This is a genomic window from Marivita sp. NO-S04, assembly GCF_059070475.1.
Window position 1 is genome coordinate 4,085,001 of record NZ_CM180980.1, and the last position, 56,192, is coordinate 4,141,192.

Annotated in this window: 56 protein-coding genes, 1 tRNA gene and 2 rRNA genes (2 of these 59 cut by a window edge); 18 read left to right on the forward strand and 41 right to left on the reverse strand. The window is 60.5% G+C overall.

Features of this window, described 5'->3' with window-relative positions:
• The 7 genes from ACK3EW_RS20640 to ACK3EW_RS20670 form a co-directional block, all read left to right on the forward strand.
• A 23S ribosomal RNA gene (locus tag ACK3EW_RS20640) occupies positions 1-1,587 on the forward strand; it begins 1,307 nt to the left of the window's first position.
• 255 nt (positions 1,588-1,842) lie between these two features.
• Positions 1,843-1,957, forward strand: a 5S ribosomal RNA gene (gene rrf, locus ACK3EW_RS20645).
• 41 nt (positions 1,958-1,998) lie between these two features.
• Positions 1,999-2,075, forward strand: a tRNA-Met gene (locus ACK3EW_RS20650).
• Positions 2,076-2,403: 328 nt separating this feature from the next.
• Positions 2,404-2,667, forward strand: a complete 264-nt coding sequence (locus tag ACK3EW_RS20655; RefSeq protein ID WP_493807640.1) for a helix-turn-helix domain-containing protein — start codon at positions 2,404-2,406, stop codon at positions 2,665-2,667.
• Positions 2,668-2,757: 90 nt separating this feature from the next.
• Positions 2,758-3,027 (forward strand): hypothetical protein, encoded by a 270-nt coding sequence (locus ACK3EW_RS20660; protein ID WP_292264608.1) that lies wholly within the window; start codon positions 2,758-2,760, stop codon positions 3,025-3,027.
• The gene (locus ACK3EW_RS20665) at positions 3,024-3,341 is read left to right on the forward strand and encodes a type II toxin-antitoxin system RelE/ParE family toxin (protein WP_292264607.1); all 318 of its coding nucleotides are present in this window, start codon (positions 3,024-3,026) and stop codon (positions 3,339-3,341) included. The genes ACK3EW_RS20660 and ACK3EW_RS20665 overlap by 4 nt, the downstream gene beginning before the upstream one ends.
• Before the next feature lie 3 nt (positions 3,342-3,344).
• Positions 3,345-4,592, forward strand: coding sequence for a hypothetical protein (locus ACK3EW_RS20670; RefSeq protein ID WP_493807641.1), 1,248 nt, complete (start codon positions 3,345-3,347; stop codon positions 4,590-4,592).
• Positions 4,593-4,597: 5 nt separating this feature from the next.
• Here ACK3EW_RS20670 and ACK3EW_RS20675 read toward each other — a convergent pair whose 3' ends face one another.
• A complete protein-coding gene (locus tag ACK3EW_RS20675) occupies positions 4,598-4,759 on the reverse strand; it encodes a hypothetical protein (protein ID WP_493807642.1) in 162 nt (53 codons plus the stop codon).
• 95 nt (positions 4,760-4,854) lie between these two features.
• Between ACK3EW_RS20675 and tnpA the strand changes: the two genes are divergently transcribed.
• The 5 genes from tnpA (at position 4,855) to ACK3EW_RS20700 (ending at position 9,363) form a co-directional block, all read left to right on the forward strand.
• Complete coding sequence (tnpA, locus tag ACK3EW_RS20680; RefSeq protein ID WP_301070753.1) at positions 4,855-5,259, forward strand: IS66-like element accessory protein TnpA; 405 nt, start codon at positions 4,855-4,857, stop codon at positions 5,257-5,259.
• Entirely contained in the window at positions 5,256-5,609 is a 354-nt protein-coding gene (tnpB, locus tag ACK3EW_RS20685) for an IS66 family insertion sequence element accessory protein TnpB (protein ID WP_301070749.1), read from the forward strand. The genes tnpA and tnpB overlap by 4 nt, the downstream gene beginning before the upstream one ends.
• 55 nt (positions 5,610-5,664) lie before the next feature.
• Positions 5,665-7,233 (forward strand): IS66 family transposase, encoded by a 1,569-nt coding sequence (tnpC, locus tag ACK3EW_RS20690; RefSeq protein WP_301070747.1) that lies wholly within the window; start codon positions 5,665-5,667, stop codon positions 7,231-7,233.
• Positions 7,234-7,460: 227 nt separating this feature from the next.
• Positions 7,461-8,708: an IS256 family transposase gene (locus ACK3EW_RS20695; RefSeq protein ID WP_493807118.1), complete on the forward strand. Its 1,248-nt coding sequence runs from the start codon at positions 7,461-7,463 to the stop codon at positions 8,706-8,708.
• A gap of 208 nt (positions 8,709-8,916) precedes the next feature.
• Positions 8,917-9,363: a phasin family protein gene (locus ACK3EW_RS20700; protein WP_292264605.1), complete on the forward strand. Its 447-nt coding sequence runs from the start codon at positions 8,917-8,919 to the stop codon at positions 9,361-9,363.
• A gap of 149 nt (positions 9,364-9,512) precedes the next feature.
• On the opposite strand, the gene recD2 is transcribed toward ACK3EW_RS20700, so the two are convergent.
• Together recD2 and ACK3EW_RS20710 are read right to left on the reverse strand one after the other, a co-directional pair.
• Positions 9,513-11,720: an SF1B family DNA helicase RecD2 gene (recD2, locus tag ACK3EW_RS20705; protein WP_493807643.1), complete on the reverse strand. Its 2,208-nt coding sequence runs from the start codon at positions 11,718-11,720 to the stop codon at positions 9,513-9,515.
• Positions 11,717-12,313 (reverse strand): thermonuclease family protein, encoded by a 597-nt coding sequence (locus tag ACK3EW_RS20710; RefSeq protein WP_493807644.1) that lies wholly within the window; start codon positions 12,311-12,313, stop codon positions 11,717-11,719. The genes recD2 and ACK3EW_RS20710 overlap by 4 nt, the downstream gene beginning before the upstream one ends.
• A 52-nt stretch (positions 12,314-12,365) precedes the next feature.
• Here ACK3EW_RS20710 and ACK3EW_RS20715 point away from each other — a divergent pair, with 52 nt between their 5' ends.
• Positions 12,366-13,802, forward strand: coding sequence for an exonuclease domain-containing protein (locus tag ACK3EW_RS20715; protein ID WP_493807645.1), 1,437 nt, complete (start codon positions 12,366-12,368; stop codon positions 13,800-13,802).
• 145 nt (positions 13,803-13,947) lie between these two features.
• Here the strand turns inward: ACK3EW_RS20715 and ACK3EW_RS20720 are convergent, their stop codons facing one another.
• The 33 genes from ACK3EW_RS20720 to ACK3EW_RS20880 form a co-directional block, all read right to left on the reverse strand.
• The gene (locus tag ACK3EW_RS20720) at positions 13,948-16,947 is read right to left on the reverse strand and encodes a type I restriction endonuclease subunit R (protein WP_493807646.1); all 3,000 of its coding nucleotides are present in this window, start codon (positions 16,945-16,947) and stop codon (positions 13,948-13,950) included.
• A complete protein-coding gene (locus ACK3EW_RS20725; protein ID WP_493807647.1) occupies positions 16,944-17,564 on the reverse strand; it encodes a hypothetical protein in 621 nt (206 codons plus the stop codon). The genes ACK3EW_RS20720 and ACK3EW_RS20725 overlap by 4 nt, the downstream gene beginning before the upstream one ends.
• On the reverse strand, positions 17,554-19,656 hold the full coding sequence (locus ACK3EW_RS20730) for a GmrSD restriction endonuclease domain-containing protein (RefSeq protein WP_493807648.1): 2,103 nt from the start codon (positions 19,654-19,656) through the stop codon (positions 17,554-17,556). The genes ACK3EW_RS20725 and ACK3EW_RS20730 overlap by 11 nt, the downstream gene beginning before the upstream one ends.
• On the reverse strand, positions 19,656-20,924 hold the full coding sequence (locus ACK3EW_RS20735) for a hypothetical protein (RefSeq protein ID WP_493807649.1): 1,269 nt from the start codon (positions 20,922-20,924) through the stop codon (positions 19,656-19,658). The genes ACK3EW_RS20730 and ACK3EW_RS20735 overlap by 1 nt, the downstream gene beginning before the upstream one ends.
• The gene (locus ACK3EW_RS20740) at positions 20,921-22,942 is read right to left on the reverse strand and encodes a type I restriction-modification system subunit M (protein ID WP_493807650.1); all 2,022 of its coding nucleotides are present in this window, start codon (positions 22,940-22,942) and stop codon (positions 20,921-20,923) included. The genes ACK3EW_RS20735 and ACK3EW_RS20740 overlap by 4 nt, the downstream gene beginning before the upstream one ends.
• 57 nt (positions 22,943-22,999) lie before the next feature.
• On the reverse strand, positions 23,000-23,224 hold the full coding sequence (locus tag ACK3EW_RS20745) for a hypothetical protein (RefSeq protein WP_493807651.1): 225 nt from the start codon (positions 23,222-23,224) through the stop codon (positions 23,000-23,002).
• 351 nt (positions 23,225-23,575) lie between these two features.
• Positions 23,576-23,836, reverse strand: coding sequence for a hypothetical protein (locus ACK3EW_RS20750; protein ID WP_493807652.1), 261 nt, complete (start codon positions 23,834-23,836; stop codon positions 23,576-23,578).
• Positions 23,833-24,768 carry a C40 family peptidase gene (locus ACK3EW_RS20755; protein ID WP_493807653.1) on the reverse strand — a complete coding sequence of 312 codons (936 nt, stop codon included), beginning with the start codon at positions 24,766-24,768 and terminating at the stop codon, positions 23,833-23,835. The genes ACK3EW_RS20750 and ACK3EW_RS20755 overlap by 4 nt, the downstream gene beginning before the upstream one ends.
• Before the next feature lie 80 nt (positions 24,769-24,848).
• Positions 24,849-25,172 (reverse strand): hypothetical protein, encoded by a 324-nt coding sequence (locus ACK3EW_RS20760; protein ID WP_493807654.1) that lies wholly within the window; start codon positions 25,170-25,172, stop codon positions 24,849-24,851.
• Positions 25,173-25,188: 16 nt separating this feature from the next.
• Positions 25,189-26,277, reverse strand: a complete 1,089-nt coding sequence (locus tag ACK3EW_RS20765; protein ID WP_493807655.1) for a phage late control D family protein — start codon at positions 26,275-26,277, stop codon at positions 25,189-25,191.
• A 14-nt stretch (positions 26,278-26,291) separates the two neighbouring features.
• Positions 26,292-26,531: a tail protein X gene (locus tag ACK3EW_RS20770; protein ID WP_493807656.1), complete on the reverse strand. Its 240-nt coding sequence runs from the start codon at positions 26,529-26,531 to the stop codon at positions 26,292-26,294.
• Positions 26,528-26,962, reverse strand: coding sequence for a phage tail protein (locus tag ACK3EW_RS20775; RefSeq protein ID WP_493807657.1), 435 nt, complete (start codon positions 26,960-26,962; stop codon positions 26,528-26,530). The genes ACK3EW_RS20770 and ACK3EW_RS20775 overlap by 4 nt, the downstream gene beginning before the upstream one ends.
• The gene (locus tag ACK3EW_RS20780; protein WP_493807658.1) at positions 26,962-30,459 is read right to left on the reverse strand and encodes a phage tail tape measure protein; all 3,498 of its coding nucleotides are present in this window, start codon (positions 30,457-30,459) and stop codon (positions 26,962-26,964) included. The genes ACK3EW_RS20775 and ACK3EW_RS20780 overlap by 1 nt, the downstream gene beginning before the upstream one ends.
• A gap of 98 nt (positions 30,460-30,557) precedes the next feature.
• Entirely contained in the window at positions 30,558-30,875 is a 318-nt protein-coding gene (locus ACK3EW_RS20785; RefSeq protein ID WP_493807659.1) for a phage tail assembly protein, read from the reverse strand.
• 113 nt (positions 30,876-30,988) lie between these two features.
• The gene (locus ACK3EW_RS20790; RefSeq protein ID WP_493807660.1) at positions 30,989-31,525 is read right to left on the reverse strand and encodes a phage major tail tube protein; all 537 of its coding nucleotides are present in this window, start codon (positions 31,523-31,525) and stop codon (positions 30,989-30,991) included.
• A 36-nt stretch (positions 31,526-31,561) separates the two neighbouring features.
• On the reverse strand, positions 31,562-32,818 hold the full coding sequence (locus ACK3EW_RS20795; protein WP_493807661.1) for a phage tail sheath family protein: 1,257 nt from the start codon (positions 32,816-32,818) through the stop codon (positions 31,562-31,564).
• 354 nt (positions 32,819-33,172) lie between these two features.
• On the reverse strand, positions 33,173-33,595 hold the full coding sequence (locus ACK3EW_RS20800) for a hypothetical protein (RefSeq protein ID WP_493807662.1): 423 nt from the start codon (positions 33,593-33,595) through the stop codon (positions 33,173-33,175).
• Positions 33,596-33,606: 11 nt separating this feature from the next.
• Positions 33,607-34,758 carry a hypothetical protein gene (locus tag ACK3EW_RS20805; RefSeq protein ID WP_493807663.1) on the reverse strand — a complete coding sequence of 384 codons (1,152 nt, stop codon included), beginning with the start codon at positions 34,756-34,758 and terminating at the stop codon, positions 33,607-33,609.
• 21 nt (positions 34,759-34,779) lie between these two features.
• Positions 34,780-35,544 (reverse strand): hypothetical protein, encoded by a 765-nt coding sequence (locus ACK3EW_RS20810; protein WP_493807664.1) that lies wholly within the window; start codon positions 35,542-35,544, stop codon positions 34,780-34,782.
• Positions 35,545-35,555: 11 nt separating this feature from the next.
• Positions 35,556-36,044 (reverse strand): hypothetical protein, encoded by a 489-nt coding sequence (locus ACK3EW_RS20815; protein ID WP_493807665.1) that lies wholly within the window; start codon positions 36,042-36,044, stop codon positions 35,556-35,558.
• Between the two features lie 104 nt (positions 36,045-36,148).
• Positions 36,149-36,355, reverse strand: a complete 207-nt coding sequence (locus tag ACK3EW_RS20820; protein WP_493807666.1) for a hypothetical protein — start codon at positions 36,353-36,355, stop codon at positions 36,149-36,151.
• Between the two features lie 8 nt (positions 36,356-36,363).
• Entirely contained in the window at positions 36,364-39,567 is a 3,204-nt protein-coding gene (locus tag ACK3EW_RS20825; protein ID WP_493807667.1) for a DUF4815 domain-containing protein, read from the reverse strand.
• A 15-nt stretch (positions 39,568-39,582) separates the two neighbouring features.
• Complete coding sequence (locus ACK3EW_RS20830; protein WP_493807668.1) at positions 39,583-40,278, reverse strand: BW3TFN family phage tail fiber component; 696 nt, start codon at positions 40,276-40,278, stop codon at positions 39,583-39,585.
• Positions 40,279-40,291: 13 nt separating this feature from the next.
• Complete coding sequence (locus ACK3EW_RS20835) at positions 40,292-41,758, reverse strand: phage tail protein (RefSeq protein WP_493807669.1); 1,467 nt, start codon at positions 41,756-41,758, stop codon at positions 40,292-40,294.
• Positions 41,755-42,609 (reverse strand): baseplate assembly protein, encoded by an 855-nt coding sequence (locus tag ACK3EW_RS20840; RefSeq protein ID WP_493807670.1) that lies wholly within the window; start codon positions 42,607-42,609, stop codon positions 41,755-41,757. Before ACK3EW_RS20840 ends, ACK3EW_RS20835 begins: the two co-directional genes overlap by 4 nt.
• Complete coding sequence (locus tag ACK3EW_RS20845; RefSeq protein WP_493807671.1) at positions 42,606-43,028, reverse strand: GPW/gp25 family protein; 423 nt, start codon at positions 43,026-43,028, stop codon at positions 42,606-42,608. The genes ACK3EW_RS20840 and ACK3EW_RS20845 overlap by 4 nt, the downstream gene beginning before the upstream one ends.
• A 276-nt stretch (positions 43,029-43,304) precedes the next feature.
• On the reverse strand, positions 43,305-43,610 hold the full coding sequence (locus tag ACK3EW_RS20850) for a hypothetical protein (protein WP_493807672.1): 306 nt from the start codon (positions 43,608-43,610) through the stop codon (positions 43,305-43,307).
• A gap of 74 nt (positions 43,611-43,684) precedes the next feature.
• The gene (locus tag ACK3EW_RS20855; protein ID WP_493809767.1) at positions 43,685-43,825 is read right to left on the reverse strand and encodes a PAAR domain-containing protein; all 141 of its coding nucleotides are present in this window, start codon (positions 43,823-43,825) and stop codon (positions 43,685-43,687) included.
• A gap of 173 nt (positions 43,826-43,998) precedes the next feature.
• Entirely contained in the window at positions 43,999-44,763 is a 765-nt protein-coding gene (istB, locus tag ACK3EW_RS20860) for an IS21-like element helper ATPase IstB (protein WP_493806661.1), read from the reverse strand.
• Positions 44,760-46,250 (reverse strand): IS21 family transposase, encoded by a 1,491-nt coding sequence (gene istA, locus ACK3EW_RS20865; RefSeq protein WP_493806662.1) that lies wholly within the window; start codon positions 46,248-46,250, stop codon positions 44,760-44,762. Before istA ends, istB begins: the two co-directional genes overlap by 4 nt.
• Before the next feature lie 198 nt (positions 46,251-46,448).
• Entirely contained in the window at positions 46,449-46,886 is a 438-nt protein-coding gene (locus ACK3EW_RS20870) for a VRR-NUC domain-containing protein (RefSeq protein WP_493807673.1), read from the reverse strand.
• The gene (locus ACK3EW_RS20875) at positions 46,883-47,167 is read right to left on the reverse strand and encodes a hypothetical protein (protein ID WP_188483858.1); all 285 of its coding nucleotides are present in this window, start codon (positions 47,165-47,167) and stop codon (positions 46,883-46,885) included. The genes ACK3EW_RS20870 and ACK3EW_RS20875 overlap by 4 nt, the downstream gene beginning before the upstream one ends.
• Positions 47,164-47,427 (reverse strand): helix-turn-helix domain-containing protein, encoded by a 264-nt coding sequence (locus ACK3EW_RS20880; protein WP_493807674.1) that lies wholly within the window; start codon positions 47,425-47,427, stop codon positions 47,164-47,166. Before ACK3EW_RS20880 ends, ACK3EW_RS20875 begins: the two co-directional genes overlap by 4 nt.
• Positions 47,428-48,040: 613 nt before the next feature.
• On the opposite strand from ACK3EW_RS20880, the gene ACK3EW_RS20885 reads away from it, so the two are divergent.
• The gene (locus ACK3EW_RS20885) at positions 48,041-49,306 is read left to right on the forward strand and encodes a tyrosine-type recombinase/integrase (protein WP_493807675.1); all 1,266 of its coding nucleotides are present in this window, start codon (positions 48,041-48,043) and stop codon (positions 49,304-49,306) included.
• Between the two features lie 14 nt (positions 49,307-49,320).
• Here ACK3EW_RS20885 and ACK3EW_RS20890 read toward each other — a convergent pair whose 3' ends face one another.
• On the reverse strand, positions 49,321-49,926 hold the full coding sequence (locus tag ACK3EW_RS20890) for a hypothetical protein (protein WP_493807676.1): 606 nt from the start codon (positions 49,924-49,926) through the stop codon (positions 49,321-49,323).
• Between the two features lie 153 nt (positions 49,927-50,079).
• On the opposite strand from ACK3EW_RS20890, the gene ACK3EW_RS20895 reads away from it, so the two are divergent.
• Positions 50,080-51,072, forward strand: a complete 993-nt coding sequence (locus tag ACK3EW_RS20895) for a helix-turn-helix transcriptional regulator (protein WP_493807677.1) — start codon at positions 50,080-50,082, stop codon at positions 51,070-51,072.
• A 571-nt stretch (positions 51,073-51,643) separates the two neighbouring features.
• Here the strand turns inward: ACK3EW_RS20895 and ACK3EW_RS20900 are convergent.
• Together ACK3EW_RS20900 and ACK3EW_RS20905 are read right to left on the reverse strand one after the other, a co-directional pair.
• The gene (locus tag ACK3EW_RS20900; RefSeq protein WP_493807678.1) at positions 51,644-52,030 is read right to left on the reverse strand and encodes a hypothetical protein; all 387 of its coding nucleotides are present in this window, start codon (positions 52,028-52,030) and stop codon (positions 51,644-51,646) included.
• Positions 52,011-52,586: a DUF6036 family nucleotidyltransferase gene (locus tag ACK3EW_RS20905; RefSeq protein WP_493807679.1), complete on the reverse strand. Its 576-nt coding sequence runs from the start codon at positions 52,584-52,586 to the stop codon at positions 52,011-52,013. Before ACK3EW_RS20905 ends, ACK3EW_RS20900 begins: the two co-directional genes overlap by 20 nt.
• Before the next feature lie 345 nt (positions 52,587-52,931).
• Here ACK3EW_RS20905 and ACK3EW_RS20910 point away from each other — a divergent pair, with 345 nt between their 5' ends.
• The gene (locus ACK3EW_RS20910) at positions 52,932-53,123 is read left to right on the forward strand and encodes a hypothetical protein (RefSeq protein ID WP_493807680.1); all 192 of its coding nucleotides are present in this window, start codon (positions 52,932-52,934) and stop codon (positions 53,121-53,123) included.
• 137 nt (positions 53,124-53,260) lie between these two features.
• Positions 53,261-53,824, forward strand: a complete 564-nt coding sequence (locus ACK3EW_RS20915) for a transposase (RefSeq protein WP_493807681.1) — start codon at positions 53,261-53,263, stop codon at positions 53,822-53,824.
• An 89-nt stretch (positions 53,825-53,913) separates the two neighbouring features.
• Here the strand turns inward: ACK3EW_RS20915 and ACK3EW_RS20920 are convergent, their stop codons facing one another.
• A complete protein-coding gene (locus ACK3EW_RS20920; RefSeq protein WP_493807682.1) occupies positions 53,914-54,771 on the reverse strand; it encodes an STING domain-containing protein in 858 nt (285 codons plus the stop codon).
• Positions 54,768-55,163, reverse strand: coding sequence for a hypothetical protein (locus ACK3EW_RS20925; protein WP_493807683.1), 396 nt, complete (start codon positions 55,161-55,163; stop codon positions 54,768-54,770). Before ACK3EW_RS20925 ends, ACK3EW_RS20920 begins: the two co-directional genes overlap by 4 nt.
• Before the next feature lie 692 nt (positions 55,164-55,855).
• Between ACK3EW_RS20925 and ACK3EW_RS20930 the strand changes: the two genes are divergently transcribed.
• Positions 55,856-56,192, forward strand: the 5' portion of a protein-coding gene (locus tag ACK3EW_RS20930) for a helix-turn-helix domain-containing protein (RefSeq protein WP_493807684.1). The gene runs 8 nt beyond the window's last position; only the first 337 of its 345 coding nucleotides appear in the window; its start codon is at positions 55,856-55,858; its stop codon lies off the right edge, out of view.

Genomic DNA, 56,192 nt, shown 5'->3' on the forward strand with positions numbered 1-56,192 from the left:
AGTGCACAAAAGAAGTCAGAATAGACAAAGTCTATTCTGTGAAGCCGGCGTGTGAGCGATCCGGTGGAGAGATCACTAGTGAGAATGATGACATGAGTAGCGACAAAGAGTGTGAGAGACACTCTCGCCGAAAGTCCAAGGGTTCCTGCTTAAAGCTAATCTGAGCAGGGTAAGCCGGCTCCTAAGCCGAGGCCGAAAGGCGTAGGCGATGGGAACCACGTTAATATTCGTGGGCCAGATGGAAGTGACGGATCTCGAAGATTGTTCCTCCTTATCGGATTGGAGGGGCCGTTCAGAGGTTCCTGGAAATAGCTCCATCATCAGACCGTACCCTAAACCGACACAGGTGGACTGGTAGAGAATACCAAGGCGCTTGAGAGAACGATGTTGAAGGAACTCGGCAAAATACCTCCGTAAGTTCGCGAGAAGGAGGCCCGGTTCCTAGGCAACTAGGGGCTGGGGGCACAAACCAGGGGGTGGCGACTGTTTATTAAAAACACAGGGCTCTGCGAAGTCGCAAGACGACGTATAGGGTCTGACGCCTGCCCGGTGCCTGAAGGTTAAAAGGAGGGGTGAGAGCTCTGAATTGAAGCCCAGGTAAACGGCGGCCGTAACTATAACGGTCCTAAGGTAGCGAAATTCCTTGTCGGGTAAGTTCCGACCTGCACGAATGGCGTAACGACTTCCCCGCTGTCTCCAACATCGACTCAGCGAAATTGAATTGCCTGTCAAGATGCAGGCTTCCCGCGGTTAGACGGAAAGACCCCGTGCACCTTTACTACAGCTTCGCACTGGCATCAGGATTGTGATGTGCAGGATAGGTGGTAGGCTTTGAAGCAGTGACGCCAGTCATCGTGGAGCCTCCCTTGAGATACCACCCTTCGCACTCTTGATGTCTAACCGCGGTCCGTTATCCGGATCCGGGACCCTGCGTGGCGGGTAGTTTGACTGGGGCGGTCGCCTCCTAAAGCGTAACGGAGGCGCGCGAAGGTTGGCTCAGAGCGGTCGGAAATCGCTCGTTGAGTGCAATGGCAGAAGCCAGCCTGACTGCAAGACTGACAAGTCGAGCAGAGTCGAAAGACGGCCATAGTGATCCGGTGGTCCCAAGTGGGAGGGCCATCGCTCAACGGATAAAAGGTACGCCGGGGATAACAGGCTGATACTGCCCAAGAGTCCATATCGACGGCAGTGTTTGGCACCTCGATGTCGGCTCATCTCATCCTGGGGCTGGAGCAGGTCCCAAGGGTACGGCTGTTCGCCGTTTAAAGAGGTACGTGAGCTGGGTTTAGAACGTCGTGAGACAGTTCGGTCCCTATCTGCCGTGGGTGTAGGATACTTGAGAGGAGTTGCCCCTAGTACGAGAGGACCGGGGTGAACGATCCACTGGTGGACCTGTTGTGGCGCCAGCCGCAGTGCAGGGTAGCTATGATCGGAAAGGATAACCGCTGAAGGCATCTAAGCGGGAAGCCCCCCTCAAAACAAGGTATCCCTGAGGGCCGTGGTAGACCACCACGTCGATAGGCCGGAGGTGTAAGCGCAGCAATGCGTTCAGCTGACCGGTACTAATGGCCCGATAGGCTTGATTTGATCCAGTAACAACAAAACCAACGCTCAATCCGAGCCGCGGAAACTGGACCAATGATCAAAAGCACAAACACCAAAGTGAAAATACTTGCCTCGGACAACAAAACCACATCAAAAATGTGGTTCGTTGATTACTTCGCACCCGGAATGACGCGGTGTGGCAACTCGCTGGCATCAAAGATGCTCAGCTCAGGCATGACTGCGTCATACCCTGCCTGCCACCCCTCGCATCCGAGATGCGAGGGGGATTTTATTCGGTTTGGTGGTCATAGCGTGAGCAATACACCCGGTCCCTTTCCGAACCCGGCCGTTAAGTGCCACCGCGCCAATGGTACTGCGACTCAAGTCGTGGGAGAGTAGGTCACCGCCAAACCTAATAAAATCCCCAATCTCTCAATCGAAAATACATACTGTCGCGGGGTGGAGCAGCCCGGTAGCTCGTCAGGCTCATAACCTGAAGGTCGTAGGTTCAAATCCTACCCCCGCAACCAAAATCCACAAATATATCAAATGCTTGCGCGATGGTAATCTGATACCCCACGCTATTTTGCGGTTTACGTCAACGCCACGTCAACACCGCTCCAGAAAAACAACATTCGTCCACAATCGCGTGCGTTCGCATACGGCCCACGCGCACTCGCCGACATTCAACCCTCCCAAAATCGACGTTGGCCGCTTCCATGACGGTTACCTTATTCAGTAAATGTGGGGTTTTGATCTGATCGAATCTCATCGTTTTTACCGTTTACGATAAATTTCAGTGAAAGCCCCATGGGGTCTCCATCCTTGTATAAAGCGGAAGGGTGAAGCTCTTGGTCAATGGTGAGAGATGATCTGGGCCGCCTTACCCGCGAGGTCCGGAGCGATCGGACTATTAGCCTTGAACAGTTAGCGCTGCTGACAGGTATCTGCGCACCTGCTTTGTCCGAAATCGAAAATGAACAGCGTGACCCACGGATAGCGACTCTCAACCGGATCGCTGAAGCGTTACCTGTGCCTCTTGCATTTTTGAATGCCGGCCGGGTGGGCGTTGCAGCGCGCGCCGGACAGTTGCGATTAGCAGGCTACGATGTCGAAGAATAGGAGTGACCTCATGGTGCGGTTGGGGAATCGCCCATCTTGTCACAGCGCCGTGTGATGTGTAGATTACTAAGTCATACTTGAGGCTTCGCTATGACAGTCAAAACCACGCTCAGTTTCACAGATCGCCATCATCGTTTCCTGACTGACAAAGTAGGTGAGGGCGTCTTCGCCTCGCAGAGCGCAGCTGTAGCGGCAGCGCTTGAACAGATGATCCGGGATGAAGAAGAGCGCGGGATTGCGCTTGATGCCATGGCAGATGAAATCCGCGCGCGCATGCGAACACCAAATGCGGAATATGTAGATCCCGAGGACGCCTTTGCGGCGGCGCGCGCCCGTATCGGCGTCGTGCGGCAGGGATGACATATCGAATCCGGTTTCACCCGGCTGTCGCGGATGACTTGGCATCGATCGTGGAGCTCATCGCCGATTACGCTGGGCCGGAGGCGGCCGAGCGGCGGCTTTCAGAGATTGAGGCCGTAATTTCCAGTCTGGCTGACACTCCTCTGAAAGGCAGCGTTCGCTCAGAAATCGCTCCGGGTCTTCGCGCGATACCGGCAGGACGCAAGGCGGTCATTGCCTTTACTGTCAACGAGGCCGAGCGCGAGGTCTTGGTGCATGTCATCGGTTATGCTGGTTCGGACTGGATCGCGCGCAGCACCGCGCGGGGGCGTTAGGGGATGGCGAAGGCAGCAGCACATAAATGGGCGTTCAAGCCGGGCATGCGGGCGGGCGCTTACAGCTGGCGGTCATCGTCCAAGGCCATTGAACGTCTGAAATCCGCAAGCTCAGAAATTCGGGCTGTTGCACGGGTCGATCCTGTGACAGCGGCAGAGGGTGTCATAGCGCTTGCGGAGCGCATCTGGCGAGCCTTGGAGCATATCGACTCGTCGTCGGGCGCGCTAGGCAATGCCGTGCGCCGGACGCTCGAGGAATTGCTGCCCGTCCTCATCGATGCGCCCGCTGATGAAAAAACTCGCGCGAAATGGCTTGAACAACTGCGCGAGGCGATCGAAGACGACGGAGTGGATTATCTCGCGCCGATCGCAGACCGATTTGGCCAAATCGCAGCTTATCCTGCGCTGATGAGTCTCCACGCCGACCGGGACCTCGAAATGATCGAGGCAGCTTGGTCCGACCACATGCACTTTATTCATGTGCCAACGGGGACGCTGACGCTGTCCTGCTTGTTAGAGGCTGGGCGGTATGACGAGTTGCTGGAGCTTCTTGAGCGGAAAAAGACACGCCTCTGGTTTGATGAGAAATTTGGTGCCGAGGCACTGCTGCGCCAAGGACGCGAGGATGACGCTCTTGCCCGTGCTGAGGCATTGCTCCTGGATCAGCGTCGACAATGGGGCCATGTCGAGATTGCTGCGTTCTGTGAACGCATTCTCGTAAGTCAGGGCCGCGAGGAAGAAGCCTATCGCCGCTTTGGCCTGCCGTCGGTCTCGGGCAACACCTATCTCGCGATGTGGCGCGATCTGGTGAAGCGTTACCCCGACCTCGACGCGCGCCGAATCCTCGAGGATTTGATCGACACGCATGGATCGAAGGGAAAGTGGTTCGCCGCCGCGAAGACAGCGCGGTTCCTCGATATCGCGCTTGACTGTGCCGCACATCACGATGCGGCACCTGCGACCCTGATCCGCGCATCACGGGACCTGAAACTCAAGGAACCGGGCTTCGCAATGGCGGTCGCTTTGCAGGCCATTCGGCATCTGCTCGAGGGCCGTGGGTATGAGCCGAGCCCGATCGACATCGATGACGCCGTTGAGCACCTGATGGTAGCGGCTGCGCGTCTTGACGAGGTGGATCAGGCGCGGCAAGCGCTTCAGCGAATTGCAGGGACCGCGCTTTCGGCGGGGCTGATGGCCGAAAGGCTGGCGTGGAATATTGCGGCCCTTTCGGAAGCAGATCGCGACGGCTGACTCAGCTAGGCCGCTAGTTTGCCGCCGAGCCACTCATCCAGCTTCGACCAGCGCCGCCGCACCGAGATATTTTTCGCCAAGATCGCCACAGCCTTCGTCTGGCAAACGCGAACGATAAGCTTCTTGCCCGGTATTATCCCGGTATAGATCTGGTTGCGCTGCAGCATTGGGTAGTGCGTAAGCGCTGTGTGGCGCCCACCTTCTCTTGATCCTTGTGATTTGAGACTCACGCCCTGTTGGATAACAGGAGGTGAGTTTCGCCATGGAGACTACGAACGAGTTTCTCACGCGTTTGGGCGTTGAGGTCTCACGGACCGGGAGCCGACGGTGGCCAGATCGTGTGAAAGCGCGGATCGTGGCAGAAACGCTGGTGCCTGGAGCAACGGTGAATGACGTTGCGCGCAAGTATAACCTTCGCCCGAACCACCTGTCGGGATGGCGGCGGCTGGCCAAGGATGGTGAACTTGTTTTGCCCGCGCCAGAGGCTGACACGGACTTCGCCCCGTTGGTGATGTTCGATGTCGAAAGTTCGCCATCGGCGGAAGATACGGGTTCGGCGAGTAGGGCAATCGAGATCGTAGCTGGATCGGTTTCTGTCCGGCTGGACGGTGCCACGCCTGCAGCCCGGATTGGGGACATCGTGCGTGCGCTTGGGGGTGGCGCATGATCTTCCCTTCGAACCGTGTGCGCATTTTGGTGGCAACGCAGCCGGTTGACTTCAGAAAAGGACACGACGGGCTGACAGCCATGGTGCAGACCGTGCTCCGCAAAGATCCGTTCACCGGGACAGTGTTCCTGTTTCGGGCCAAGCGCTTGGACCGGCTGAAGCTTCTCTATTGGGACGGCAGCGGTCTGGTCATGGCCTACAAACGGCTCGAGGACACGACCTTCACCTGGCCCACGATCAAGGACGGAATGATGGCGCTGAACCACGCACAGTTCGAGGCGCTTTTTTCCGGGCTGGACTGGCGCAAGGTCAAGGCGCTGGAGACCCGCCCACCAGCTGCGGCGGAGTGACTCGGGGCGACGAATGCAGGGATCATGGCTTTGATCCCAGTGTATAATACTGATCATGAGCGCCGCTGCCAAAGACCTCGATCTGTCCGTCCTGCCACCGGAATACCGCGTAGCTTTTGAGGCCTTGAAGGCAAAAGCTGCGCGGGCCGCGGAGCTGGAGGACATCGTCAAACGTCTTGAGCATCTGGTGGCCGAGCTGAACCAGGTGGTCCACGGCAAGAAGTCCGAGAAGCTCAGCGAAGATGATCGCCAGCTGACCTTCGAGGATCTTGAAGCTGCCGTCGCCGAGGCCCGTGAACAAAAGAAGGTGCAGACGCCCGGAGACGACAAGCCCAAGCGAAAGCGAGTGGCCAGGCGCAACCGCGGCAACCTGCCCGCCGGTTTGCCACGCATCGAGCAGGTAGTCGAACCCGACAGCCTGATGTGCCCCTGTGGTTGCGGGCAGATGCACAGGATCGGCGAGGACCGCAACGAGCGGCTCGACATCGTCCCGGCACAGTGCCGTGTGATCGTGACGGTCCGCCCAAAATATGCCTGCCGCACCTGCACCGATGGGGTCACACAAGCACCGACGCCCGCATGGCTGATCGAGGGCGGGCTCCCAACCGAAGGCGCCATCGCGCATGTTCTGGTCAGCAAATATGCGGACCATGCCCCGCTCTACCGACAATCACAGATCCTCGCCCGCTCTGGCATCGACATTCACCGCTCGACGCTGGCTGATTGGGTCGGTGTGGCAGCCTTCCACCTTGGACCCATCGTGGACCGGCTGGCCGAGCACCTGAAGACATCCACGAAGCTGTTCATGGACGAAACCACGGCGCCGGTCCTCGATCCGGGCCGCGGGCGGACAAAAACAGGCTACCTCTGGGCTCTGGCGCGCGATGATCGGTCATGGGGCGGCGATGATCCCCCCGGGGTCGTCTTTTTCTATGCTCCCGATCGCCGGGGGGAGAATGCCGAGAAATTCCTGACCGGCTTCAACGGCACGCTGCAACTCGATGGCTACCAGGGCTACAACCGGCTGACGCGCCCTGACCGCAAGGGCGGTGATCCGATCGTTGTCGCCCATTGCTGGGCGCATGCGCGTCGCAAGCTCAAGGAAATCTTCGATCGCGATGGTTCCGAGATCGCCGCCGAGGGCCTGCGCCAGATCGCAGGAATCTATGCCGTCGAGAAAGACATCCGCGACACGTCCCCGGGCCAGCGCCTGTCAGCGCGCCAGGCACGATCCGCGCCACTGGTCGAAGCCTTCGGCATCTGGCTACAAGCGCAGCGCCTGCGCATCTCGGCCAAATCGCGCCTCGGAGAGAAGCTTGCCTACATCCACCGACACTGGGATGGTTTGCAGACCTTCCTGACGGACGGACGCGTCGAGATCGACTCCAACAAGGTCGAAAATCTGGTCAGGCCGATTGCTTTGAACAGGAAAAACGCATTGTTCGCCGGTCATGACGAGGGGGGCAAGGCATGGGGCCGCATCGCATCCCTGATCGAGACCGCCAAGATCAACGCCATCGAGCCTTTCGCCTATCTCAAGGCTACGCTCGAAGCCATTGCGGCCGGACATCCGCAACACCGCATCGACGAGTTGCTTCCTTGGAACTTCCAGCCGTCAAGCTGAAACCCAAGTGCCCTTCAGACACCGCTTACGGTAGTGCTGTGTCACGATTGGAATGACCACGGCGGGATATTCCGCCCATCCCTCTTGTAGAGGGTCGTGGCATAGGCTGGGACCAGCGTGTCGTGAGTTATGGCTGAATCTGGTGTCTGGGCGGTTTGAATGACGGCGGTGCATCTGGTTGGTTTGTTGTTGCGACACAAGCCACCATCCAAAGGAGCACCACCATCATGGACGACGCTACCATCATCGATTTTGCGGGTCGAGACGCCATCACGGACCCGCTGACAGACCTTCTGCGAAAAGGAGCCCGGGAATTGCTTCAGGCCGCTGTTGAAGCTGAGAGAGACGCCTTTCTCGCCGCGTTTGCTGAACGCCGGACAGCAGAAGGCCGTGCTGCGGTTGTTCGCAGCGGATATCATCCAGAGCGCGCGGTGCAGACCGGGATCGGACCGGTCACGGTGAAAGTGCCGAAGGTACGGGCGAAGGACGGCAAGCCCGTGACATTCCGCTCGGCGCTTGTGCCGCCCTACGTCCGAAAGGCCAAAACTATCGAAGCCGCGCTGCCCTGGCTCTATCTCAAGGGTATCTCGACAGGCGAAATGGGCGCGGCTCTGAAGATGCTCTTGGGCCCGGAGGCAACCGGTTTCTCTGCCAAGACAATTTCACGTTTGAAAGGCCAGTGGGCGGCGGAATACAATGATTGGCGCAAGGCCGATCTGAGCCGTGACGAGTGGGTCTATATCTGGGCGGACGGCATCTACAGCGGGCTCCGTGACACTGATGATCGGCTCTGCGTGCTCGTTGTGATCGGGGTCAACGCCCGTGGCGAGAAGCACTTTCTGGCCATTGAAGATGGCGTCCGGGAAAGCACGCAAAGCTGGCGCGAGGTGCTTCTCGGCCTCAAAGCCCGTGGGCTCGCTGCTCCGAAGCTGGCCACCGGTGACGGGGCCATGGGGTTCTGGGCGGCATTGGAAGAGGTTCTTCCAACCACGCGCCAACAGCGCTGCTGGATGCATAAAACGGGCAATGTGCTCAATTACCTCCCCAAGCGCACCCAGCCCAAGGCTAAGAAGATGCTTCACGACATCTGGCAGGCCGAGACCCGCGAGGATGCCCATGCTGCGTTCGATCTGTTCATCGAAACCTTCGAGGCGAAATATCCGAAGGCGACCGAATGCCTGATCAAGGATCGGGATGAACTGCTGACATTCTACGACTTCCCAGCCCAGCATTGGCAGAGCATCCGGACGTCAAACCCGATCGAAAGCGCGTTCGCCACGATCCGGCACCGGACCAAGCGCACCAAAGGCTGTCTCAGCCGGGACGGCATGCTTCACATGATGTTCAAACTCGGACAATGCGCTGAGCAAAGCTGGCGCAAGCTGCGCGGCTTCGTTCATCTCGCCGACGTCATCCAGGGCGTCGATTTCGTCAACGGCATCAAGCCAATAAACCAGCAGCTAACCGCCGCATGATGATCGCTTGGGCACCAGATTTGACAATAACTCGCGTGTCGTAGGGTGGTATCCCGAAGCGAAGAGACACTGAATTGCAGGCATGCATGCTCAACCAAAAATGCTGCACCGCAGAAAATCCTTGCAATGCTGCACTGCAGCAAATACGCCTTTAGCATCACCAAAGGACAGCGGGGTGGACCCGCCGAGCAAAGAAGGATTTGCGACAATGAATAAATCGACAGACATGGCGGCGACCCTCAAGGAGATGATGGACGCGTTCCCGGTTGATACAAAATCGATGGAAAATGCGTACAAGAACTCGCTGGCCCTGACCGAAAAACTGTCTCACGTTGCCATCGAAGCAGCGGACAAGTCTGCTGAAATTTCCCAGAAATGGACCAAGGACACGCTGGCGAAACTGGCTGAGATGTCGAAAGCCAAAGCAGAACCGGCCGATTATGCGCAGGCGATGAGTGATTACGTATCGGCCCAGGCAGACGTCGCAACCGAGAGCATGACTGCCTTCGCAGAACTTGCAAAAAAACTCCAGATGGAGACCTTTGAGCTCATGATGGCTGCCAGCAAGGATTTCTCGGGCGAAGCGGCGACTTCTTTCAAGAAAGCATCCGCCGACGCGGGTAGCGCTGTAAAAAAAGCGGCAGCTGCTGTCTGAACTTCACGCTATCGGGTGTGGCACTGCACCCTGGTATTGAACCACTATTGTACGGTCGGATTCCCAGGGGTCCAGCCGTATTTCGTGACCATGGTGAGGAACGATCGGACTTGGAACGGATGTGCAAGCGTTCACCTCATATTCGAACATTATCGCGTATTGATATTGACGCCTACCAAGGGGTCTTCCGCCAACCATTCATTCAGTTTTGACCACCTCTGGCGCCCCGCCACATTTTTGACCGCGATGGCCACAGCCTTTTTTTGTCCGACCAGCACGACAAGCTTCTTGCCCCGCGTGACCCCGGTATAGATCAGGTTGCGCTGAAGCATCGCGTAGTGCTGTGTCATGACTGGGATGACCACGGCGGGGTATTCCGACCCCTGGCTTTTGTGAATCGTGGCTGCATAGGCGGGGACCAGCGTGTCGAGTTCGCCAAAGAGGAAGCTCACCGTGCGGCCATCGAAGTTCACGGCAACCTCGCCGTCGTCTAGGTCGACGTCTTCGATCATGCCGATATCCCCGTTGTAGACGTCCTTGTCGTAATCGTTCTCGATCTGCATCACCTTGTCGCCCGGCGCGAAGGTCCAACCGAAGCGCTCGACTTTCTTCTCCCCCGCAGGGTTCAGCGCGGCCTGAAGCTCGATGTTGAGGGATCGCGCGCCGACCCCGCCGCGGTTCATCGGGCAGAGGACTTGGATGTCCTTGATTGGGTCGAAGCCGAACCTCTGCGGGATACGCTTGGCCACCAATTCGACGATCCGCGGTACGGCCTGCTCCGGATCCGCGGCCGGCACAAAATAGAAATCCGCCTCGCCATCGGGTTTGCCGAGATCGGGCAAGCGGCCTGCATTGATGGCATGCGCCGTCGTGATGATCTTGCTCTGGGCTGCCTGCCGGAACACCTCGGTCAGACGCACCACGGGCACTGCGCCGGAGCCGATGATGTCTGCCAAGACCTGGCCAGGGCCCACGGAGGGCAACTGGTCGATGTCGCCCACGATGAGCAACGCTGCGGTGCTGGGCACGGCTTTCAGAAGCGATTGCATCAGCAGCACATCAACCATCGAGCTTTCGTCCACGACCAACAGATCGCAGTCGAGAGGGTTTTCCTCGTTGCGTTTGAAGCCGAAGGCCTTCGGGTCAAACTCCAGTAGCCTATGGATGGTCTTGGCCTCCATGTTGGTGGCTTCGGTCATCCGCTTGGCTGCGCGGCCGGTGGGCGCACAGAGCAGCAGCTTCACGCCCTTGGCAGCCAGAATGCGCAGGATCGAGTTTACGATGGTGGTCTTGCCCACCCCGGGACCGCCGGTGATCACCGTGAGCTTTGAGCGCAGTGCCAGGCGGATTGCCTCGGCTTGGCTGGCAGCAAGTGTGAGGCCCGTCTTTTGCTCAATCCATGGCAGGGCCTTGTCCGCATCGATCTCGGGCCAGGGCAGGGCGCCCGCATCGATGCGCTTCACATGCCCAGCGATCCCGCGCTCCGCATGATAAAGCCCGGTCAGGAAAATACAGTCTGCATCTCCCACGCGATCGGCAGTGACGGTTTCCTCGGCCAGTTCCTCTTGCAAAGCGCTGTCGATCAGCGGAGCCTCGACTTCGAGCAGCTTGCCCGCAAGACCGACCAGTTCCGCCCGCGGGAGGCCGCAGTGGCCATTTCCCATGGCTTCACTCAGCGCGAACGAAATCCCCGCCCGCACACGGATCATCGCCGTCTTCTCGATGCCCAGCTTTTCGGCAATCAGATCGGCTGTCCGAAACCCAATGCCCCGGATGTCTTTGGCCAGTCTGTAAGGGTTCTCACTCATCACCTGGACGGCATCTGTCCCGTATGTCTTGAAGATACGAACAGCGCGTGCTGTTCCCACTCCGTGTTGGTGCAGGAAGACCATGATCTCGCGGATTACCTTCTGATCCGCCCAGCCGGCCGTGATCTTGGCCGCGCGCATCGGTCCAATGCCAGTGACTTCGCGCAGGCGCTCGGGCGCTACCTCGATGATGTCGAACACATCCTTGCCGAATGCCTTGACCAGCCGCTTTGCATAGACCGGCCCGATGCCGCGGATCATCCCAGAGCCCAGGTACTTCTCGATGCCTTCGACCGTCGACGGCTCATGGGTCTTGAGAAAGTGAGCTTTGAATTGCAGACCGTGATTGCGGTCATTGATCCAGATACCCGAGGCTGTGATCCACTCGCCTGCAGAAATCATCGCCGCGTGCCCGACCGTGGTTACCAGGTCCCGGTGCCCGCGCGCCTTCACCCGAAGCACACAGAAGCCGCTCTCCTGACTGTGGAAGGTCACCCGTTCCACCAAGCCAGCGAGGACCTCCGTCGTGCTCTCGGCCGATGACGTCATGGAAGCCGCTGTCCGCGTCGCCAATCCCACGGCATCACGAATTGCCCGGACCAAATATTGCGCCCAGCGCTGCGGGCTGCGGTCTCTGCTTCTATGTAATCGCGAGAATATCGCCGATAAGCGGCAGCCCATCCTTCGCTGACCAGCCAGCGGTTCAAATCTTGGTTGCCCTGTCTGCAGACAGCGATTGCACGACCATAGCGGTCCACGTCGCGCACCGAGCAGTTGACCGTGCGCCGACCAATCCGGTCGGACAGGGCGAGGGCCGCTTGCTGCCCACAGCGCCACTCATCACCGGAACTGCGTCGGCAAAGCTGTCTGCTCTCGGGGGCATCAATGCCGTGCAAGCGGATGCGGACGCCGCGGATTTCAAGTGTGTCGCCGTCTATGACGCTGGCCACGCCAACCAGATCACTTGCCACAGCCGGCATGGGCGCCAACGAGGTCGCGACTGCCAACACAATCGCGGGTATGATTGCCCATGTCTGTCGACCGGCCGGGTGGTTCAACCCTCTGACGCACCTGTCGACACGCCGAGCCTTTGAACGAAACAGCCCGATCTGCATGTAAGGCCCTTGTTTTGATTTCTGCACGCCATCGCTCCTGTCAAAATCCTGTTTATGGTCATGACCGCCAGAAATCTACATGCGGGTCGGCACGGACATCATGGCTTTCGAGATTTGCCTGCTCTATTATCGCACTATGGATTTTGTTTTCTACGATCTTGAAACCACCGGCATCTCACCGGAATTCGACCAGCCGCTGCAGTTCGCCGCGATCCGGACGGATGAGCATTTTGTGGAGAAGGAGCGGGTCAATATCCGCTGCCGATTAGCGCCGCACATCTTGCCTTCCCCGCAAGCCTTGGTGGTGACAGGTGTCACCCCTGACCAGCTGACGGACCCATCCCTGCCATCCCTCTTCGAGTTTTCGCAGCAGGTGGCTGCGCTCATCGGGCGATGGGCGCCAGCGATCTGGGTCGGCTTCAACACCATACACTTCGACGAGGAAGTCCTGCGGCAGACCTTTTATCAAAACCTGCTGCCCAACGTCTATGCCACGCAGTTCAATGGAAACACGCGTTTTGACATCCTCCCAGCGGTTTATGCGGCCTATGTCCGGGACCGTGATCTGCTCGCCTGGTCTGCGGATCAAACGGGACGGCGCAGCTTCAAGCTGGATCGATTGGCGCCTGCAAATGGCTTCGACGCGCACAACGCGCATGATGCTTTGGGGGATGTCGAGGCGACCATTCATATTGCGCGCCTGATTGCGACACGCAGCCCAGCGCTCTGGGCGGAGCTGCTCGACAACGCGCACAAGACCCGCGTCCAGGAGAAGCTTGAAAGTTTCCGCCCCTATGAACTGGTCACCCGCTTTGGCGGTGGTGAGCCGCAATCTTTTGTTGGGTGTTTTTGCGGATATTCGAAGAACAACAGCGCGCAGGCAGCATTCTTTGATCTGGTCGCCGCGGACCCGGCCGAATTTCTACAAGCGTCCGATGAGGTGATCCTTGCGGCCGTTGATGGCACGCCGAAGATTATCCGGGGCGTTTCGACGAACAAGGCTCCTGCGCTTCTCCAGCCAATCAAGCCCAGCGCGGAACATATGCGCCGCGCCGCGATCATTGCGGATGCGCCGGAGTTTCGGCAGAGGGTTGGCGCGGCGATGGCGGCGCGCTTCGCGGATGTTGCTGACGCGCCGCCCAAGCCTGTGGAAAAGCAGATATATGGCGCGTTTTACTCCAACGCTGACAAGCAGCTCCTTCAGGAGTTTCAAGGCGCCGACTGGCCGCGGCGACAGGAAATCGTGGCAAGCCTTAGGGATCCGCGCCTTCGTCAGCTTGGTCGTCGATTGGTGGCGTTTTACAGTCCAGAACTGCTGAACACGCAGGAAAAGGCTCAATTCGACAAATATTTGCGGGAAAAATGGTCCGCGCCCGATGCGCCGGAAACCGAATGGATGACGCTTGCGAAAGCGCAGGTGGCACTGGAAAGTCTGCGTGATGCTCATGCTGCGGCGCCACAAGAGCTTGAGGCGATTTCGTTATTCCTGACGGCGTGGTCCGCAGGAGGTGCGTGAGAGGCTGAATGTACAAGAGTGGTGTGTTCTGATGGGCTTTGTTTGTTCGGAGTTCCTCGAAATAAGTGGAGGATCGAACGGTGTGACTGTAACCCGCCTCTAGCGGGAAGAGGAATAACAGGTGCTGGAAGGGATTTGTCTTTCACTATGCAGCCCGCCCAGCCCCACGAACGGCCCTTTGGAACATTAGCCCCATCAGCATGTCGCGGGCCTCTTTGTCCTGCATGAACGCGTTTCGCATGGCATTGTCCCGCTGGAATGCCTGAATGGTTCGGCGCATGAACTCGGCATCAAAGCGCGGACGCACATCTCGCGGGTCGTTGTTCCGCAGCATCTCAGCCCAGACATCGTCGTCCAGAATGTCGTTGTTGACCGCCTCGAACCGGATGTAGTCGTCTTTTGAGAATTCCATGCCGTGGCGTGCATTAAACGACTCAATGATCTCGGTGAGAGTCTTGGACTCCTCTTCCGTGTACGAGTTGGCCCCGAACCGATCGATCGGGCTCAAGGCCTGATTGTCTTCTGCCGTCAGGCTCGCATCCTGCGGGTCGCCCTGCTTATCGAGGCGGTAGGCCGCCATCTCTAGCATATCGTCTGTCACGTCCTCACCCTGAGGCGCCTGACGGGAGGGCAGAATGCGCTTCAGCCATGAGGCATAGATGTGCAGCTTCTCGAGGTCCGTGTCCCCGAGGTTCATGACCTGCGACATGAAGGAATAGAAGCGCAGGAACGACGCCAGCGTTTGGCGGAATTCTTCCTGCTCTGTCTCGTTCAGGTTCTCCGTGAAGCGGGTGACGGCCTGACGGACGATCCCCTCCAGAACCGGCCGTTCATCGGCACGCTTGCGCGCCTGAACAAAGCGGCTGACGAAGCGATCAATCTCGCCGGCATCAAGGATACCGAAAGCTTTCAGCCGTGCCTCGAGGTTGTAGATCTGGTTCGGGTCAGAGACGTCCTCGAGTTGGGTCACGTTGTAGTAAGGCTTGAAGGCTTCCTGGATCTCTTCGACCGTGTTCCGGAAGTCGAGGATATAGGTCCGCTCTTTGGAAGGATAGATCCGGTTCAGGCGCGCCAGGGTCTGGACGGCCTGCAGGCCGCTGAGGCGCCGATCGATATACATTGCCACGAGCTTCGGCTGGTCAAAGCCAGTCTGGTATTTCTCGGCCACAACAAGGACGTTGTAGGTGTCCCCATCGAACTGGCGCGGCAGCTCCGTTTCGGCAAAGCCGTTGATGCCCGGTTCGGTATAGGGCTGGCCATCTACGTTGATCTCGCCCGAGAAGGCGACAAGGGACCGGACATCCGTGTATCCGTTGTCCTGGGTGTATTTGGAGATCGCCTGGTGAGTGCGGATGGCGTGTTCCCGACTCGATGTCACCACCATTGCCTTTGCATTGCCGGACAGTTCGGGAAGTGCATGGCGGCGGAAATGTTCCACGATTACTTCGGCCTTCTGGATCATGGCCGTCTCGTGGAAATCGATGAAGCGTGCAATCTTGCGCGAAGACTTCCGTTCCAAGAGCTCAGGATCGTCCTCAATCGCCTTTTCGAGCTTCGCGTAAGACTTGTAGGTCTGATAGTTCCGCAGGACATCCAGGATGAAGCCTTCCTCGACAGCCTGGCGCATCGAATACAGGTGAAAGGGTTCTGGGCCGTTGTCGCCAAGGCGTCCGAAACGCTCCATGGTGACATTCTTCGGTGTCGCGGTGAAGGCGAGATATGTCAGGTTGGCCTGTGGCCCGCGGAGGCGCTGCAATTCGATCAGCGCCTGCTCGGTGGCGTCCAGTTCCTTCTCTTCCTCGGTCAGTTCACCGTCGGCCAAGACGCGGGCCATACTGTCTGCGTGCTTGCCTGACTGGGATGAGTGCGCCTCATCGATGATGATTGCAAAGCGCTTCTTTTCCTCGTTTTTCAGAACAGAAAGCTGATCAGTCGAGAATTTATGGATCGTCGAGATGATGATCTTGGCGCCATCTTCGATCGCTTTCTTGAGCTGCCGCGATGTGCCATCGATCGGTACCACATATCCGGCGGTCTGCGCGAAGGATTTGATGGTCTGCTGAAGCTGGCGGTCCAACACTACGCGGTCAGTCACCACGATGATCGTATCAAAAATCGCCTTGTCGCTGTCATCATGAAGCGTGGCCAGATGGTGCGCGGCCCATGCGATGGTGTTTGACTTACCGGAGCCAGCGGAGTGCTGGAACAGGTAATTCTGCCCTGCGCCATTGGCCTTGGCGTCCTGGATCAGCATGCGCACGGCATCGAGTTGTTGGAAACGCGGCCAGATGGTGGTGCGCTTGACCTTGCCACCGGGCTGTTCGACCTCATCGACCAGAACAAAGCGCTGCAGGATCCCCAGGAGGACTTCACGGGAAAACACCGCTTTGCGCGCACCGATATCGCGGTAGAGATAGGCGATCCGGAATTCTTCTTCGACATCCGGATTGCCGGCACCTCCATCGCGGCCGCGGTTGAATGGCAGGAAGCGTGTGCTGCCATTGTTGAGATGTGTGGTCATGGACACGTTGTCCTGATCCAGCGCGAAATGCACTAGGGCGCCGCGCTTGAAAGTCAGGAGGGGCTCGCCATTCGGCGCGCGGTCCTTGCGGTATTGTTTTTCGGCCGTCTGATAGGTCGAGCCCGTCAGGGTGTTCTTGAGTTCCATTGTGGCAAACGGGATGCCATTGATGAAGAGTGCCACATCAATGGCGTTCTCGGAGCGCAGGGAATAGCGTACCTGACGCATCACTCCGAGGATATTGCCCTCATAGGCGCGCAGCATCGCCGGGTTGAGGCTGGAGGCTGGCTTGAAGGTGCAAAGGGCGATCTTGATGCCCGGCACGATGGTGATGCCTTGGCGCAGGACCTCGAGAGTGCCAACGGCCTTGAGGCGGGACTCTAGCTGACCCATCAAAGTTGCGCGCTCCTTGCCCGGATACTGGTCGCAAAGCTTCTTCCAGGCCTCGGGCTGGGTCGTGCGCACGAATTCTTCGATCATATCGGGATCGAGGGCGGTCTTACGGTCAAAGGCCGCGTAGGGGCGTTCCCGCCAGCCCTGGCGCGCGACAAGTTGGTCGACGAGGTGGGTCTCGACAGCTTCTTCGGTGTGGAGCTTGTGTGCGGCAATCGCTGTGCTAGTCATTTATGCCCCGGGAACGACGTTTGGTTAGCACCATGCGTGGCAAATTGCTTGCTTTCCGACCGACAAACCGATTTGGAGTTCAACCGATCAATCAGGCCAATCAAATGCGTGTGCAAAGCCCGCATTGAGTCACGGAATTCTGTCATTTCGGCCCAACCCTCGGGTCCCGGAATGCCTGTACATCCAAAACGTAGGTGAGTTGATTTCGGGTCTATCGCATGAAGCTCTAGTATTCGGGATCGAGCTTCTGCTGAAAGGTGAGGAGCGGATTGAACGATCAAATCTAGCTCATGCCCCGTCTTTCCCTTTGGCCATCTGTACGGTTTGCCAGACTGCTTTTCGATTGCAGCTTTTAAAAACAGCTCAATGGCATGACGGTATAAGTACAAGATCGGGTACGACACGGTATAATCGGGCACCTCATTCTTCATGACAAGAGAAATGATCGCTTCTGCTGCTTCAAAATATTGATCGCCAAGTGAACGCGTATCCATGGAAAGTTCGACCATTCCATCTCGGGCAATCCCCTTGGGAAAAGACCACTCATCTGGGCGCTGTGCTCTTTCCCAATCCTCCGAGAACAGCGGTGTAGCCAAGATGTCTGGATCAGTCGTCATCTGAATCCTCGCCCAGTTGACGTTCAAGCGACTGACGCACAAGGCCTATAACATATGGCAGGTCCTCAGCCTCAGACAGTTTTATCTCGGAGTTTCCGTTGCCCCAACGTCCGAGGCCAGTCACATCCACAACCATCTGTCGCGGGTCCGAAAGCTCTTGCGGATCGATGTTTAACGACAGTCGCAAAGCCTTGGCCTGCGGTATCACATCAACAAAGTTTGTCTCGGCCTTGTACGCGACATAGAGCTTCAAAAATTGCTCGGCAACACAGGCGTCCAGTGCCTTCACCTCCCGGCGAAAATCACCAAAAAGCTGTTGCATCTTGCCGCTTGTCAGATGGGGGTGGTCGTCGATCGAATAGTCCGTCGTGGTTTCCTGGGTTTTCTGGTAGGTTTCCAGAATGTCTTTAGGTAGATCAGGTGATGCCCAAACAACCGCTGCATGACGTGCCATTTTGTCAGCTCGAGCTTTGATTGCCTCTTCATTCCAAGTTTCTTGCTGCCCAAGCCCCTGGTTGACACGCAAAGGGCTGTCTTTGAACCCGCCCTCCATGTCTCGTTTGATAGCGAAAGGCTTATCGCTGTATTCGGAGTTGTATCCAGTCAGAGTGAGGTTGCCGAGCGTATGCAGCCACTTTTCCTGAACGGTGACCCATTCGTTTCCAAGTGCTTCGCGCCATTCCGGTGATAGGTTGTCGTTTTGTGGAAGGATGTGCTCGATCGTGTAATCGTCAACACTGACGCGTTCTTTCCGGCCGTGATTTTCGAATTTCCGCAGCCAGTAAGAGCGGTTCCGGAAGTTGTATAGGTCACGCTCTTGCATTCTGGCGATGAATTCCTCATCTCGGGGGAATCGACGGTAAGACCGCATTCGCAGGAAGTGCGCCTTCACGCTTTCCAGATATCGATCCTTCTTCAACTCCCGTCCGAATGTGGCGAAGGTCTTGTTCAACGAATTCGTGGGAACAGCACAGATCGCACGGCGGAATACATAGGCTTCGACCAGCCGGACAATTTCCAGGAAATCGGCCGCAACGATGATGCCGTGATCATAGTCGCGGTAAATCTCCATCAAGAAGGGATAGGCGACATCAACCTTGAGTTCCCGAAGATCCTTGAAGGCCAGTCCAAGGGATCTGTTCTTTTCCTGCCCCAGAACCAATGCCCCATAGTACCGAGAGAATTCCCAGACCTCGCGGACCAGCTCTTCGACATCACGGCCCTCGGCGGTTTGCTCGTGCGAGTAGGCCTTGTAGGCGACATAAACATCCCCTTGCCGTGGGATCGCACCCGTCACGATGGTCAGGTAATGGCGCATGAAGCTGTCGAAATGAGCTACATATGCCCCTTGCCCAAACCCTTCTTCCATCTTGCGCCAATATTGCTCGTATAGTCGGGTCTGCAACTTTGGTTCGAGCCCCATGAGCACGAAATTCCGGATTAGGTCGGCTTGTGACAACTCCTTGCCCGTTGAGTTCATACTTTCAAAGATCAGCTGCGGGTTGTCGTGTTCGCGGTTCAGGGCGACATCGACGATCATCAGCTTGTTTAAGCCGGTGCAGATATCGACGACAGCTTCCGCGTCCTGCTCCAGCCATTTCAGCAAAAGGCCGAAATTCTCTTTGACCCGCAGCGACACGGCATCGGGCAGGTCATGCCCCGCAACAAGGGCGTTAAGCGTGGTGCGGTCGGTCTTTGACAGTAATAGCTTAAACGCCCGTTCCCCTTCTTCATCTGGGTCAAGCAGATAGCGGTTGCGGATCTTTTTGGCCGAGAATCCGTCAACAGGCTCTCCGTCCTCGATCACCCGGGACAGGGCTGTCAACAATAGCGTGACCGAGGTCAGGCGCTGTTGACCGTCGATCACCAGTTGCGGAGATCGGCTGGTATTTGTGGACAGGGTTTCTTCGACATAGACAACTGACCCAAGGAAATGCACAGGGATATGGTCACTGCGTCCAGCACGGCGCACATCGTCCCACAGCTGGCGACATTCCTTTTCGGTCCAGCTATAGGCGCGCTGGTAGATCGGGATGACGAATTGCGGGGCCTTGTTGATAAAGGTCAAAAGGTTTGCATCGGTGGCTTTCATCAGTGCATCTCCTCTTCAATCTCGTCGAGGGTGGCCGAGGTGGCGCCGGTTTTGCCGTAGGTGTCCACGTCGATTTGGCCGGTGACTGCGGCAGTGATCAGGGCTGCGCGATATTCTTTGAGGCGGTCGATCGATGCCAGAGTCACTCGCCTAATCGGCTGGATAGACCGAGTGATCTTCTCCAGATCGTCCATACGCTTAACCTGTTCATCGACACTGATGAACGGGAACCGAAAATTTGCGATCTGATCGCCGCTAATATGTGGGACGCTCACGCCAGTGAGGATCGGCTCAAAATATGCCACGAACCGTTTACTTTCGATCATCGCTTTTAAGTACCGAACCTCGAGCGTCTTGCGAGGAGAAATCTTACATACCCGCTGGAGCAACAGGCATGGGAGGTCTTCTTCCTTAATTTCCGCGACTCGAATTCCTCCGGAGATCCAGGGTCTGTCCATGCCCATCACGAGGTCTCCTGCCTCAAGGCGGAACCGCTCTGAGCTCTTTGCATCCGCTGCGGGCCAATAGACTGTATCGTCCCAGTGGATTTCATTTACCCCCACATTCGCCCCACGAAGCAATCGGATGTCTTCCGGGTTGTCACTGAAGCTTGCGCTTGCAAACGCATAGCCCGGCAAAATCGAAATATGGTGCCCAAGCTTCGACATAGGGCCTTGCCCCCAAAGCAACTCTTCACGGGCTGCAGTCCCTCGCTCACGAAGCAGCTCCACCAACCGCTCCTTCTTCGCGATCAGCTCATCAATCCGGGCTGTCTCTCGGTCGAGGAAGGCGGCGATCCGTTTTTGGGTGAGGAGGTCAGTAATTTTTGGTCGGTAGTCAAGAATTGCGCTCTCAGCAACGCGGCGCAATCCACCAGCGCCCGTCATGCTTTTCATGCCATCGGCACGGAAATCTTCGCTCGAAAGCACGTATATCAGAAATGGGCCCCAGAGTTTCGAAGGATCAGGTCGCAAGACGTGAACCTCGGAAGTTGCGTAACCAATTCCGCCGGTCAAATCTACGGCAAGGGCCTTCTTGCCGTTTTCAAAGCAAGGCGTCACCTTCGCCAGAAGCACATCGCCATTCGCGAAATAGTTGTAGCTGCCTGAACGAACTTCGGAGAGCGGTTTCATAACGCTCAAGTCCAACCCACCAGCGCCGTCGCGAATTGAATCCATCGGAGCGAATGTCACTTCAACGTCCACCCCTGCACCCTTGATCTCTTGAGCCGAAGGGGAAATCGCCAGCATGTGCCGAAGTCGCATCACGCCACCACCTCTTTCAACAGCCCAGCAATCTCCGCTTCCAGCATCTTCAACTCAGCATCGATCTCCGCCAGCGGCCGCGGCGGCACATACTGGTAGAAATACCGGTTAAAGTTGATCTCGTACCCGACGCGGCCGACTTCGCCGTCAGCCGCATCCCGATGGGTTGTATCCACCCAGGCATCCGACACGAAAGGCTCGACCTCGCGAGCGAAATAGTCCTGCCAATCGTCTTTCAGAGGCACCAGCTCATGATCGCGCAGGCTGGTATCGGCCACCGGGTTGCCGTCCTTGTCCAATTCCGGGTCAGCCTCTTCATCACGGACTGACATTGCTGTGATAATCGCTTTTTTGAGCGGGGCTCCGATCTTGGCGCTCACGCTGGCCGAAACCTTCTTCAGGCCGATTTCAACGGTTTTTGAAGACAGCGCAGGCTCATCTCCAAAAACATCCTGCAGCTGATGGATCAGTTCTGCCTGTTCTTCTGGCTCGAGCTTCTCAAACGGTTTCGCAGCTTTCAGCGCTTCAACGCCTTCCTCGGTCACCTGAAAACGCTGGCGCAGGGGACGCTCAACGCGGATTTGACGATAGCCAAAGTCTTCATTGTCGAAAATCTTGGATACATCGCCGTAACCCGCATCCCCGTTCAGGTATTCGCCATAGATGCGCACGATCTCGGCGCGTGCGTCATCCCCAATAGCCCGACGTTTGGAGCCAAGGGATTTCCGCATGGACTGCCAGAACCGCTCACCGGAGGCATCGATCAGCTGGACCTTGCCGCGGCGTTCTTCCGGTTTCCGGTTCGAGAGGATCCAGATGTAGGTCTGAATGCCCGTGTTGTAGAAAATGTCCGTCGGCAGGGCGATGATGGCCTCAACCCAGTCGTTCTCCAGCATCCAACGGCGGATCTCGCTTTCACCAGAGCCTGCGCCACCGGTGAAGAGGGGCGAGCCGTTCATGACGATGCCTACACGAGACCCTTTCTCGTCATCGCGCATCTTGGAAATCATGTGCTGGACGAAGAGGAGTTGGCCGTCCGAGATGCGCGGCAGGCCAGCACCAAAGCGGCCATCATGGCCCAGAACAGCTGCCTCATCCTTGATCGGATCGGCGTATTTCTTCCAGTCCACCCCATAAGGCGGATTGCTCAGCATGTAGTGGAAGGTCTCGTTCTTATGCGCGTCCTGGGTCAGTGTGTTGCCGAAAGCGATGCGCGAGGCATCATGGCCTTTGACCATCATGTCAGACTTGCAGATGGCAAAAGACTCGCCGTTCAGCTCTTGCCCGAAGAGGTCGACATTCAGTCCAGGGTTCATGTCCTTCATGGCTTCTTCTGCCACCGACAGCATGCCGCCCGTGCCGCAGGCCGGGTCATAGACGCGGCGGATGATCCCCTTGCCGGACAGAGCTTCTTCGTCATTGGCCAGAAGAAGGTCGACCAGAAGGCGCACGACTTCGCGCGGGGTGAAGTGTTCACCGGCTGTCTCGTTGGAGATTTCCGAGAAGCGGCGGATTAATTCCTCGAAGAGGTAACCCATCTCAAGGTTGGATACCTGATCTGGGTGGATCTGCAGCTGGCAGAACTTCTCGAAGACCATCCAGAGCGAGCCTTTGTCATCGAGATCCTTCAGGACTTCGGTGAACTTGAACTTCTCGACGAAGATGTCGCGCACGTTTGGGCTGAAATGGGTCAGGTAATCGACCAGGTTTGGCCGCAACTGGGAGGCGTCCTGCTGACGGAGGGTGGCAAAGGTGAAGCGACTGGTGTTGTAGATCTGGCCACCGGCATTGGCCACCTCGGAGAGAATGGTCATGCGCATTTCATCATCCATGTCCTCCGGCAGGCTGTCCGCCATATCGAGAACCGCATGCTTGCTGGCATCCAGCAGGCAATCAAGGCGGCGCAGGATCGTGAAGGGCAGAACAATCTTGCCGTATTCGGACTGCTTGAAATCACCGCGGAGCAATTCCGCAATGGACCAGATGAAAGACGCGTTGTTATTGATTGTATCCTGGCTCAAAGCCGGTCTCCTGAATTCCCGAGATGCAAGTCCGTGTTCACGCAAGGGTAGGAGGTGCTACGTGGAATTGAAATCTTTGTTTGCAGTGCAAGTGTGGATTATGAACCGTTTATTCAGTTCGGTGTCGATCGCACGGACGGTTTCCTCATCCGGCATTGGGATCGCAAAAACCTTGATGTCCTTCATCGCAATGGTCTGGATGGCCGCACCACTCGCGATGGACCTGTCGTACCTCTGCACAGTGTCATTCAAGAGATGCTCGTAGAGGGCCAGACTGCTCATTTTCACGCACTCCATCGGCCGCAAGATCATCATCGACCGACCAGATGTCCAGAGCCGGCTGTCGCCTTTTCCCGGTACATCGTCTGCACGAGGTTGTTTTCCAAAATGCGGATACGCCTTGAACGTTTCAGAGAGTTATCGCCATCGCGTAAGTTCTTAACCAACCGAGACTGGCAACGGTCATTTTATCAAGCGGTTGGTATGGTGGGTTATGACGCCGGCCACCCACACAGCACTTCCCCCGTCTCATTATGCGCGACGATCTGCGCCAGCGTTCCTTCCGTCAACACATCCGCGCGCGATGGTCGAATGGGCTGCGCCCAGTCACAGGTGTCGGACTGGTTGGTTGGGTCAGTCGCGCATCCAGCGGTCAGCGCGGCGCTGAAGATCATCGCGATCCGCGTCTTGCAGGTCATGGTGGATATCCCGTGCGGTTTTCAGGGCGGTGATGCGGGCGTTGGCGCGACGGAGGGCCTCTTCGGCCTGAGCGTCGCGACGGCCGCGGCGCAGAGCCATCCAGACGAGAACCGCAATGCCCGCGGCGAGGGTGGCCACGCGCGCCAACGTGCGACCGACCCTCACCGCCGCTGCGGTGAGGACCGCACCAATCATGGCGTTTTCCCCGACCGGTGGTCTTCGATCCGGGCGGCTCGCGCGCGCCAGGCGGCGTAGACCACCGCAAGAAAGACAGCTGCCCCGATCCAGGGCAAGAGCGCGGGGAGCCATCCGTCCAGCCCCAGAAGGGCAATCAAACGATGCGCCAGACCCTGCGCGCCTTCAGCTTGCGTCAAGGCAGGCGCGATCTGACTGCTCAGCGTTCCGAGCGCACCGAGAGTGCCCAATCCGATCTGGGTATTGGCGGCGGTGACAATCCGGCTGTTACGCGGCATGCCGGAGGCCCGCTCGGCCGCAATGTCGCGCGGCGGCGCGGTGTCCAGAGCGTCGATCAAAGCAGTGTCGACGATCGGGGCCAGAATGAGCGCGTTGTCCTGCCGGAAGGCGAGGATGGCGGCGCGTGTGCGCGGCCCCATGATGCCATCGGCGGTCCCGACCTCATGATAGCCAAGGGCGCGCAACCGCTGCTGGACGTCACGCACCGACAGGGTCACAGCGGGTGCGACGCTGCCGGCCCGGCGGATACCGAGGAGCCGGGTCTTTGAATAGCGCTTGATGTTGACCGCATCGGCCTGATTGCCGCCGAGCACCTCGATCGAGGCGGCGGTCTTGCGCACGAAGAAGCCGACATGGCCCTGCCAGCCGCTCGGGTCGCCACGGGTAAAGATCGCGATGTCGCCTTCCTGCGCGTCGGCCAGATCGATCGGCACGCCCCAACCCAGATAGGACCGGGCGTTGAGCTTGCGGGTGGAGCGCAGGCCGGCGCGTTCGACGCAATGGCCGACAAAGGCGGCGCACCAGGCCACGCTGTCATGCTCGACCCAATCCTGGCCTACGGTGGCGTACATCTGCACGATCACCGGATTGTTCTGCGGTCCGGAGCCTTCGGTGGTCCCGATATAGGTTTTGGCAATCTCATAGGGGGTCATTTCGGTCTCCGATAAAAAAAGCCGCCCCGAGGGACGGCTGTGTGATGTGATGCGTTGGTCTTTGAGTGTGAGCCTCCCCGTCACCGCCTGCGGTCGGGTGCTCCGTCCGAGAAACGGTCGAGGAGGAACTCGTAGAGCCGGTCGATCTTGCCCTCGAGGCCGTCGAAGCGCTTTGCGATGGAGGGCTGGTCAATCTTGGCGATCTCGATCTCCAAGGCGGCGACACGGGCGCGAATGTCGTGCACGTCGTTGCGGATCGTCTCTATGTCGCGCTCGGTGGTGTCCGGCTGGGGCCGGATGGTGTGCCAGAGCTTGATGATGGCGAGCATGGCGCCTGCGACACCGCCCATGCCGATGATGAAGTAAACCACGGTGGGGATCCCTGCGACCCAATCCTGCGCCATGTGCTGTCCTGTTCTGTTACTGCGGCCCTGAGACATCCGGGTCGACTATGGGTGGGGCGCTTGGCTCGGCCTCGGCCTCCACCACCGTCGGGGTCGTGGCCTCGCGCGGGTCAGCCCCTGCGCCGCCCCGGGGCTGCCTGAGGTCAAGTGCGGTGACAAAGCCACCTGCGCGGCTGAGCGTATGGGTCACGGCCTCGATCCGGTACGCCCCGTCAATCCCCGGCCGGGTGCCCGAGACGATGCACAGCCCATCGGGGATGGCGGCGGTATTGCCCTCGATCACGACAGAGCCTTCGCCCGCGTCACGCTCGGCCGTGGCCGCATCGCTGTCGGTCTGCTGGATGGCCTCGGACGGCCCCGCCAGCGACAGGCGCCCGGAATGGACCGCGCGCACGTCCAGCCCTGTGGCGCGCTCCACCACCTGCCAGCCGGTCTTCTCGACATCATACCAGCGCGCCCGAACGCCGCTGAACTGCGGCCGCCCAAGCTGCGGGGCAATGTCCCAGCTGTGCAGGTTGTCACCCCAGGCCGCGCGGACGGCCGCGGTGTAATCAGCGTTGCGCCGGGAGAGAATAACGGTGTCGTCGACGATGCGGAAGTTGGCCCCGATCTCGCGTGCCAAGCGCTCACCCATGGCGGCAAAGCTCTCGTCGCGCATCTCGAAGTAGCTTCGGGACAGGGTCCGCAGCGCGGGATCAATCTGCACATTCGCCACCTCGGCAAAACGGGCGGCATCGCGCAGGATCGTCTCGACCGTGGCCTCGTCCCAGTGGCGCTGCTGGCCCTCCTTTGCGGGACCGGTGGTGTCCATGCCTTTGGCACTGATCCGCAGGCGGCGACCCGCCCCGCGGCTCCCCGAGGACTTCACCTCGTCCACCGTGCCGCGAAACACCTCGCGCAGGCCCTGGCCCTGCCAGCCGAGGCTGATGGCGACCTTCGCCCCGTTGCGGGGCAGGACGATCTGGCCCGATGTGTCGTCGATGTCGAGATCGGCGCTGTCGGTATGCGTGCCGACCTTGTCCGAGACCCTCAGGCTCAGCAGCACCGGCGCCAGCGCTGTCGTGATGTTTGTCCCGGCAACCGTGACGGTGAACGCTGCGCGCATGCCCCCCTCCGCTGTTACCAGAGCCGGATCGGCGCCAGGACCTGCGCCGGATCGGGCGCCGGGTCGGGGGCCGGGACCGGCAGCAGGATCGACGTGCCGAGGGGCAGGATTGCGCCATGCGCCGCAAGCCCGGGGTTCATCGCGTAAACCTGCTCGACAAGCCCCGGCATGGCGCGGTGGAAGCGCCGCCAGACAAGAAGCGATATAGTGAGGCCATCACCTTCGACGGTGACGCGTTCGGTGATGTCTGTCATGTCAGCTCCGGCAAGAAGACCCGCGCCAGGCGCGCGAAGAAGGTGGTGGCAGCGGGCGGCGCGCTGCGCGCCACCTCGATATCGACGTCGATGACGCGGCCGACCCCGCCTGCGCCCAGATGGCTCGACCGCTCCGTCACGGTGCGGATCACCACCCAGCCCATGACGGCACCGTCGCCGCGCATCATGTAGTGCGGCGCGCCGGAGGCCCGGAGGGTGTAGAGCATGTCCAGCTCCGACAGCCCGCCGAATGTCTCGGGAAAGAGCCTGGCCTTGATCGTCCAGGTCTCCGGACCCGCGCCCACGAACTCGAGCGGGGGGCGGGCGCCCAGCACCGGCTTTTCGGCAAAGCCGGCGGCGTGGCCGTGGTCATAGCTGCCCGCATTGAACGGCACGACCTCGAAGCGCAGCGGTCCCAGCATCATCAGCATCACGCAAACCTCATGCCTGTGTCGGCAAACACACCGCGGAAGGCCTCGCGCACCTCGTCGCGCATCTGCCGCCCGATCTCCCGCGAGAGCTGGGCGGGATCGATCCGCTCGGTGGTGCTGATGGTGGGCGAGATCACGATGTCACCAACCGTCACCGTGATCGTCGGAGGGCTGGAGGCGGCCGAGGCAGATGATGCAGGGGAAGCCATCGGCCCCTCGCCAGTCGGGTGCACATAGCCGTTTCGACTGGCCGTGATCAGCTCGGGGCCATCTTCGCCCACGAGATAGGTGCCGCCCCGGCTGATCGGGTCCCCCTTGGCGCGCTGGCCGTCGAGTTCTGGCACCGCGGCAGCCGAGGCTGCAGGCAGGGCTGCACCCGGTGTCGTGCCGGGGCGATTGAGCCCATCAAGCTCCATGGCAATGGCACGCGCACGGGCCAGCGCCGCATCGATCGAGGCGCTGTTGACCTCAGGGGTCGCACTGGTATCGCCCAAGACGCGCAGAGCATTGGTGACCTCGTCCGCACGCGAGCGGCCTTCGGCCAGCTCTGCTTCAATGGCCACAAGCTCGTCTTGGAGCAGCGACAGGTCCCGCTGCAGCGGTGCCGCCAGCGTTGGCCCCATCGGGCCATTTTGATTGATCTGTGCGATCTGCGCCTGAACTCCAGCCATCTCGTCTTGGAGCTGACCTGCGTAGGTGGAGAGATCATCAAGATATTGTTGCGTCGGCACGTCACCCGCCGACCGCGCGGCCATCAGGGCTTCGGCAGCGGCACGACGGTTATCATCCAGCGCGCCGAGGTCCCCTTGAGAGGGAGGTGCCGGGACGGCCTGGGTCTGCGCAGCGCTCTCGTCCTCTCCGATCAGCCACTTGAGCCAGCCCGGGGGCTCGCCAAAGTCGATCAGCCTGGACAGGTCTATCCTGCCGATGGCCGAGAGGATGTGCCCCGGGATCCCCGCAACCCAGGCCAGAAAGTCATCAAACGCCTGCACCGCCCCGTCCTTGAGCCGCTGGATCAGGGTGGTGCCTGCCTCGAACACCTCTGGGGGGATTTCCCCGAAGAGACCGCGCAGCAGCCCCATCACGAAGTCGGAATAGGCATGCCAGGCAGCGCCGATACTGTCAAAAACGGCGTCGACGATGCCGCTGGCCACACCGCCCCAATCCACACCCGGACCATCGCTGGCAAGCCAGGCCGCAACACCTGTCCAGATCTCGGTGAAGGTCTCGTAAAGAAACCCGCCCACCACACCGATCAAGCGACCGATACCGGCGCCGATCGTCTCGCCCACCGCGCCCCAATCCACCGTCACGGTCGAGGCCCAGTCATGGACAGCCCCATACGCACCGGCCATCGCCTGCACCAAGGCCGCGCCAAGGCCATAAGCAACCTGCGGCACCCCAAGCACGATGTTCGCCGCGACCTGCGACCAGTCCACATCCAGCCCGCCCACGAAGGTGGTCAATAACGACCAGGAATAAGATATCGATGCAATCGCCAGCTCCCCAAGGCCGCTCCAAACCGCAAGCATGCCGCTGGCCACAGCAGCACCAACGCGGCCCCAATCCAGATCGCCCACATAAGACGTGATCGATGCCCAACCGGAGCGGAGCGCGGCGATTGCGGAATTGGTAAGGCTCGCAGCAACCGATCCAATCGAGACACCTGCGCTGGACGCAAGATCGCTCAGATCAAGCTCGAGCCCGTCAAACCATCCTTTGACGCGTGACCAGCCCGCCAACACTCCATCCATGAGACTTTCGGCGATTTTGGAGCCAGCACGCCCGGCCTGCGCCAGCGCCGCCTGCGGATCAACAACCAGATTGGACAGGAAGTCGCGCAGGCCAGATGCAGCTCTCGCAAGACCCGCCACCGCACCTGCCGTCGCAGTCCCTGCAGCCGACCCCCAGCGCAGCCACAAATCGGGATCGATCGGCCCCGTCAGCCGATTGAACCACGATAGAGCGTCCCCCACGAGGTCGTTGAACCTCTCGATCGCAGCGGTTGCGGCCCCCATGGCGCTTGAGAAGGACGTCTTGAACGCATCGATGCCCGCTTTGACGCCCTGCCAATTGTTGCTCAGGAAGGACAGCGCTGCGCCAACCGCAAGAAGGGGTCCGGCACGTGCGACCAGGAACAGGCTGCGGAAGCCTGCAGCCAGCAGGCTCAGAGCGCCGCCGCGGCCCAGCAGCCCGACAAAGGTCAGGCCAGCGAGGGCGCCTTTGAGCGCGATGAACCCCGCAATCGATCCGACAATCGCCGTGGTCACTTCCGGATAGCTGGCAGCAAACTCGGAGGCCGCAACGATAATTGGCGCAATCGCCTGTCCGAGGCGGACGAGGGCCGGGATAAGCGCGTTGCCGATGCGGATTTTGAACTCGTCCAGCAAGCTCAAGAACCGCTGAAGGTGGGAATTGAACGTGTCGTTCTGTGCGGCGAACTCCGCAAAGGCCGAGCCCGCATACTGGGATTGGTCCCCCACCATCGCCAAGGTGCCCTCGATCAGATCGAGGTTTGTCAGCAGAGGGCCAAGCGCCCGGGCCTCGCTGCCAAAAAGGTCCGTGGAGATGGCCGCCTGCTGTTCCGCAGGCAGCTGCGCAATCCGGCGCAGAACATCCGTTGTTGTTGCAACGGCGTTCTCCTGCATCGACCGGGCGACCTGCTCGGCATCAAGGCCGAGCGCCTGCAGCGCGTCCCGTTGCGACCCCGTGGCGGATGCTCCGCGCGTCAGGGCCGCCCCCATGTTCCGGAAGGAGGTGGCGGCCACATCGGACTGCGCGCCTGCCGCCAGCATCGCCGAGGCAAAGGCGGCGGTCTGCTCGGCGGTAAAGCCGAACATGGTGGCCTGCGCGCCCACGCTCTGCACCACGCTGAGAATGTCCGCAGCACTGGATGCCTGGCTGTTGGACAGGTGGTTCATCGCGTCCGCGAGCAGGATGGCCTCGTCGACGGAAAGACCGAGTGCTGTCATCATGTTGGCCATCGCAGTGCCGGATTGCTCGGAGCTGATATCGAAGGCGACGCCGATCTTGGCGGCCGCAGCCGTAAACCGCGTCAGGTCCTCTCCTGCGATGCCGGCTTGGCCCGCAGCAGCTGCGATTTCCGCCAGACCATTGACGGCAAAGGGGATCTCCCGTGAGAGCCGGAACAGCTCGTTTTGAAACGCCTCAAAGGCTTCGGGTGTCGGAAAGTCGACAACCTTTGCCACGCTGGCCATGGCCGCCTCGAACTCTGCCGCGGTCTGGATCGGACCTGCGATGGCCGCGTGCAGCGTGGCGTAGCTGCCCGCGACGTCGATCACCCCCAGGCGGGCCCTGTCCAGTGCATCTGCATTGCGCGAGAGCGCCAGATCAAGCCGGTCCGACAGACCGAGGCGCTGGCCATTTGCCTCTCGTATCCGGTGCGTGATCCCGGCCAGGGAGCCTGCGGCCTGCCGGGCGGGTTCGGTGACCCGGTCGATCAGGGAAATGATCAGCTGCGACGTCAGAACGGACATGGCTCACCTGCGCTGTGCGCCGGCCAGACGCCGGGCTTCGTTGTGCCAGAGCACGACCTCGGACCAGTCCATGTGCTCGAAAGCGGTGATGGGGGTGTTCAGCCAATGGGCGGTTTCGGCAATGACGGAGCGCCAGTCCCTTGCGCCTTGGCCTGGGGGAAAAAACCGGCGACCTCCTCCGAGAGCTTGGTGAAGTCCTCGGCATCGAGCTCCTCGATCACCTCTGGCGGCAATCCCGTCAGGGTGGCGGCCATGACAATGCCCTGATCAAGCTTGTCTTTGATGCCGTCCAGTGCGGCGTCCATCGCCTTGAGGTCCTTGACCTTGGGGCGGGTGATCGTGACCTCGGAGACCTCGCGGTCCTCGACGGTCACGGGGTAGTGCAGGCGAAGCGTTTTGGTCTTGGGGGATGTCATGGGTCACCTTGCGGTCTGGATGTGCAGGTGTGGCGCAGTGCTGACACCACGCATCACATGTTGGTTACGGTCGTTGGGGTCCATCAGCGTGACCTCTGGGGTCATCGGGGCCATCACAATCCGCCGGGGATGCGCAGGATCGCGCGCTCATCCGCGTTTTGGGAGACGCCGTTGACGCGCCAATCCGATGTGAAGAAGTCCCAGTAATAGGTCTCCGTGCCTTCGAAGTGCAGCTCGTAATGCAGGATCTCCGAGATCGTGTAGTCGAAGCCCTGCATCTCGCCACGTGTGAACGCTTCGGGGCTCGCGGCACCGAGGCGGCCTTCAAGCACCGCCTTGGCCTCGATGGCGGCACCACTGCGCTTGTTGCGGATCACACCGTAGGCTGTGAACTTCTTGCGCGCGCTGGCGCCAAGGCCGAACTGGGCCAGCAGGTCTGGATCCCAGCCCGCCAGCTTGAAGCTGGCCTCGAGCTTCTGGATGCCGACCGCCACCTCGATCTGGACGCGCGAGCCGCCCGGCTGGTGGTCCTGATAGGCTTCCTGCAGGTTGGGCAGCTGCAATTCGGTCAGGGTGAGGTGCTTGGAGGCGGTGGGGTCGTCATCGCCGCAAAAGAGGTTTGCGGCCTCCATGAGGTATATCGTGCTCATCTGAGCCTGTCCTTTGTGTTGGGGGAGTGTGCCGGGTCAGCCGGTGATGGTGCCGACCTGTGCGAGCAGCTCGTCGAGCATGGCATCGAGCGCCGGGCGATAGCGGGCGGACTGGATGCCGAGGTAGCGCAGGACCGGGGCTTCCTCAGCCGCGAAGGTGACGGTGAAGCGGCCCTGGCGCAGCTCTTCGGGGCTGTTCTGTGCGGGCAGGAACTTGACCTCGAAGCCCAGAATGTCGCCATCGGCCTTGAGGTTGCGCAGCGCCGTTTCCATGGTGTTCAGAACGGCCTGGATGGTCTGGCCGGTGATGTTGAAGCGCCCGAGATAGAACCGCACCGTGCGCAGCAGCATCAGGTGGATGTAATCGCGCCCGCGGGTGACGTTGTAGAACCGCCACAGGTCGTCTTCGCCGGCGTTGTCGGTGCCGACAAAGATGAAGCCGCCCTGACCGATGGCGCTCTCGACACCCATTTCGCCGCGCAGCAGGATGCCGATATTGGCCGTGAGCAGGCTCTGGCCCTCGGTGGCGCCATCGGTGAGCGAGAAGGCAATCGGGCGCGAGGGTCCGACGATGCCCTGCACCGGCTGGTTGGCCCAGCTGTGGAACGGGCGGCCCTGGAAGGCATGATCCCGCCGCACGCCCAAACCAATGACCGCCGGGGAGAGCGGTTGGACCACGGTCACGCCACCGTCGAGCACGCGCACCGCCGGGTCCACCGGGATCAGGCGGTAATGGGAAATCGTCTCGCGCCAGTCGAGCGCGTCTTGCAGAGTGGTGGCGGGGCCATCGACTACCGCATGCGCCAGCAGCTTTTCGCAGATCGGGGGCAGCGCCGCGCAGACGGGGTTTGCATCACCCCCCATGCGCTGGCTGGTAAAGCCCGGGGCACAGATCAGGCGGGGCGTGACGCCCAGCTCAGCAGGTGCGTTCAGGAACGCGCTGAGGCCCGTGGTGACACCGTCACCGACGATATTGGCGAGGGTTTCGTCGATGGCGCTCGCTCCCTCGCCGTCGGCGACACGCACCACGACGATCTTTGCGGCCGCCTGGAAGACCCCAAGCTGCGCGTTCACAAGCGCAATCGCATCGCGCAGGGTGCCGGCCGCACCAAGCGCCGTCAGCTTGGTGGCGTCGTCGGAGTAGAGAAACACGGGCGTGTTCAGCGGGAATGCTGAGGCGTCCGCGTCAGCCGCGGTGCCGATGAGGCCCACGACGGACATGTCGCTGGCCACAGGCGGACGTGGCTCGGTGTCGATCCGCTGGATCGACAGGCCAAAGGTAGGATCAGACATGGGGGATGTCCTTTGCATTTATGGCACCCGACGGGCGCTATGGAGGGTTGGAATTGGGCTTGCACACAGGTGCGGACGCATCTGCGTGTCGAAGAACCGACACATTATCGAAAAACCGACACTCAGAGATTTGGAGCTGGATCAGCCGTTGCGAATGGCGGCACCGCGCTCTGCAGTGACGAAGCCATTGGCCTCGAGATAGGCGAGCCCGTCGGAGGATGTCCTTTGCATGGATGGCACCCGACAGGCGCCATGGAAGGTTGGAATGGGGTTTGCAGATAGGCTTGGCTGCTTCTGCGTGTCGAAGAACCGACACTCAGTCGAAAAACTGACACTCAGACGTTTGGAGCTGGATCAGACGCTGCGAATGGCGGCACCGCGCTCTGCGGTGACAAAGCCATTGGCTTCGAGATAGGCGAGCCCTTCGGTGACATCCGCGCTGGTCAGGTCCACGTCTTCCGCGAGGGTCAGCATCAGCAGGAAGTCGGCGACCACCGGGTCTGTAGCCTCGGCTGCACGCAGTGCGATGCGCTCGGCTCGGGTGAAGCGGCGCAGGAAGTCGAGGCGCGAGACCACCGTCACGGGCTCGGGCTGCGGGAGTGCCACCGCGGCAACAGGAGCTGCGGGCTCGAACTTGCGACCCGTTTTGACAAAGCCGGGTTCAACCGCGTCTGGCACCTGAACATACTCTCCGTGCAGCGCGGGGTGAATGCGGCCCTCAAGGGTGTCCAGCACCTCGATGACGGTGTCGTTCAGGACTTTTGCAAACTTGCTCATGAAACTCCCCTTTACAGGATCAGCGCGTATTGAAGGATGATCAGCCCGTCGCCGCCAAAGCCGTGGCCAGTCAGGGTGCCGAACTGATAGCCGGACCCGCCGCCGCCACCTGCGTTGCCGCCATTGCCTCCGGCGCAATACTGACCCGCGCCACCGCCACCGCCGAGGACACCGCCATTGCCGGCCAGCATGTAGGCGTAGGTCGCGCCTGACGAATAGGGTGAGGCCGATCCACCGCCGGCTCCCGGACCGCCATTGCCTGCATTGGTGCCGGCACGATCGGAGGATTGGCTCGACATGGCATTTCCACCACCGCCGCCGCCGCCGAGCAGCACCACGTTCGGCTCAAAGACGGCGTTGCCACCGCCATCGCCGGCGGGCGTCATCGCGCAGGCTGCGTTGGAGTAGTTGGTGGAGCTTGCGCCCCGCCCCCCGGCGCCGAGCAGACCGGAGCCACCGCTGCCGCCAAAGCTCTGGTTGGCGCTGGAGTTCATCGCACTGGTGCCGCGGCTGGCTGTGCCAGCCCCACCGACAGAGGCGTTAGCGATCTCGGGCACGGTGCCCGGAAAGCAGATTGAGGCACCACCGCCGCCCGAGCGCGTGAATCCATCTCCGCCTTTGAAGCCATCAATATGCCCATCGGGATGCGGTGCTGAGGCGCCACCGCCACCGCTGCCGCTGTTCGATGCGACCTCGCCGATGCCCCCAGTCCCACCGCGCCGGTTGATATCGCCACCGACACCGATGCCGCCAACACCGAGGACAGCGGCCCCCTGATTGTCGGCCGCGTTGAAGCCGCTATTGCCGCCGGTTGCAGAGAGGAAAGCACCGAAGGAGGATGTGCCGCCCGCGCCGGCGTGGGACTGCGCGCCGAGCCCGACGATCAGGGACACCGCTGCGCCGATTGTGAGGGCGCTGACAGGGATTTCAGACATTGCGAGACCGCCGCCGCCGCCGCCGTGACCATTGCCCGTCGAGGCCGACCTGAGACCGCAGGCACCACCTGCGCCCCAGACCCGCGCACGCACAGGCACATTGGGATCGATGGTCTCGGGTACAATCCAATCAAAAACACCGGCCGTGTTGAAGATCCTGATCTGGTTGCGTGGGCCCACGCCATTGCCGCCGATCCGCGCGAGGACCGGGTTGTATATTGTCCGCATGTCGCGTCCTTTCGTGTTCAGTTAGATCAGCGCCGAGACGCCCCAGGCGGTCAGGGCTACGGTGTCGGTGTCGGCCTGTGCGTAGAGCCGGTCGCCCGGGCCGAGGATCAGCGCGGTGCGGTAGAGGATGCCGCCCGGGTTCAGCGCGACGGCGTGTTCGAAGATGTGCCTGGGCTCGAGCACGATATCGATCGTGGCTGTCGCTGCAGCAGTACCACCGCTGAACGACACCGTTGGGGGTTCCGAAAAGCCTGTGCCCGGGTTGGTCAGCGTCAGGCTCAGCACGGCAAAGGTCAGCACGAAGGTCGCGCCGGCCCCTGATCCGCCGGTCACCGGTGCAGGGCTGTCGGGGAGAACTGCGTAATCGCCCCCGGAGGTCAGCTCAGCCGCCTGGATGGCGCCCGCGCCGTCCACATCGGTGACGGTGATCACCGCTGCCGTCTGATCCGTCAGGGTGACCAAAAGCGCGTCGCCAACGGCGTAGCCGGTGCCCGCGTCCACAAGCGTCATGCTGTCTGCCGTCATGCGGGCTGTGGCCGCGGCCCCGGTGCCGCCACCGCCCTCGAGCGTCACGTCCGGGATGGCGACATAGCTGGCACCGCCGTGTGTCACCGCAAGCCCGATCACACGCACCGCCTCGCGCGAGGCCGCATAAAGGGTGACGGTGGCGATGTCGGAGCCGGTGTTCACCGCATTGATGTTGAAGGTGGTCCGCCGTCCGGTGGGGATGGTCAGGACCTCCACCGCCGTGTCGGCCGCACTCATCTGGTTTGCAAGGATGCTCATGGGCCTGGTCCTCAGAGTTGATTGAAGAAGAAGGAGGTGGGGGTCAGGCCGGAGGCGGTCGCTACCGCTGCCAGCGCCGTCTCGGTGACCTCGGCCACAGCGCCCTCGGTGGTTTCGGCGACCGCTGCCAGAACCGCGTCCCGCTCGGTTACGATAGCCACAAGCGCAGCACCTTGCGCCTCCGCGATCGGTGGTAAGGCTGCCGTCCCCGCCGCGTTGATGCTGCTGAAGTGGTTGGCCATCGCCGCATCCGCCGCTGCCAGCGCATCCGCGATGGCCTGCAAGGCGTTGTCCCGAGACGTCGCGACCTCAACAGAGACCGCAGCGCGCTGTTCCTCGCCGAGCATCTCCACCTCGATGGCGGTGGTCTTGCCCGCGATGCGCTCAAGGGCCGTGCCCAGCATTGCAAGGTCTTCGGCTGTGGCCGTCTCCGAGGTCGCCAGCGCCTCGATCTTGGTCTTGAGGGCGCTCAGCGCGCCCCGCAGCAGGATATCCGTCATGGGGTCCTCTTGAGTGTCGTATCAAATGTCCGAAGTTGCGCTTGGGCGGTACTGCGTGTCGTTCAAGGGGGTGGCGGGGTACGCAGGTATCCACGTCCACGCCGTCACAGTTTCAGTCCGATGAAGTCGTGCACCCAGCGCCGCCGGGTCTCGGCGATCTGAGCCGTGACGTCCGCGTCAGCGGCGACCAGCGTGGTGCGCAGCCGCTCGATATCCGCCTGCATCGTGTTGTCAGGATGGGGAAGCGGGTAGCCCCGCCCGGGGGTGCGCTCGTCCCGGGTCACGCCTTGTGTGGTTGCCGTGTTGCTCATGCGCCCCCTCACTTGAGGATGGCGCGCAGGGCGCTGGCGAACGGCCGGGCCGCCGGGGTGCCCGACAGCGCGATCTTGATGCGGGTCACGTTGGCGGCCCCCACACCGGCAAAACCGGACCCGACATAGTGCCGCTCCTCGGCCCCATTCTCGATCGGCTGCCCGCTCTCCAGCGACAGCTGCGACCACCCCGCATCCGTCTCCGCAAATACCGCCACGCCAGCCCCGGGCGGGATCAGCGTGTCGAGATAGACCGAGACATCAAACGTCGCCGCCGCCGGGATCGCCCGGCTGACATACTCCGCCTCCGAGGCCAGCGCGCCGTTCAGCACCTGCACACCGGGGAAGAGGACCGGTGTGAACCGCTCCGAGCCCGAGAGCACCGCCTCCACGCTCAGCCTGTCCGACACGCGCGCCGCCAGATTGAGCGCAGCCCCTTCCGTCATGCGGAACACCTGGCCAGAGCTGTCGCGCAGCACGAAGGTCACATCGGTCTCGGACGACATGCGCTCCACGCCCGCCAGCGCGATGAAGTCGGTGCTCTCCGAGACCGTGATCTCCCCAAGCGCCACCGTCCTCGTCGTCTCGGTGAACCGTGCCGCCAGCAGCCGGAACTTGAGGTCCCGCTCCTGATGCGGGGTCCAGGTCGAGGCGTTGGAGGAGGACAGCAGCACGCCGATCCGGTAGGGCTGCGCCGTCACCCAGGTTTCCGTCTCGGCGTCATACTTGCCCAGCTCCGCCACCCGCAGGGCGTGGTCCGGATCGTCGGTCAGAAACACCAGCGCGTATTCGCGCCCCGCCCGGAGCAAGGTCGGGTCAAACGCCACCCGGGTCGCCCCCCCCAGAGTGACCGTCGCCATGTCGACCTCGCTCGAGGTCACGACAGTTTCGTTCGGAAACCCGACCGTGGTCTCGCGGATTTGCACGATCGTGGGCGCATCTGCGCGGCCGATCGCGTCGAACCAGACGTCGAGCCCCGCCACCACCGTGTCCACATCCAGCACAAGCGTCTGCGCCAGCGGGTCCCACCGGCGGGGAGGCCGCGGCGGCGGAGGCGGAGGCGGCGGGCTCCAGCGCACCGTCCGCCGCGTCGTGACACTGCGGAAGGTGTTGGTGATGATCGTCCCGTTGGCGGTATACGTGCTTTCGCCGAACGATCCGGCTTCGCCAAGAAAGGTCACGCTCTTTGACCCGGTGGGCACGCCGGGCGGGATCGTGAAGGCGGAGCTGAGCACACCGGCCGCGTCTGCCACCGGTGCAGGGTCTGGCGTCACGTCGAGCCCGTCGAACTCCACCCGCAGCAGCGCCTCGTTCGGGTCCATGCCGCGCAGCGTGAAGCCGACGGAGCGCTGGCGGATGTCCAGCGCGGCGCGCGAGGTCGAAGACACAAGCTCGGTGCTGGTGGAGACCGACGTGCTGGACAACCGCCCCGAGCCCGAGGTGAAGGCCCGGGTGATGGCGGAGGTCCATTGCGTCTCGACACGGGTCCAGTTGTCCACCGACGGCACCAGGGTGACCGCCGCCGGCACCGGCTCGAAGTTCATGTAGGGGTTGATCTTCATCGCCCGCGTGCTGGCCAGCTGCTCAAGCACCGGTGTCAGCTCATAGGCGAGCGTCCACGTCGCCGCGGCTCCCTCTGGCGGTTCCTGAACCGCCGCCGTGATCGGCAGGGTCAGCTCGCCCCACAACACCGCCGCGCTTTGCGGGATGCCCTGATCGCGCAGGTCGTCGTCGAGGAACGGGTCGACAAACACCCCGAGCTTGGAGGTGGGGTCGGTGATGTTGGCGTCATTGCGCAGCCGTTCGATGGCCACCAGCTGGAACAGGCCGCTGATCTGGCGTTGCATCGCGGCAAGGTCCGCAAAGGGCACGGCCCGGGTCGCGGTGTTGCGCACCAGTGGCACCCGGTCGGCAAACCAATCCAGCGCCACCTCCGCCAGAGGCAGCACGCTGCCCGGCAGCTGTGGGGCCTGCGGGTTGAGGGTCTGCGAGACGCCGCGCACCCGCGAGAGCAGGCCACCCGCGCTCATCACCAGCGCATCGATGCGCGGCAGCTTGTAGGCATAGTCGATGAACACCGTGGTCCCGGTCACGGCACCCGAGACGGTCACGGTCTCATCCGTCACAGCATCCGGAGCGATGCTGTCGATGTAGCGATAGGTGACCGAATAGGTCGACCCCGGCGCAGGCTCCGCGCCGCCCGGCGACCAGTCGATCCGCCCAGCCGAGACCACGTAATCCACCCCTTGCGTATAGGCGGTGCCACCTTGTGACACGCTGAGGACCGCAACCACCGTGCTGTTCGCAAGCGGGTCCGATGCTCCGGTGAAGGCGCCATGGGTGACGGTCTCGGGGGTCTCGCGGGTGATGGTGACGTCCGTGACCTCGGCGATGGGGGCGAGATTGACCGGGATCACCGCGGTGCCGGTGCCGCCATCGGCAAAGCCATGCGGCTCGGCATTTACCGCGCGCAGGTCCGGATCGACGGCCCAGCGGAGACGTGTGGATTGCGGGCGCTCGACCTTGAGACCCCCGACATTGCCGACACCTTCGGCGAGCGAGAAGACGTACTCCGCCGCCGCATCGTCGCGGGTCAGATAGGTGAGCTCCAGGCCAGTGGCGACATAGGAGCCATTTGCCTCGCGGTCATAGCGCGCCACGGTTTGCAGCACCGCGTCGAGCTCGGGCGGCTGGATCCTGTTGTCGAGTGTGCCATTGGTGACGGTATAGATTGCATGGAAGGCCCCGGTGCCGCCGTCGTTCTGATTGCCGCTGTCCCAGCCCCAGAGGATCTGCTCCTTGCGACGTGCGGCCCCGGGTTCCTGATAGTTGCGGGTGCCCAGGGCCGGATCGCGCAGGGCCGGGTCCTCGAGCTCGGTGACGATGGTCTCGACAAAGCGCACGCCGAGGGCCACCGTCCGGTCCACCGGGATCACGAAGCGGGTGGCACCAACAGGGCGCGCTGCGCCGCGCAGGTAGACGATGCCGGAGGCCAGGTTGACCTCACCTGTGGCGGGATCGACGGAGACGTCGCCATCGCGGATCAGGTCGCCTTCCTTGAAGATGGCGTCGCCGATCCTGGCGAGGCGGTCCGCGAGCCAGGTCTGGACTTCGTTCAGCTCGCGGCTTTGCAGGCCGTCGCCGGCGCGGAACATCAGCTCGGCATAGCCGGAGGCCGAATTGTAGAGATTGTAATAGCGGTCAAGCGCCACGGGTGGGCCTCCTGATTAGAACGTGACCACGAACTCGAAGGTCTCGCGGGTCGAGGGTTGGCGGATGATCGGGACGGTGTTCTGCACGATCAGCAGGATGCCGGGGTCGGTGATGGCGGCCGGCTCGAAATACCGCAGCCCCGCCGGCAGGGCGGGATCGGTGGTGGTGCCGACAAAGAGGCCTTGTTCGCGGATCACCGCATCGGGGGCGTCCTCGAACTCGAAGCGCACCCGCACGAAGAGGTGATTGGTGGGTGTGGCGGAGAGCGTGAAGCGGCCGGTGGGGGCGACAATCGCGCCTGCATCATCCGCGACCACGAACGCCACTTCGTCCACCGCACGGCGGCCGAGCTCGCCCAGCAGGGCTGTCTGCGTCACATCGGGCGGGGGTGTGTCGATGGTGTAGTCCACGCGGACCGTTGCCTCCGTGGGGATACCGCCAGTGACACTCCGCGTGACACGGCCGGTCGAGCTGTCCACCGTGTAATCTGTCCCGGCCGAGTAGGTCGTGATCCCATCCGGAGAGGCAAGCGCCACGCCTGAGACGTAAGCGTGCGGCAGCTGCAGCACATCGTTTGCGCCGAACGTCAGGGTCCTCTGCGGGGCGGTGCTGTCCCAGGCGGTGTCGCCTGTCCCCCAGGCAAGATGGAGCGGGCGCTGGCGGATTGCGTCCGCCAGAGCTGCGCGCCCCGAGCGCGTCATGATAGCCATTCAGGCCTCCTCGTCAGTCTGTGTTGGGTGTGTCCGTGCGGTGCATGGCCCCGACGAGGACCTGCACCTCGGACCAGGGCTGGTCGACGTAAGTGAGCGGCAGCCAGAACTGCCCGGCGTAAATTGTGTCTCCGGTCACTTCACTGAACCGGATGGGAGACGCCGCCGGATCATAGACCTCAGGCAGCAGTGCCCGAGACGGATTGGTGGGCGTCAGAGCGAGACCGTCGCCCACCGCTCGCGCATCGGCCCGGCGCACCTGTCCGGGAATGAAGCGGTCCTGGTCCGAGACCCGCGCGTCGGCACGCACAGCGTCCCCCACGCGCACCGCCACCTCGTAGGTCTCGGCAGCAAGCGCCCGCGAGGGCTGAGCGTACCAAACCGGCGGTAAAGTCCGCCGCGTTTCCGAAAGGCGATAAACCTGTGACCGGCCGCCGAAGGCGTGGGTGCGCAGCACATGGCTCCACCGCGCCACCACCACCGGCGCAGGCGCCAGTGCTGCCCCTGCAGAGCGTCGCTCGAACATCTCCGTGCGCCGGATGCGCCGCACCTCTGCCGGAGCGCCGGAGACCGCAGCCTCCTCGGAGAGTCGCCTGCGGTCCTCGTAGAACACCCAATCCACCGGGGGTGTTCGGCTGTTGATGTCCCCGAGGCGCATCCCTTCCGTTAGCACCATCTGCGCGCGCTGGAACCTGCGCACCGGCTCGAAGTCGGCTGGCTCGTCCGGGACGCCGTCGGTGTTGGCCAGCGTGAACAGGTGCGCGTGATAGATGAACGGGTTGGGCGTCGCCCGGTCATCGTCGAGCACGCTATCCGACAGAACAAACCGACCCGGCAGAAACCCGCGCGCGACATGGTCGACGAATATCCCTGCATGTGTCCGCACCTCCGGCGCGGGTACAGTCGCGGGAAACACGCGTCCAAAGGACAGGCGTGTTTGCCCGTCTGTGTGACGCACGCCGCTGTAATCGCTGAGCAGCCCGTCCCCGAGCCGCGTGTCGTCCAGCTTGATCCGCCGCAGGTCATAGCCGTGAAAGATGCGCGCCAGCCGCGATCGCGCCGGTGCCGACAGGCGCGCGAGCGCAATCAGATCGTCGATGTCCTCAAGCGGTGGCACCGCATTCGTGTCGATCTGAAACGCCGCGAAGTGCTGCCCGGGCTCCTCCTGGAAGACCTGAACCCCGTCCAGATCGCGCCAGGAAAAGGCAAGGCGCAAGGCCTCCGGCGTCCCGCGCAAGCGCTGCCAGCGAATACCCTCCCGCAGCGCCCGTTGGGGGTCACTCAGATAGGGAAGGATGTCTCCCAGGCCGTATTCCCAGATCAGCCAGGGCACAAATGGATCAAAGCCGTCGAGCTTGGCCCGGGCGTTGGGCCGGATGGCCGGGGCGCGGGCATCCAGCGCCGTCGCGGCCTCCATCGCCCGCTCAAAGGTGGTGGCACCCGGCGGGAGTAAAGATGGACCCACAGATGGCTCTGTCATCGGTCACGCCCGCCGAACGTGATCTCGACGGCACCGAGGGCAACGCACTGCTCGGCACTGATCACCGTGTCGGTCGCAGGCGCTGTCAAATGCACCCGCTGCACCCCTGAGGGGTGGAGCTGCGCGTTGATCCAGGACCTGGTCAAATCCCAGCCAAGCCCGCGCGCCGCCGCAAAGCGCGCGGGGAAGTCGACGCGCAGCTGCGCGATCACCTGAGCGGGGGTGTCGGGATAGAGAAAGACCGTGGCGGCCACATCCACGGGCACGATGCTGGCCGAGACCACCTCGACCGTGTCGGTCAACACGCGCACGTCATCGCGCAGCACAATTGCCCGCACAGCCGTGAGCAGGTCCTCGGACGACGCCCCGTCACCCTCGGCCGAGAGCACGGCAATCCGCACGATGCCCGCGCTTGGGGAGGAGACAGCTGCGTCGGAGACCCGCTCGTCCGCCGTCAGGGCCCAGTACCGGTAATGCGCGGCACCTCCCGCATTGGACCAGCCCTGGATGCGCTGTTGCACCCGCAGGCGCAGCGCGGTGTCGGTCTCGTCCGTCAGGCGGGTGACGCCGTAGAAGCTGGCGAGATGATCAAGGTCGGTGGTCCCCGCAAAGGCCAGCAGGTTGGCACGCGCCGCGTCATTGACCCGTTGCCGCAGCAAGAGCTCGCGATAGGCGCAGACCTCGAGCAGCTTGCGCGCGGGCTCGCTTTGCAGGTCGATCACCGGCGCGATCGGCGGGAAGCGCGCCACCAGATCGTCGCGCATCGCCCGCAGGATGACCTCGAAGTCCAGTTCCTCGATGACGCCCGGAGCCGGGAGAGAGGACAGGTCGATCGTGCTGGTGGTGCTCATGGCGTTCCCTTGTCTGCAATCGCGAGACCGACCTCGTCGGCGTCAATGACCAGGCTGCGCAAACCGGCGGAGGTGGGATCGCCCAGCAGGGCCCGGGGGCGGTATTCGCCAGAGATCGACAGGCGCACAACCCCGTCCCGGGTGACATCCTTCAGTCCAATCTCCGTCACCTTGAACCGGGGCTCCCATTGCTCGATCGCCGAGGTGAAGGCCGCAAGAAACAGCGGCACCTCCGATCTGTTGATCTGCCGCCCGAGCAGCGTGGGCACAAACGACCCGTACCATTCGCGCATGACGCGCGCGCCAAACCGCGTCGTGAAGATGTCCTGCAGGGACTGCACCACATGCGACCAGCCCATGAGCGTGCCCCCCGTGGCCGCGTTCAGGCCAACCGAGGGGCTGTTGTGATTTGGCACCATGTCGAATGCGTCCCATTGACCAAGGACCGGTCGTTCACCAGAAGCCGATCCAACCAGTATAACGCGACTCGAGTGAACCGATCACCATGAAAAAATGCATGTATTGCGGCGGCACTGTCCGGGAGACCGATGAGACCTGCCCGAACTGCGAAGAGCCCACAGCACCGATCCTGCGGAAGAAACCGGCTCCAAAGGGACCCGTGTTCCAGACCACGCGGACGAAGCAAGACGGAGAGGCAGACACAGCAAGCAAAGATGACGGCTGAGGGCCGCGGGTTACTGCTTCGGAGACGCACCGCGTTCTTTGCTGGTTTTGACGGTGCTGTCAGCGGTCTTGGGTTCTACCGTCGCTTGGCGTTGCGCTGCCGCAGGCGGCGCAGTCCTGTCATCGGGTTTGTCCCCGGTCGACGCCTCTGCGGTGTGTTCAGGCGCATCGGTGTTGACGTCCAGCAGCCGTAGCGTGCCAAGCCGAACCTCATGTTCGGCCTGTTTCTCGGTCAGCGTCAGCACCGTTCCGACACCGGTATTGTTGGTCCCGGCGACGAAACGCCCGGCTGTCTCGGTGATTGCGTAACGTGGCATGTGATGTCCTTTCTTGTCTTTCATTGCGGGGAATTTTTGGAGCTGAAGCTTCCAACTCAGAGCTCAGTGATCAGTCATCTGCCGGCAAAAACATCCGGCGATCCGCCGGTGATGGCGCCTGCGTCGATGGCGTCACCGACGCGGGCAATTGAAACTCCGTTGACGAACACGGTGGCACTGCCGCCTGTGATCGGGACCGTGTGCTGGAGGCACAGTTGTCAACGGCAGAGTAAAAGTGAGCCAAAGGGCAGCGCAAAATGTTGCCACTTTGGGTTTGGGATAATCAGCGTGAAGACGAGCGCCAGCATCCGGGCAGCCGCGCTTGTTATATAGCGGGCGGTTGTCCGGATGCTTTGGACCGTCAGGGCCAATCTGTGCTGATTGAGGTTTAGGTTTTGGGCGCTGCTTGACGCGCCTTGCTCTGGCCAAGGCGGTAGCTTTCGCCATTCATCTCCAGGATGTTGACGTGGTGGGTCAGGCGATCGAGCAGTGCGCCTGTCAGGCGTTCTGACCCAAATGTTTCTGTCCATTCGTCGAATGGCAGGTTGCTTGTGATCAGCGTGGAGCCGCGCTCGTAGCGTTGGGAGATCAATTCAAACAGCAGCTCAGCCCCGGTTTTGCTCAGTGGCACAAAGCCCAGCTCGTCGATGATCAGCAGCTTGTAACCAACCATCTGTTTTTGAAGCCGCAGGAGCCTGCGTTCGTCTCTGGCCTCCATCAGTTCATGAACAAGCGCTGCGGCGGTGACAAAACCGACAGACAGGCCTTTCTGGCATGCCGACAACCCGAGGCCGAGGGCAATGTGGGTTTTGCCGGTGCCGGAAGGCCCAAGCGCGATGACATTCTCGCGCCGTTCGATCCATTCGCAACGCGCCAACTCCAGCACCTGCATCTTGTTCAGGGCGGGGATCGCCTTGAAGTCGAAGCTATCCAGGCTTTTGACGGCTGGGAACTTTGCGGCTTTGATCCTGCGCTCGATCATCCTGCGTTCCCGGTCAATCATCTCCAGTTCGATCAGACGTGCAAGAAATTGTACATGGTCCAGTCCCTCGGCTGCGGCCTGCTTGGCCAGTTTGCTGTATTCCCGCAGAACGGTCGGCAGCCGCAGCGATTTGAGGCGGTAGTTCAGCAGGATTTGGGGAGCGTCGCTCATGCTGCCTGCCCCCGCTTCATCAGGGACATATAACTGGCCGCCGACGTCGTGCCGACATTGGCCTTTGGCAGATACGGATAGACATCCAGATCCAGCTTGGGCGGCCGCTTCTCGACCTGGCACAGCACGAGGTGTTTCACGGCGTCAAACCCAATGGCACCCATGCGAAGTGCGTTTTTGACGGCAACCTGCAGGTCTGCCATCTCGAATGTCTCCAAGAGCCGCAAGACCTGCACATACTCACGCCGCCCCGCCTTGATCATGCGGGCTTCCATCAAGCGGCGCAGGGTCACAAATTCCTCTGGCAGCTCCCATTCCACCAATGGGGCCGCCTGATCCAGCGCGCCGGTCTTTTGCTCCAGCAGCGGCAGATAGTGAACGGGATCAAAGACCATATCCTCCCGGTCCCAGCACCGGCTGTGGCGGGCAATCACCTCTCCACCACAGCCAATGACCACCTGATCGACATAGCCACGAAGCCAGACATCGCGGTGCCCGTAGGCGACAGGAACCGAATAATCGTTGGTTTTGTAGCGCACCAGGGATTGTGAGTTCACCTGACCATTGGCCTGGTCACAGGCATCAAACGGTGACGCCGGCAAATCCATCATCGCATCAAGATCGCGGACCAGTCGTTGCCCGATGCTGTCGCTGTGACCGCGCAAGACATCGCTCTGGCGCTTGCGGCATTGTTCTTCCAGCCAGGTATTGAACGCCTCCCATGTCGCAAAATGTGGGATAGGCACCATGAAGTTGCGCCGGGCATATCCGACCAGACCCTCAACAGCGCCTTTATCGTTGCCCTTACCCGGTCGGCCATAACGATCTTGGATGAAGTAATGCGACAGGAACCCACTGAACAGCTTGGTCCGCTTGCGCGAGCCGTCCGGCAGGATCTTCGCGACCAGGCATCGATCGTTGTCATAAAGAACCGACTGCGGAACCCGGCCGAAGAATGCAAAAGCATGAACATGGCCATCAACCCAAGCCTCGGAGACCGCCGCAGGATAAGCACGCACAAAGCAGGCATCGCTGTAGGGCAGATCCAGTGCAAAGAAATATGCCTTCTGCTCGACCCCGCCAATCACGACCATCGCCTCGCCAAAATCCGCTTGGGCATGGCCGGGGGCATGTGCCAGAGGGACAAACATCTCTCGGCTGCGCCGCCCTTGTTCCCGGACATAGTTCTTGACCGTCGTATAGCCGCCTTGAAACTGGTGCTCGTCGCAAAGCCGTTCAAAAATGCGCTTGGCGGTGTGGCGCTGTTTACGGGGACGGTTCAGATCGTCTTGCATCCATTCGTCGATGAAGCCGGTGAACCCGTCCAGCTTGGGCCGCTTGATCTGCGCCGTTCGCTGATAACCCGGCGGGACCGAAAACATCATCATCTTCTTCACGCTCGCACGCGAGATCCCGAAATGGCCGGCGGCCTCCCGTTCGCTCATACCGCCCCGACGCGCGAGGCGGACCTTCAAATATAAATCCACGACTAAAATCTCCCGCCCTCCCTGCAAACAGAAAGGGCCAAAGTGGCAACATTTTACGCTGCCCGCAGCGAGATTATCACGCCACTTCCGTGGCCAACTTTTGCACTGCCGTTCTCAGATCGCACAGATGCCAGAGGACAATCTTTGTTGTGGGCTTCAGCCCGCGCTGCTGGATCGCCCAATTGGTGGCGGCATGGCTCATGACGACGCGCTCCCGGAACAAGCTCGAGGCCCGGAGACGCCCAGCGCCGGGCTGCCGACAGCGCCGACCACCCGTGTGGTGAGCCCGTGATCCGCCAGAGCGCCCAGCGCGTCATCCAAGGAGCGCACCAGTGCCCAGCCAAACCCTTGCGCGTGCACCGCGTCGCGAAACGCCTGCTGCGCCGGGCTCAGCTGCCCCTTGCGGGATTTGAGCTCCAGAAACAGCACACGGCCATCACACAGCACCACCAGATCAGCAAAGCCGGGGTGCACCCCCATGCCGGTCAGGATGGCCTGGCGCTTGGCGCCCCGAGGCCCGGCCTGCGCGACCTCGTTGGAGCTGTGATGCACAATCGCCCCTTTGGGCAGGACGACCCGCAAGGCGCTGACCACAGCGCGCTGCAGGTCCGCCTCCGGTGTTCCGCGCGTCTTCATCGCCGGTCCTCCGGATCGGCCCAGGCGGGGCGCCCGCGGCCATGGGCTTTGCCCCCCAGAACGACGAGCAGGATACGGGCATCCTCGCGCTCCTCGGGCGTCTGGCCGTGCTGGACCAGGACATTGCAGGCCAGCCGGACCATGTGGTCGGAATGGTGCACCACATCGGCCACCACGATGCGGGCCTCGCGCAGGCGCTCGTCGATCCAGTCCTGGCGGCTGTCATCGCGCGCGCCGCGCCGGCGGCGGCTTTGTGCACGAAAGGGCAGGGGAAGGCTCATCGGCGTGCCCCCCGGCGTCCGCGACGCTGGCCGATCGTCTCTTGCTCCTCCAGCCAGTCGAGAACGGCACTGCGTCGGTAGAGGATCTTGCGTCCGGCTCGGATGTATGGCGGCCCTCGCCGTGCATCCGCCCAGCGCCGGAGGGTTTCCTCACATACGCCGAGTTCCAGGGCGAGGGCAGATCGGCTGATCCAGCCGCTCAGAAGCGTGAGGCCCTCTGAATTCGAAGATCGACCGGCGTCGGTGCACATCTGTGTCATGTCATGTTCTCCCGATGATCGCCGGGTGTCGGCGAATGTGGTCTCTCATCCAAAGCACATCAGGAGGGGTGGCAGGGTGGCACTGACCGGCAGTGACCGGCAGTGACTTTGCAAAGTTTGCCGGTCTGCGTGCCACCCCTTGTTTTATTGACGATTGCGGAATTCACGCTGCGCTGCGGCAAAATTTACAGCGGTTGTAAATAATTTTGGCATCGGCTGCCGGTATTCAAAACGCGCTGCGCGACCGCTGTAGCGGCGGATTCAGCCACATTCGCGGGATTGGAGCCACTTTCAGCGACATTCAGGGGTGGCAAGGGTGGCACTGACCGGCAGTGAAAATCAAAACCCGTGCCGGTCATTGATTTTATTGAGAAATCCCCCGTTTCCACGGTTTCGGCCCAGTTTTGGAGGTACGGGATGTCTTCCCGGTTTGCAGGTGGCAAACGGCATTTTAGCCAAAACCCCAATAAAACATGGGGTGGCACGCAGAGCGGCACGGTATGAAAAGTCACTGCCGGTCACTGCCGGTCAGTGCCACCCTGCCGGTCTGTTGCTCATGATTAACTTGATGGCGCCGCGTTTCTACGCGTGATGTCGGGAAAGGAGGGTACCGATGGCCAACAGAGTGCATTTGACAGAGAAAGTGCTGCGGGAGGCGTTGCCGGTCGCGGGACGGGACTATCAGATCTTTGACGATGACATCCGAGGGTTTGCGGTCTGCGTCTATCGGGGAGGGGGCAGGGCATTCACCTTCGACTACCGGGTTTCGGGGCGTCAGCGCCGTATGACCTTCGCACGGTGGCCAGCATGGTCTGTGACCGCAGCACGGGATCGAGCGCGAGAACTACGGCGTGCGGTTGACCTCGGGCAGGACCCCTTGGCTGAACGGGACATGCAGCGGTCTGTTCCACGCGTGCAGGATCTGATTGATCGATACCTCAAAGAGCATGCTGTTCGGCTTGCCCCGACAAGTGCCGCAGATCATAAATCGATGCTGGAAAAATTGGTGGCGCCACATTGGGGAAAGAAGCTGGTGACGGAGATCACCAAATCCGACGTCGATCGGCTTTTGACCAAGATCGCTGAAGGGAGAGCGCGGCCGCACAAGGCCAAACCGAACAATCGGGCCCGCAAGCTGCAAGGCGTGAAGCGAACGCCGATCCGAGCGAACCGCGTTGGTGAAGTGCTGCGCAAGATGTTCAATCTGGCAATTGATTGGGGCATGCGGGAGGACAATCCTGCAAATGGCTTCTACCGTCGTGTTGAGACGCCGCGGGAGCGGTTTTTGACGAAAGAAGAAATCGACCGTGTGGCCGCCGCATTGGATGCGGACGAAGACCAACGCGCGGCGGGTATCATTCGGCTCTGCATGCTGACAGGCGCGCGTGTCGGGGAAGTTCGTCAGGCGCGGTTTGAACAGTTCAATCTGGACCTGGGGATCTGGACAAAACCTGCCGCGACCACAAAGCAGCGCAAGGTTCACAGGGTGCCAATATCTGCGGATGTGGCTGCGATTGTGCGCGAACGGCTGTTGCTTGTCCCAAAGGGCAATCCTTGGCTGTTTCCGGGGGATGTGCCGGGGCAGCCAGTGAAGGAAATCCGGCGCTTCTGGAGACGCATTCAAAAAGTGGCACAGATTGAGGACGCGCGGATTCATGACCTGCGCCATACATTTGCCTCGCTGCTTGTGAGCGGTGGCGCCTCCTTGGAAATGATCGGCAAGTTGCTGGGGCATACGCAGCTGCAAACCACGCAACGCTACGCGCATTTGCTGGACGCGCCCCTGCGGGCAGGGGTGGATGCCGTGGCCGACGCTGTTCGGCCGCGGCTCAAGGTCGTGCATGACGCAGACGCAGGACTATGCGCGAAGAGTGCGTAAGTCCGTCTCCCTGTTTATTTGCGCGCGTTTTTCAACGCACGCCAAACAGGCGAGACCCTGCGCCGAACGGAGCGCTCGTCAGGGACATCATCGGCATCGCCGTTCTCTACGAACCAATCCAGCATGGCAGATACCAAAGCCCCTTGGGAGTCAGGGACACCTTCTTCGTGAATGTAGAGGGTCAAAGCTTGCAGCATGCCTTCCCAATCATACGGAGACACGGAGCCGGTGGCACCGCTGATGCGGCCGAGCAAATTGTGCTTTTCCTCGAAACGATGCACTTGTGGGGCGGCGACGAGCAGGTCTGCTATGCACACCTTGACACCCTTTCGCGGCGTCGTGATCAAGGACCAGACCGGTATGTCCTTCTTGCGGACCCTGCGCACCCGCGCGACCTGTGGCCCGGTTCCACAGCGGCGGAACATGGAGATCATGTCAAAAGGACGGAGCACCACTTCGCCCGCGATCACGTCCTCAGTGCAGGTCACTGGCGGGATGCCAGTCAAAATGTCGAAATTCCCCGACGCTGCCCAGCCGGCAATATCAGCATTGGTGCACCCCCATCGCGCAGACAAGTCGTTGACGGAGTAGTAAGCAGGCTTGGGCAGTTTCACATTCATACAGGGCTCCTGTTCAAGATGGGGTCGTTCCGGCCGCGCCGCTGGACCCGATAGCGATGGGCAATGGGTCGCGCTGAGGGGATGTCATCTGCGACTCGCTTGCTCGTCCATTCTGTCCTACCGTGGGTGTCACAACCTTACGTGGAGGGCCCGATGTCGTTTCAAAAAGCGCAGGATCTCATGCGGATTGCCGAAATTGCGAACTCTCGGCATCGCGGTATTTGTCTGAATGACGTGGAAGAAGAGTTCGGGGTGAACCACAGAACAGCCCAGCGCATGATGCGCGCGTTCGAGCTGGCCTTTCCGTCCTACACCTGCACGACAGACGCAGACCGGCGAAGGCGGTGGAAGATCCCCGACACGTCGATCCTTTCGATGCGCGGTTTACAGGACACGGAACTTGTGGCGCTTGATATGGCGATTGTGCGCGCGCGGCGCGATGGGGCCGAACAGGACGCCCGGGTCCTCACATCCATTCGGGACAGGTTGCTGGCGACAATTCCCAGCCTTGACGCGCGCCGGGCGCAAACCGACGCCGCAGCCCTCCTGGAAGCACAAGGGTTTGCTTGCCGTCCCGGGCCGCAGGTGAAGATTGACCCGAGAATACTTGGCGTCATCACAATCGCGCTCAAAACCCCGTTTTCGTTGGAGATGCTCTATCAAGGTGCCGCAGACGCTGAACCCAAGTTGCGGCATGTGGAGCCCTACGGCATGTTGCTCGGAACACGGCAATATCTGATCGCAGTTGATGTCAAGAAGCGGGGAGAGTTCCGACGTTTCCGGACAGACAGGATCAAAGAGGCAAACATCACCGGGCAATCGTTCCGTCGAGACCCGGAGTTTGATCTGGCCGCCTATGCGAAAAAATCGTTTGGGTCCTATCACAGTGACGCGGAGTATCGGTTGGTCAGGTGGCGCTTCACCCCTGACGCGGCTAAAGAAGCACGCGAGTTTGAATTCCACCCAACACAGAAAATGACCGAAGACCCCGATGGCAGCCTGCTCGTCGAGTTTACAGCATCCGGCTGGCTTGAGATGGCGTGGCATCTTTACAAATGGGGTGACCGGGTCGACGTCCTGGCCCCGGCAGCGTTGCGCGACATGGTCGCCGACCACAGAAGAGGGGATTGGCCGTCGCCGCCGTGAGGGGTCCATCGGCGAAGGCACGATTCGCCGCAAAGGTTGGGACAGTTGCAGCCAGCGGTGATGGGCGGTCAGGTTTGGCTACTCCCTGGTCGTTGCGAAGGCGGTGCTCGTAGCGAAGAATAGAGCTCTACGGCTGCAGGTGCGGCATTCGACATTGTGGGCGGGAACTGGACATTCGCTGCGATTTGGAACAGTGGCAGCTATGCGCAGATAGCGCGCTTTGCAAAGTTTGGGGTGACCGACTGCGTTGGGGGCGTGACCGGCCCAATGCGGACTTTGGCGAGAGACGCTAGCGCTGTGGTGCAGCACGCAAATCTTGACCTTGCAGGCTTCGGCGCGACCAACCGGATGACCGATCCCAGCTCAATTTGGGCATTCAAACGCGGTACAGAATCAGGCGCAGCTTTTACCTCAAATTTCCCAGAAAGGTCACAAGGTATGGAGTACCTCGGGCGGTCCAAACAGGTTGAAGGAAGGGCTGATACCTTCGGCGGCGGCGTTCCTGTTCACATGCCGGGGGGGAGTTGCCTGAACTGCCTTCGGCACGAGAGATTAAAGAGCATCTAAAATGTTACGTGGAAGCATACTGCCGCGACTGCGCCCGTTGTTTTTTCATCACATGAAGGGGCAACTCACGGCGCAGTTTTGATGCATCCATGTGCCAAGCCGCACCCCAAGAAGCTTGCACGGGATCGACTACCCCACGAAACGATTCGTTCGGCGATGAGGTGACTGCCGCAACGTCACGACAACGTTTAGCAAGCGCCTGTAGACGCTTATCTCTGTCACATACTGCCCCCTTCGCAAGAGAGGCCAGGTACCCGAATTGGCGAGCTTCTTCAGGGGTTTGGCACATATCTAGGTTGCGCCACCCAAGCACAACTTCGGCCAAGGCATCCATTGCCTTGTTCTCGCGGGACCGCGCAAGGCCGAAGCCTTTATGATTGCTCATATCCACGTTCAATCACCTTGATCATTTCGAGCGCATCACGGAGGTTATACCCTATGTATGTTGTGTCTCCAACGTAATAATCAACAGCCTCAGTAGCGCGTCGTTCGAACTCTTCAGATTTGATCAACCGGAATCGGGCCAAACCTTCGATGTCTTCTCTGTCGCGGTCCTGAAAGCGTCCAATCTTCGACACGGCCAAGTCCAGAGGGGAAATCACATGTAGAACGATGTCTCCTATCTGACAGATTTCAAGAGAGTCTTCTTTCCAATCTGGATGGAATGATCCCAGATAATCGCCGAACTCGCCGTCCATGGTGATGAGCATTACGTCTTGCGGGTCATCGGGATTTGCAGCCTCAAAAACTCTCATGTCAGGCGGAATCGCGACCCGGCGTGACCAAGCGATATCGACGTCATCTGACATGCGAATACCGGTATAGTGATTAACTGCGACGCCACCAGCTATGTAGGCATGGACTGGCATTTTCAATTCACCTAATCGCTCCGCAAGTTTTTCTAGGTGAGCCTCAAGCTCCGGGTAAAGTTTGCGCTCTTTGGTCATCGGAATTCCTCTGTTCTTAAGGTGTTATATTACGCCGATCTCTACTCATTCAATGCTCTGCGTGGTCCAGCCGCCCGCCGTGATCTTCTTCAACACCATCGAAACCGATCAGCAGGTGCAGGCAGCAACTTAAATTACCCGGAAAGCTGTCCAAGAGTTGGGGAGTAGCTTAGTGTCATGCATATCCATGTATCCGACATTCCCCAAGTGGCGTGCTTTCCGACGTAAAGATCGCCTGAAGCAACCGCTGGACAAGCATTTTTGCCCTGAGCGGCCTCTGCGGTCGGGCGTGCCGCTGGACAGACGGCGAAGCTACCTTGTTATGTCCCGGCGGCGGATAACGTGGTGCCTTACTGGACGCTAAGCCGCATTGGTACGAAGCGCGATCCGATGAACTCCGGGCTTGGGTCGGACGGAATACGAACCTCGGCTCCGGACCTTGCAAAGCTCACTATCTGCGCATTGCTGACCTTGGTGCCGGTGCAGCATGATGGGGCGTTGAACCTGAGCCTTGAATGGCCGCTTTTATGTGTTTGACAGTATGCCTTTGCAGGTGCAACGAATTCACACTTTCCGCCCTCCCTGTCGGTGCCACACTTCATGCTGCATCATGCACGAACGTCCTAGAAGGGCTGAGACCTGCCGTTAGACGCGTTTGGCACGAAGGTCCGCAGTTGCCGGAAGCGGCCATCACCTTCGATCGGTTCCATGTCATCCAGCTGGCCAATGCTGCGCTCGAAGAAGTGCGGCGCGCCGAGGTCCGCGAAAACCCTGCGCTCAAAAACAGCCGATGGATGTGGCTGAAGGACAAACACAGCTGGACCAAGCGGCAGATCCATCAACACCATGAGCTGTCACGCATGCATCTCAAAACCGGTCGCGCGTTCCGGCTCAAGGAAACCCTGCGGGATATCTTCATGACCGCGACCACACGCGAGGAGGCTGAGGCGCAGCTCTCCGCCTGGTTCCGATGGGCGCGGCGCAGCAAGCTGTCTCCCTTCAAGAAGCTGGCAATGACCCTCAAAGCCCACTGGGATGGCATTCTGAACGGCTTCGACAGCGCGCTGAGCAACGGCTCGGTTGAGGCCATAAACGGACTGGTCCAGGCGGCTAAGGCCCGCGCCAGAGGCTATCGCAAACCCCGGAACCTCATCCTCATCGCCTACCTGATCGCAGGTAATCTCAGCCACCTGCCAGCCTCACCCTACACCACAACATCTGGTGGGTGCCGCGCATGACCGGAAACCAGTCCACCCACACAAATCGCGAAATAGCCTTCTTTCTTCACACAAAAATATGACAAAAATCGTAAATATACCGTTACTTATCAATCACCAGGGCGGTTTGCGATTTCTTCCATGATTTCCCCAATCTCTTGTTCGAAGCCGCGCAAAGAGCGTCCTTCAACAATCCGAACATTTCCCCAGTCATGCTCCCTGACATACGTCCGAAGCTCTTCTTCGAAAGCGTCTCGAAGGAAGTAAAATCTCTCTTTGATGCGCTTCCGACTCGATGTCGTTCCTACTGGTGAGTGCTCCTCAAGCTCGATGATTTTCTTAAGGTTCGTCAGAGTGGTCGGCATGTCTATGAAAATCGGTATGGGAGATTTGTCGTTCTTCTGGATGGTGAAGACGTTGCGCCCAAAATCTGCGTCAGTTGTTTCTTGCACGAATCTGAACCCATGTTTTTCCGCAAAAGACTGAAAGCTATTCCAGTAGATCGATTTGTTTTCAACAAGAGCAAACCCTGGGAGGATGATGATCACACTGTTCTTCGTGCTGCCAGTTTGTGAATAAACCTTCTGAATGACCCGATGAAGGAAGTTTTCGTAGTATCCAGCAGCCAGAATCTGAATCGCTATTCTTCGAATAGAGGGAATCTTGTAGATGTAGATCAGAGACAACGTGATTGCCGCAGACATTAAGCCAAACAGTACGCCAGAAACCACGCCGTTGCTTACTAGACCACCTATCTCTTGCACTACAAGCGATAGGCCTGATCCTGAAACCATACTCCGCAAAAATTCAGCTATCGATGAGGTATTTGTTTGATCGACAACCAGCCCAGACACAGCCATAAGGACTAGCGCCAACACGCTAAGAGTCAGAACCAACCACCAAAAAATGGTATAGAATCTTACATCGATTTTACGGCGCGGCTTCTTGGTTCTGTTTTCTTCTGTCATTTCATCGACACCACTGTTTCAAATTTCCCTGCCTTTAGATCAAGGAAAGTGTTATCAACCGTTAACCCTGCTTGCGCAGCATAGGCTTTCACCGCTGACACTATCTGATCGTGCCTCCTGACCAGCTCGGCACGGTCGTTCTCATCGCTATACGACGGGTAAATATCCTGAAACACTAGCTTCATGGCAGGTACGAGGGGAAAGCCCTGCTGCTTAAGCAGGTGCAGCGCTTCGACCGCGCGGCCATCATCGTCAGGATTCAAAATGAAATCTGAAAAGATCATGGATGTTTTGTTGGTCTTAGAGGATGTTATGCGCACGAAGAACCGCGCGGAACCTCCGGCCATGATCTGAAATGAAAAATCATCGACGCGGGTGGTAAGATCACTCACGGTTGGCTCCTCGCACTCAACCAGGCCTGGAGAGTAGACGTCAAAGCTGCGTCTAGTCAAGCGACGCCTTTGCTTCGATCTAGGCATCGAGCCGCGAATTTCTGCAATGGCGGGCCGTGCTGCAGAATTTAAAATAGCTGTGAATGTCCGGTAAGAGCCGATCAAGTCGCTTTTGAGCGAGGCGAAGGGATGGTCGATTGCAATGAAAGGGCAGGGCTACATCAACGCCACATCAACAGTCGAACGAGGTTTTTTGGAGGTGGGTGCCTGCCAACTTGCTCGAATGTTGCCGGATGTGGGTGTGAGAATTCCCACAGTTCAAAGGTTTACGCCTTAAGTGTCTGATTTCAAATTATTTTCGGTTTAGCGGCCATTTGGGCTCATAACCTGAAGGTCGTAGGTTCAAATCCTACCCCCGCAACCAAATTGCATAAATAAATCAAACCCTTGTCCGATGGTAATCTGATACCACAGGCACTTTGGCGGTTTACGTCAACGCCACGTCAACACCGCAACAGAAAAACAACATTCATCCACAATCGCGTGCATTCGCATATGTCCCACGCGTACTCGCCGACATTCAACCCTCCCAAAATCAACGTTCGGTCGCTCCGATGTGCTTACCTTATTCGATAAGGGAAGCCTTACGTGCTGACCAGACGTAGCGATTTTACCGTAAAAGATAAAATTCCTTGAGCACAGCTCGTGATGCTGCTATCTTTACTGATAAGGGTAAGGTGGCGCGAATGGTCGATGATGCCGAGAAGAAGCTGCTTGCGGATGTTGGTCGCCGTATCCGCGAGACCCGGGCGGTGCAGGGCTTGAGCCTCGAGCAGTTGGCTCGCCTCACTGGGATCAGTGCACCTGCGCTGTCCTTGATCGAAACCGGCAAACGCGATCCACGGCTGACGACACTCAGGCGGATCGCTGATGCGATGCGAGTGTCCCTCGCAACGATCATCGCGGATGGTTCTCACGCGGCCAAGGCCAGCGATCGGGCGCCATCAGGGGGCTATGATCTCGGAGAGT

Coding starts and splice junctions, on each gene's coding strand:
- ACK3EW_RS20800 (WP_493807662.1), bottom strand. CDS start 33,595: ATGAGCAAGTTTGCAAAAGTCCTGAACGACACCGTCATCGAGGTGCTG.
- ACK3EW_RS20770 (WP_493807656.1), bottom strand. CDS start 26,531: ATGACAGACATCACCGAACGCGTCACCGTCGAAGGTGATGGCCTCACT.
- ACK3EW_RS20815 (WP_493807665.1), bottom strand. CDS start 36,044: ATGACGGATATCCTGCTGCGGGGCGCGCTGAGCGCCCTCAAGACCAAG.
- ACK3EW_RS20780 (WP_493807658.1), bottom strand. CDS start 30,459: ATGTCCGTTCTGACGTCGCAGCTGATCATTTCCCTGATCGACCGGGTC.
- ACK3EW_RS20790 (WP_493807660.1), bottom strand. CDS start 31,525: ATGAGCACGATATACCTCATGGAGGCCGCAAACCTCTTTTGCGGCGAT.
- ACK3EW_RS20730 (WP_493807648.1), bottom strand. CDS start 19,656: ATGAAAGCCACCGATGCAAACCTTTTGACCTTTATCAACAAGGCCCCG.
- ACK3EW_RS20805 (WP_493807663.1), bottom strand. CDS start 34,758: ATGCGGACAATATACAACCCGGTCCTCGCGCGGATCGGCGGCAATGGC.
- ACK3EW_RS20920 (WP_493807682.1), bottom strand. CDS start 54,771: ATGACAGAAGAAAACAGAACCAAGAAGCCGCGCCGTAAAATCGATGTA.
- ACK3EW_RS20895 (WP_493807677.1), top strand. CDS start 50,080: ATGTCGTTTCAAAAAGCGCAGGATCTCATGCGGATTGCCGAAATTGCG.
- ACK3EW_RS20655 (WP_493807640.1), top strand. CDS start 2,404: ATGGTGAGAGATGATCTGGGCCGCCTTACCCGCGAGGTCCGGAGCGAT.
- recD2 (WP_493807643.1), bottom strand. CDS start 11,720: ATGACGTCATCGGCCGAGAGCACGACGGAGGTCCTCGCTGGCTTGGTG.
- tnpB (WP_301070749.1), top strand. CDS start 5,256: ATGATCTTCCCTTCGAACCGTGTGCGCATTTTGGTGGCAACGCAGCCG.
- ACK3EW_RS20905 (WP_493807679.1), bottom strand. CDS start 52,586: ATGACCAAAGAGCGCAAACTTTACCCGGAGCTTGAGGCTCACCTAGAA.
- ACK3EW_RS20785 (WP_493807659.1), bottom strand. CDS start 30,875: ATGACATCCCCCAAGACCAAAACGCTTCGCCTGCACTACCCCGTGACC.
- ACK3EW_RS20660 (WP_292264608.1), top strand. CDS start 2,758: ATGACAGTCAAAACCACGCTCAGTTTCACAGATCGCCATCATCGTTTC.
- ACK3EW_RS20880 (WP_493807674.1), bottom strand. CDS start 47,427: ATGACACAGATGTGCACCGACGCCGGTCGATCTTCGAATTCAGAGGGC.
- ACK3EW_RS20845 (WP_493807671.1), bottom strand. CDS start 43,028: ATGGTGCCAAATCACAACAGCCCCTCGGTTGGCCTGAACGCGGCCACG.
- ACK3EW_RS20885 (WP_493807675.1), top strand. CDS start 48,041: ATGGCCAACAGAGTGCATTTGACAGAGAAAGTGCTGCGGGAGGCGTTG.
- ACK3EW_RS20810 (WP_493807664.1), bottom strand. CDS start 35,544: ATGAGCATCCTTGCAAACCAGATGAGTGCGGCCGACACGGCGGTGGAG.
- ACK3EW_RS20820 (WP_493807666.1), bottom strand. CDS start 36,355: ATGAGCAACACGGCAACCACACAAGGCGTGACCCGGGACGAGCGCACC.
- ACK3EW_RS20870 (WP_493807673.1), bottom strand. CDS start 46,886: ATGAAGACGCGCGGAACACCGGAGGCGGACCTGCAGCGCGCTGTGGTC.
- ACK3EW_RS20755 (WP_493807653.1), bottom strand. CDS start 24,768: ATGACCCCCTATGAGATTGCCAAAACCTATATCGGGACCACCGAAGGC.
- ACK3EW_RS20830 (WP_493807668.1), bottom strand. CDS start 40,278: ATGGCTATCATGACGCGCTCGGGGCGCGCAGCTCTGGCGGACGCAATC.
- ACK3EW_RS20695 (WP_493807118.1), top strand. CDS start 7,461: ATGGACGACGCTACCATCATCGATTTTGCGGGTCGAGACGCCATCACG.
- ACK3EW_RS20765 (WP_493807655.1), bottom strand. CDS start 26,277: ATGCGCGCAGCGTTCACCGTCACGGTTGCCGGGACAAACATCACGACA.
- ACK3EW_RS20890 (WP_493807676.1), bottom strand. CDS start 49,926: ATGAATGTGAAACTGCCCAAGCCTGCTTACTACTCCGTCAACGACTTG.
- ACK3EW_RS20850 (WP_493807672.1), bottom strand. CDS start 43,610: ATGCCACGTTACGCAATCACCGAGACAGCCGGGCGTTTCGTCGCCGGG.
- ACK3EW_RS20840 (WP_493807670.1), bottom strand. CDS start 42,609: ATGAGCACCACCAGCACGATCGACCTGTCCTCTCTCCCGGCTCCGGGC.
- ACK3EW_RS20835 (WP_493807669.1), bottom strand. CDS start 41,758: ATGACAGAGCCATCTGTGGGTCCATCTTTACTCCCGCCGGGTGCCACC.
- ACK3EW_RS20875 (WP_188483858.1), bottom strand. CDS start 47,167: ATGAGCCTTCCCCTGCCCTTTCGTGCACAAAGCCGCCGCCGGCGCGGC.
- ACK3EW_RS20795 (WP_493807661.1), bottom strand. CDS start 32,818: ATGTCTGATCCTACCTTTGGCCTGTCGATCCAGCGGATCGACACCGAG.
- ACK3EW_RS20720 (WP_493807646.1), bottom strand. CDS start 16,947: ATGACTAGCACAGCGATTGCCGCACACAAGCTCCACACCGAAGAAGCT.
- ACK3EW_RS20745 (WP_493807651.1), bottom strand. CDS start 23,224: ATGAGCAGTCTGGCCCTCTACGAGCATCTCTTGAATGACACTGTGCAG.
- istB (WP_493806661.1), bottom strand. CDS start 44,763: ATGAGCGACGCTCCCCAAATCCTGCTGAACTACCGCCTCAAATCGCTG.
- tnpC (WP_301070747.1), top strand. CDS start 5,665: ATGAGCGCCGCTGCCAAAGACCTCGATCTGTCCGTCCTGCCACCGGAA.
- ACK3EW_RS20665 (WP_292264607.1), top strand. CDS start 3,024: ATGACATATCGAATCCGGTTTCACCCGGCTGTCGCGGATGACTTGGCA.
- ACK3EW_RS20750 (WP_493807652.1), bottom strand. CDS start 23,836: ATGATTGGTGCGGTCCTCACCGCAGCGGCGGTGAGGGTCGGTCGCACG.
- tnpA (WP_301070753.1), top strand. CDS start 4,855: ATGGAGACTACGAACGAGTTTCTCACGCGTTTGGGCGTTGAGGTCTCA.
- ACK3EW_RS20725 (WP_493807647.1), bottom strand. CDS start 17,564: ATGACGACTGATCCAGACATCTTGGCTACACCGCTGTTCTCGGAGGAT.
- ACK3EW_RS20760 (WP_493807654.1), bottom strand. CDS start 25,172: ATGGCGCAGGATTGGGTCGCAGGGATCCCCACCGTGGTTTACTTCATC.
- ACK3EW_RS20775 (WP_493807657.1), bottom strand. CDS start 26,962: ATGCTGATGATGCTGGGACCGCTGCGCTTCGAGGTCGTGCCGTTCAAT.
- ACK3EW_RS20700 (WP_292264605.1), top strand. CDS start 8,917: ATGAATAAATCGACAGACATGGCGGCGACCCTCAAGGAGATGATGGAC.
- ACK3EW_RS20675 (WP_493807642.1), bottom strand. CDS start 4,759: ATGCTGCAGCGCAACCAGATCTATACCGGGATAATACCGGGCAAGAAG.
- ACK3EW_RS20715 (WP_493807645.1), top strand. CDS start 12,366: ATGCGGGTCGGCACGGACATCATGGCTTTCGAGATTTGCCTGCTCTAT.
- ACK3EW_RS20670 (WP_493807641.1), top strand. CDS start 3,345: ATGGCGAAGGCAGCAGCACATAAATGGGCGTTCAAGCCGGGCATGCGG.